This is a genomic window from Pseudomonas sp. zfem002 (assembly GCF_032621685.1).
Classification (GTDB): domain Bacteria; phylum Pseudomonadota; class Gammaproteobacteria; order Pseudomonadales; family Pseudomonadaceae; genus Aquipseudomonas; species Aquipseudomonas japonica.
In genome coordinates, this window is sequence record NZ_JAVYJH010000001.1 from 573391 (window position 1) to 631061 (window position 57671).

Annotated in this window: 51 protein-coding genes (2 of these 51 only partly in view); 35 read left to right on the forward strand and 16 right to left on the reverse strand. The window is 65.2% G+C overall.

Annotation, left to right across the window (positions count from 1 at the left end):
• Together RTI28_RS02565 and RTI28_RS02570 are read right to left on the reverse strand one after the other, a co-directional pair.
• Nucleotides 1–285, reverse strand: the 5' portion of a protein-coding gene (locus RTI28_RS02565; RefSeq protein WP_316918971.1) for a cell division protein ZapA. It extends 18 nt beyond the left edge of the window; the window shows 285 of its 303 coding nt (coding positions 1–285); its start codon is at nt 283–285; its stop codon lies beyond the left edge, outside the window.
• Nucleotides 282–509 (reverse strand): hypothetical protein, encoded by a 228-nt coding sequence (locus RTI28_RS02570; RefSeq protein WP_316918972.1) that lies wholly within the window; start codon nt 507–509, stop codon nt 282–284. The genes RTI28_RS02565 and RTI28_RS02570 overlap by 4 nt, the downstream gene beginning before the upstream one ends.
• Nucleotides 510–776: 267 nt before the next feature.
• Between RTI28_RS02570 and RTI28_RS02575 the strand changes: the two genes are divergently transcribed.
• Together RTI28_RS02575 and RTI28_RS02580 are read left to right on the forward strand one after the other, a co-directional pair.
• Nucleotides 777–2402: a methyl-accepting chemotaxis protein gene (locus RTI28_RS02575; RefSeq protein ID WP_316918973.1), complete on the forward strand. Its 1626-nt coding sequence runs from the start codon at nt 777–779 to the stop codon at nt 2400–2402.
• A gap of 404 nt (nt 2403–2806) precedes the next feature.
• A complete protein-coding gene (locus tag RTI28_RS02580; protein WP_316918974.1) occupies nt 2807–3697 on the forward strand; it encodes a hypothetical protein in 891 nt (296 codons plus the stop codon).
• 3 nt (nt 3698–3700) lie between these two features.
• On the opposite strand, the gene gbcB is transcribed toward RTI28_RS02580, so the two are convergent.
• On the reverse strand, nt 3701–4804 hold the full coding sequence (gene gbcB, locus RTI28_RS02585) for a glycine-betaine demethylase subunit GbcB (RefSeq protein ID WP_316918975.1): 1104 nt from the start codon (nt 4802–4804) through the stop codon (nt 3701–3703).
• Nucleotides 4805–5087: 283 nt separating this feature from the next.
• Here gbcB and gbcA point away from each other — a divergent pair, with 283 nt between their 5' ends.
• Nucleotides 5088–6377, forward strand: a complete 1290-nt coding sequence (gene gbcA / locus RTI28_RS02590; protein WP_316918976.1) for a glycine-betaine demethylase subunit GbcA — start codon at nt 5088–5090, stop codon at nt 6375–6377.
• Nucleotides 6378–6443: 66 nt separating this feature from the next.
• Here the strand turns inward: gbcA and RTI28_RS02595 are convergent, their stop codons facing one another.
• The 8 genes from RTI28_RS02595 to RTI28_RS02630 all read right to left on the reverse strand — a co-directional run bounded on the left by RTI28_RS02595 (nt 6444) and on the right by RTI28_RS02630 (nt 16789).
• Nucleotides 6444–7400 (reverse strand): RHS repeat-associated core domain-containing protein, encoded by a 957-nt coding sequence (locus tag RTI28_RS02595; protein ID WP_316918977.1) that lies wholly within the window; start codon nt 7398–7400, stop codon nt 6444–6446.
• Nucleotides 7401–7430: 30 nt separating this feature from the next.
• Nucleotides 7431–8342, reverse strand: coding sequence for an RHS repeat-associated core domain-containing protein (locus RTI28_RS02600; RefSeq protein WP_316918978.1), 912 nt, complete (start codon nt 8340–8342; stop codon nt 7431–7433).
• A gap of 676 nt (nt 8343–9018) precedes the next feature.
• Nucleotides 9019–9789, reverse strand: a complete 771-nt coding sequence (locus RTI28_RS02605) for an electron transfer flavoprotein subunit beta (RefSeq protein ID WP_316918979.1) — start codon at nt 9787–9789, stop codon at nt 9019–9021.
• A 15-nt stretch (nt 9790–9804) separates the two neighbouring features.
• On the reverse strand, nt 9805–11028 hold the full coding sequence (locus RTI28_RS02610) for an electron transfer flavoprotein subunit alpha/FixB family protein (protein WP_316918980.1): 1224 nt from the start codon (nt 11026–11028) through the stop codon (nt 9805–9807).
• Nucleotides 11028–12974 carry a dimethylglycine demethylation protein DgcB gene (gene dgcB, locus RTI28_RS02615; protein WP_316918981.1) on the reverse strand — a complete coding sequence of 649 codons (1947 nt, stop codon included), beginning with the start codon at nt 12972–12974 and terminating at the stop codon, nt 11028–11030. Before dgcB ends, RTI28_RS02610 begins: the two co-directional genes overlap by 1 nt.
• A 153-nt stretch (nt 12975–13127) precedes the next feature.
• Nucleotides 13128–15188, reverse strand: coding sequence for a dimethylglycine demethylation protein DgcA (gene dgcA / locus RTI28_RS02620; RefSeq protein ID WP_316918982.1), 2061 nt, complete (start codon nt 15186–15188; stop codon nt 13128–13130).
• Between the two features lie 17 nt (nt 15189–15205).
• Nucleotides 15206–15736 carry a DUF5943 domain-containing protein gene (locus RTI28_RS02625; RefSeq protein ID WP_316918983.1) on the reverse strand — a complete coding sequence of 177 codons (531 nt, stop codon included), beginning with the start codon at nt 15734–15736 and terminating at the stop codon, nt 15206–15208.
• Between the two features lie 75 nt (nt 15737–15811).
• Complete coding sequence (locus tag RTI28_RS02630; protein ID WP_016497618.1) at nt 15812–16789, reverse strand: dipeptidase; 978 nt, start codon at nt 16787–16789, stop codon at nt 15812–15814.
• A gap of 242 nt (nt 16790–17031) precedes the next feature.
• On the opposite strand from RTI28_RS02630, the gene RTI28_RS02635 reads away from it, so the two are divergent.
• From RTI28_RS02635 to RTI28_RS02645, 3 genes are all read left to right on the forward strand, one after another.
• Nucleotides 17032–17778, forward strand: coding sequence for a hypothetical protein (locus RTI28_RS02635; RefSeq protein WP_316918984.1), 747 nt, complete (start codon nt 17032–17034; stop codon nt 17776–17778).
• A 143-nt stretch (nt 17779–17921) separates the two neighbouring features.
• Nucleotides 17922–18329 carry a lysozyme inhibitor LprI family protein gene (locus tag RTI28_RS02640; protein ID WP_316918985.1) on the forward strand — a complete coding sequence of 136 codons (408 nt, stop codon included), beginning with the start codon at nt 17922–17924 and terminating at the stop codon, nt 18327–18329.
• An 8-nt stretch (nt 18330–18337) separates the two neighbouring features.
• Nucleotides 18338–18757 (forward strand): DUF3010 family protein, encoded by a 420-nt coding sequence (locus tag RTI28_RS02645; protein WP_316918986.1) that lies wholly within the window; start codon nt 18338–18340, stop codon nt 18755–18757.
• Here the strand turns inward: RTI28_RS02645 and RTI28_RS02650 are convergent.
• On the reverse strand, nt 18744–19691 hold the full coding sequence (locus tag RTI28_RS02650; protein ID WP_316918987.1) for a GlxA family transcriptional regulator: 948 nt from the start codon (nt 19689–19691) through the stop codon (nt 18744–18746). The two genes, RTI28_RS02645 and RTI28_RS02650, sit on opposite strands and share 14 nt — an antisense overlap.
• 170 nt (nt 19692–19861) lie before the next feature.
• On the opposite strand from RTI28_RS02650, the gene choX reads away from it, so the two are divergent.
• The 5 genes from choX (at nt 19862) to RTI28_RS02675 (ending at nt 24060) form a co-directional block, all read left to right on the forward strand.
• Nucleotides 19862–20803, forward strand: a complete 942-nt coding sequence (gene choX / locus RTI28_RS02655) for a choline ABC transporter substrate-binding protein (protein ID WP_316918988.1) — start codon at nt 19862–19864, stop codon at nt 20801–20803.
• 195 nt (nt 20804–20998) lie between these two features.
• Nucleotides 20999–21883: a 3-keto-5-aminohexanoate cleavage protein gene (locus RTI28_RS02660; RefSeq protein ID WP_316918989.1), complete on the forward strand. Its 885-nt coding sequence runs from the start codon at nt 20999–21001 to the stop codon at nt 21881–21883.
• 16 nt (nt 21884–21899) lie between these two features.
• Nucleotides 21900–22865 carry an L-carnitine dehydrogenase gene (locus tag RTI28_RS02665; protein ID WP_316918990.1) on the forward strand — a complete coding sequence of 322 codons (966 nt, stop codon included), beginning with the start codon at nt 21900–21902 and terminating at the stop codon, nt 22863–22865.
• 13 nt (nt 22866–22878) lie between these two features.
• The gene (locus RTI28_RS02670; RefSeq protein ID WP_316918991.1) at nt 22879–23349 is read left to right on the forward strand and encodes a thioesterase family protein; all 471 of its coding nucleotides are present in this window, start codon (nt 22879–22881) and stop codon (nt 23347–23349) included.
• Nucleotides 23350–23799: 450 nt separating this feature from the next.
• Nucleotides 23800–24060: a hypothetical protein gene (locus RTI28_RS02675; protein ID WP_316918992.1), complete on the forward strand. Its 261-nt coding sequence runs from the start codon at nt 23800–23802 to the stop codon at nt 24058–24060.
• Between the two features lie 102 nt (nt 24061–24162).
• Here the strand turns inward: RTI28_RS02675 and RTI28_RS02680 are convergent, their stop codons facing one another.
• Complete coding sequence (locus RTI28_RS02680) at nt 24163–25266, reverse strand: GlxA family transcriptional regulator (protein WP_316918993.1); 1104 nt, start codon at nt 25264–25266, stop codon at nt 24163–24165.
• Nucleotides 25267–25663: 397 nt separating this feature from the next.
• On the reverse strand, nt 25664–27040 hold the full coding sequence (locus RTI28_RS02685) for an L-serine ammonia-lyase (protein WP_316918994.1): 1377 nt from the start codon (nt 27038–27040) through the stop codon (nt 25664–25666).
• Nucleotides 27041–27487: 447 nt separating this feature from the next.
• On the opposite strand from RTI28_RS02685, the gene RTI28_RS02690 reads away from it, so the two are divergent.
• From RTI28_RS02690 to choV, 3 genes are all read left to right on the forward strand, one after another.
• Entirely contained in the window at nt 27488–28435 is a 948-nt protein-coding gene (locus RTI28_RS02690) for a choline ABC transporter substrate-binding protein (RefSeq protein ID WP_316918995.1), read from the forward strand.
• A 66-nt stretch (nt 28436–28501) separates the two neighbouring features.
• Nucleotides 28502–29350 (forward strand): choline ABC transporter permease subunit, encoded by an 849-nt coding sequence (gene choW / locus RTI28_RS02695; RefSeq protein WP_170946366.1) that lies wholly within the window; start codon nt 28502–28504, stop codon nt 29348–29350.
• Complete coding sequence (gene choV, locus RTI28_RS02700; RefSeq protein ID WP_316918996.1) at nt 29347–30522, forward strand: choline ABC transporter ATP-binding protein; 1176 nt, start codon at nt 29347–29349, stop codon at nt 30520–30522. The genes choW and choV overlap by 4 nt, the downstream gene beginning before the upstream one ends.
• Nucleotides 30523–30977: 455 nt before the next feature.
• Here choV and RTI28_RS02705 read toward each other — a convergent pair whose 3' ends face one another.
• A complete protein-coding gene (locus RTI28_RS02705; protein WP_316919114.1) occupies nt 30978–32924 on the reverse strand; it encodes a BCCT family transporter in 1947 nt (648 codons plus the stop codon).
• A 482-nt stretch (nt 32925–33406) separates the two neighbouring features.
• Here RTI28_RS02705 and betI point away from each other — a divergent pair, with 482 nt between their 5' ends.
• From betI to RTI28_RS02750, 9 genes are all read left to right on the forward strand, one after another.
• Complete coding sequence (gene betI / locus RTI28_RS02710; protein ID WP_316918997.1) at nt 33407–34072, forward strand: transcriptional regulator BetI; 666 nt, start codon at nt 33407–33409, stop codon at nt 34070–34072.
• 28 nt (nt 34073–34100) lie between these two features.
• A complete protein-coding gene (gene betB, locus RTI28_RS02715) occupies nt 34101–35573 on the forward strand; it encodes a betaine-aldehyde dehydrogenase (RefSeq protein ID WP_316918998.1) in 1473 nt (490 codons plus the stop codon).
• An 84-nt stretch (nt 35574–35657) separates the two neighbouring features.
• On the forward strand, nt 35658–37358 hold the full coding sequence (gene betA / locus RTI28_RS02720) for a choline dehydrogenase (protein WP_316918999.1): 1701 nt from the start codon (nt 35658–35660) through the stop codon (nt 37356–37358).
• 265 nt (nt 37359–37623) lie between these two features.
• A complete protein-coding gene (locus tag RTI28_RS02725; protein ID WP_042121330.1) occupies nt 37624–39366 on the forward strand; it encodes a potassium/proton antiporter in 1743 nt (580 codons plus the stop codon).
• Nucleotides 39367–39419: 53 nt separating this feature from the next.
• A complete protein-coding gene (gene mscK / locus RTI28_RS02730; RefSeq protein WP_316919000.1) occupies nt 39420–42734 on the forward strand; it encodes a mechanosensitive channel MscK in 3315 nt (1104 codons plus the stop codon).
• Nucleotides 42731–44191, forward strand: coding sequence for a protein adenylyltransferase SelO (selO, locus tag RTI28_RS02735; RefSeq protein WP_316919001.1), 1461 nt, complete (start codon nt 42731–42733; stop codon nt 44189–44191). Before mscK ends, selO begins: the two co-directional genes overlap by 4 nt.
• A 233-nt stretch (nt 44192–44424) precedes the next feature.
• On the forward strand, nt 44425–44859 hold the full coding sequence (trxC, locus tag RTI28_RS02740; RefSeq protein ID WP_316919002.1) for a thioredoxin TrxC: 435 nt from the start codon (nt 44425–44427) through the stop codon (nt 44857–44859).
• Between the two features lie 149 nt (nt 44860–45008).
• The gene (locus tag RTI28_RS02745) at nt 45009–46487 is read left to right on the forward strand and encodes an S-type pyocin domain-containing protein (protein WP_316919003.1); all 1479 of its coding nucleotides are present in this window, start codon (nt 45009–45011) and stop codon (nt 46485–46487) included.
• A complete protein-coding gene (locus RTI28_RS02750; RefSeq protein WP_316919004.1) occupies nt 46488–46970 on the forward strand; it encodes a DUF6392 family protein in 483 nt (160 codons plus the stop codon).
• Between the two features lie 90 nt (nt 46971–47060).
• Here the strand turns inward: RTI28_RS02750 and RTI28_RS02755 are convergent, their stop codons facing one another.
• Nucleotides 47061–47834: a ParA family protein gene (locus RTI28_RS02755; RefSeq protein ID WP_316919005.1), complete on the reverse strand. Its 774-nt coding sequence runs from the start codon at nt 47832–47834 to the stop codon at nt 47061–47063.
• A gap of 285 nt (nt 47835–48119) precedes the next feature.
• Between RTI28_RS02755 and RTI28_RS02760 the strand changes: the two genes are divergently transcribed.
• The 12 genes in view from RTI28_RS02760 to RTI28_RS02815 are tightly spaced (at most 11 nt apart) and all read left to right on the forward strand, a layout consistent with a single transcriptional unit that may run on beyond the window.
• Nucleotides 48120–48863 carry a beta-ketoacyl synthase chain length factor gene (locus tag RTI28_RS02760; protein WP_316919006.1) on the forward strand — a complete coding sequence of 248 codons (744 nt, stop codon included), beginning with the start codon at nt 48120–48122 and terminating at the stop codon, nt 48861–48863.
• Entirely contained in the window at nt 48839–49651 is an 813-nt protein-coding gene (locus RTI28_RS02765) for a lysophospholipid acyltransferase family protein (protein ID WP_316919007.1), read from the forward strand. The genes RTI28_RS02760 and RTI28_RS02765 overlap by 25 nt, the downstream gene beginning before the upstream one ends.
• Nucleotides 49626–49892, forward strand: coding sequence for a phosphopantetheine-binding protein (locus tag RTI28_RS02770; protein ID WP_316919008.1), 267 nt, complete (start codon nt 49626–49628; stop codon nt 49890–49892). Before RTI28_RS02765 ends, RTI28_RS02770 begins: the two co-directional genes overlap by 26 nt.
• Before the next feature lie 9 nt (nt 49893–49901).
• Nucleotides 49902–50156: an acyl carrier protein gene (locus tag RTI28_RS02775; RefSeq protein ID WP_316919009.1), complete on the forward strand. Its 255-nt coding sequence runs from the start codon at nt 49902–49904 to the stop codon at nt 50154–50156.
• Complete coding sequence (locus RTI28_RS02780) at nt 50153–50698, forward strand: hypothetical protein (RefSeq protein ID WP_316919010.1); 546 nt, start codon at nt 50153–50155, stop codon at nt 50696–50698. The genes RTI28_RS02775 and RTI28_RS02780 overlap by 4 nt, the downstream gene beginning before the upstream one ends.
• Nucleotides 50695–52365: an AMP-binding protein gene (locus RTI28_RS02785; RefSeq protein ID WP_316919011.1), complete on the forward strand. Its 1671-nt coding sequence runs from the start codon at nt 50695–50697 to the stop codon at nt 52363–52365. Before RTI28_RS02780 ends, RTI28_RS02785 begins: the two co-directional genes overlap by 4 nt.
• Nucleotides 52362–53096, forward strand: coding sequence for a glycosyltransferase family 2 protein (locus tag RTI28_RS02790; RefSeq protein ID WP_316919012.1), 735 nt, complete (start codon nt 52362–52364; stop codon nt 53094–53096). The genes RTI28_RS02785 and RTI28_RS02790 overlap by 4 nt, the downstream gene beginning before the upstream one ends.
• Nucleotides 53093–54031 (forward strand): glycosyl transferase, encoded by a 939-nt coding sequence (locus RTI28_RS02795; protein ID WP_316919013.1) that lies wholly within the window; start codon nt 53093–53095, stop codon nt 54029–54031. Before RTI28_RS02790 ends, RTI28_RS02795 begins: the two co-directional genes overlap by 4 nt.
• Nucleotides 54012–55556 carry an aromatic amino acid ammonia-lyase gene (locus RTI28_RS02800; protein ID WP_316919014.1) on the forward strand — a complete coding sequence of 515 codons (1545 nt, stop codon included), beginning with the start codon at nt 54012–54014 and terminating at the stop codon, nt 55554–55556. The genes RTI28_RS02795 and RTI28_RS02800 overlap by 20 nt, the downstream gene beginning before the upstream one ends.
• Nucleotides 55549–55974 (forward strand): acyl-CoA thioesterase, encoded by a 426-nt coding sequence (locus tag RTI28_RS02805; RefSeq protein WP_316919015.1) that lies wholly within the window; start codon nt 55549–55551, stop codon nt 55972–55974. The genes RTI28_RS02800 and RTI28_RS02805 overlap by 8 nt, the downstream gene beginning before the upstream one ends.
• An 11-nt stretch (nt 55975–55985) precedes the next feature.
• Nucleotides 55986–56576: an outer membrane lipoprotein carrier protein LolA gene (locus RTI28_RS02810; protein ID WP_316919016.1), complete on the forward strand. Its 591-nt coding sequence runs from the start codon at nt 55986–55988 to the stop codon at nt 56574–56576.
• Nucleotides 56548–57671, forward strand: partial view of an MMPL family transporter gene (locus tag RTI28_RS02815; RefSeq protein ID WP_316919017.1) — the beginning only. Its footprint extends 1405 nt past the window's final position; 1124 of the gene's 2529 nt are visible here — the first part of the coding sequence; it begins with the start codon at nt 56548–56550; the stop codon falls past the right edge of the window. The genes RTI28_RS02810 and RTI28_RS02815 overlap by 29 nt, the downstream gene beginning before the upstream one ends.

Sequence of the window (57671 nt, forward strand, 5' to 3'; positions counted from 1 at the left end):
CTGGGAGATAGCCTCGACCGTGGCGCTGACTTGCTCTTGATAACGGTCAAGGGTTTGCTGATGCGCCTGCTGCAGGGCGATCTGCTGGGAGCACAGGTTCAGCGCCGCGAGAACCAGCAATTTGTCCCCGATCAGCGACGGGTAGCTGCGCTTGGTGTCGGCCAGGGACGTCTTGAGCATCCGCACCGCTTCGGCCAGTACCCGCTCCTGCCCCGCCGGGGCCTTGATCGAGTAGTCGTTGCCCATGATCGAGACGACATTGATCGTCTGCGCGGACTCGTTCATGCGCTGACGGTACCGCTGGCACGTTCAATCAGGGCCTGGATGCGGGCGTTGGTGGCGCCGTACTTTTCTTCCTGCTCCATCAGGTTCAGTTGCAGGCTTTCGTTTTCATCCTTGGCCTGGGCCAGTTCGGCCTCCAGTTGTGCATTGCGCTCGGCCAGCTGCTGATTTTTCTGCAGCAGTTCGCCGACCAGTTGTTCCAGTTGACTCAGGGTGGTGTCCAGCATGATCGCCGTCTCCAAGGGGGGAAATTACGGGGGCGCACACGATAAAGAAAACGTGACCGAGCCGCCAGAAATATCGGGGCCAGAGCCCCGCGCTGGTGCACATTGACCTGATCTGGATCACCCGGTTCCTGCATTTGGTCGGTAAAGCGAGGAAAAGGCGATGTTTTTTGTAGGACAAACCCTCAAGTCCGATCGGTTAATACCGATAGTTTTAAAAGCAATCTCTCCCTCGGCGCATGGATCGCGTCCCTTGATTTGGATCCGACCATGTCCCTACGCAACATGAACATCGCCCCGCGTGCGCTGTTGGGGTTTGCCCTGATCGGCGCGCTGATGCTCGCCCTGGGTACCTTCGCCCTGACCCAGATGAGCAAGATTCGCCAGGCCGGCGAAGACATCGAACAGATCACCGTGCCGAGCATCAAGGCCCTCGACCAGATCAACCTGCTGACCCTGCGCCTGCGCACCCTGTCCTATCGCCTGATGATCAACCGCGAAGCGGACCTGCTGCAGAACACCGTCAGCCAGCTGGCCGAGCGCAACAACCAGATCGACGCCGCGCGCAAGGTCTACGAGCCGCTGATCGCCAGCGACGAAGAGCGCAACGTGTACAACCAGTACGTCCAGGCCCTCGGCCAGTACCGCCAGCTGGAAAGCCGCATGGTCCAGCACTCCCAGGCCAACGACCTGCCGGCGATCCGTGAGATGATCAACCGCGAACTGCTGCAGAACATGGAGCAGATCACCGCGAACCTGGACAAGCTGGTGCAGATCAACACCGACCAGACCCGCGACATCAACCAGGCCGCCACCGACCAGTACACCAGCGCCTTCACCCTGGTCATCGGACTGCTGATCGCCGCCACCGTACTGACCTTCCTCTGCGCCATCATCCTGACCCGCAGCATCGTCAAGCCGATCGAGGAAGTGCTGGGCGTGGCCGAGCAGATCGCCGCCGGCAACCTGACCCACAGCATCCGCCCGGAAGGCAAGGACGAAGCCGCGCGCCTGCAGCAGGCGATGGCGAAGATGCAGGAGCAACTGCGCGACACCCTGCAGCAGATCGCCGGTTCCGCCACCCAGCTGGCCTCGGCCGCGGAAGAGCTGAACAGCGTCACCGAAGAAAGCGCCCGCGGCCTGCAGCAGCAGAACAACGAGATCGAGCAGGCCGCCACGGCGGTCACCGAGATGACCAGCGCCGTCGAGGAAGTGGCACGCAACGCGGTCAGTACCTCCGAGGCGTCCGCCGAGGCGACCCGCTCGGCCACCGACGGTCGCGACCTGGTGATGGAGACCGTCAGCGCCATCGAACGCATGAGCACTGACGTGCAGAGCACCTCGGTGCTGGTGGGCAACCTGGCCGAGCAGTCCCGCGATATCGGCAAGGTGCTCGACGTGATCCGCGGCCTGGCCGACCAGACCAACCTGCTCGCCCTCAACGCCGCCATCGAGGCGGCCCGCGCCGGTGAAGCCGGACGCGGCTTCGCCGTGGTCGCCGACGAAGTGCGCGCGCTGGCGCACCGTACCCAGCAGTCCACCGCGGAAATCGAGCGCATGGTCAGCAGCATCCAGGGCGGCACCGAGCAGGCCGTGGGCTCGATGCGCAACAGCACCGAGCGTGCCGAGTCGACCCTGAGCATCGCCCGTGGTGCCGGCAGCGCCCTGGAAACCATCACCGGCGCGGTGGCGCAGATCAACGAGCGCAACCTGGTGATCGCCAGCGCCGCCGAAGAACAGGCCCAGGTGGCGCGGGAAGTGGACCGCAACCTGGTCAACATAAACGACCTGTCGGTGCAGTCGGCGACCGGCGCGCACCAGACCAGCGCGGCCAGTGCCGAGCTGTCGCGGCTGGCGGTGGGCTTGAACGGGCTGGTGGCGCGGTTCAGGGTCTGATTCCGAACGGACAGACACGCAAAAACCCCCGTAGGAGCTGGCTTGCCTGCGAAAGGACCGCACAGCGGCCCCAAAATCGAGTCGACAACGCAATTTTGGGACCGCTACGCGGTCCTTTCGCGGGCAAGCCCGCTCCTACAGGTTCATATCCTCGACAGCACAGGTAGGAAAATTTCAGATTCCATCGAAATTTCCCAACCCCACCTACACCACTGAACAACACCCAACGCCAAGCCTGAAAACCAATTCCTACAAAATCGGCCATTCCCGACAGAAACCACCCCGCGGACACCTGATCCACCGCTTTGCCCCCGCACGATTTGAATCAATTTCCCTCAGCCATCCTCCCCCCGCACTCCCTACCCTCTCGCCGTCCCAACCCTCCTCTGAACGTCGAGACCCCCATGAACAAGGCCGCCGCCAGCAGCACCGTCGAATCTTCCCACACGACGCTCGACCAACCCCGTCAGACCGCTGCGTTCTGGTTCACCAGCAACTTCCTCCCGGGGCCCCTGCTGATCGGTTTTCTCGGTCCGCTGCAGGGCCTCACCCTGTGGCAGTCGCTGCTGGCGATCATTCCCGTGGTCCTGCTGGCGAGCCTCGCGCCCGCGCGGTTTCGCGACAGGTCCATCAGCCGCCTGCTGCTGCCCATCGGCCTGGTACTGCACATGATTCATCTGGAAATCCTCACGCGCATGGCCCAGCACCTGCTGCCCGGCATGCCCGTCAACTGGGCCGTGCTGGCGCTGGTCGGCGCGGCGCTGCTGGCCTTTCTCGGGCCACCCCTGCTGTACCGCTGGCAGGCGCTGCTGGCCCTGCCGTCGATCCTGGTGTTCGCCCTGCTGACCCTGGGCGCGGTGGTGCAACTGGAGGTGGACAGCGCACCGCGCCATCTGGACTTTTCCTGGCCGGCCTTCGGCTTGCTGGCCTTGCTGGCGGGGTTGTGGCAGCTCGCCCTGACACCGCTCGCCAACACCGGAACCCCCAGCTACGCCGGCATGACCGTGCCGGCGCTGTGGATGATGTCGCTGGGGGCGCTGATGGCCTCGGCGATACCGGCCGTGGATACCGTGACGGGCCTGAAAATGCTCGGGGAGTGGTTCATCCCCGGGCTGGGGACGACGGCCTTGCTGCTGCTCGCGCTGAGCATGATCGGCAGCATGGGCCTGTACGGCCACGCACAGTTCTTCGCCTTCTCCGACACGCCCCTGAAAGCCAAAGGCCGCTTGCTTCTGCTCGCGGCCTTCATGGTGCTGGTGGTGATGTGGAACCCGTTGCACTTCACCCTGTACTGAAGCTCAGTACTCGATGCGCACATCTCCCTTCGGCACGCTGCAGCAGGAGAGGATGTAGCCTTCGGCCACGTCTTCGTCGGTGATCCCGCCGTTGTGCTCCATCTCCACCTCGCCACCCAGCTTGAGCACCTTGCAGGTGCCGCAGATACCCATGCCGCAGGCCTTGGGAATCATCAGGCCAACCTTCGCCGCGGCGGCATGCACGGTCTCGCCGGGGGCAATGCGGCTGCTCTTGCCGGTGGCGGTGAACTCCACCAGGTGCAGGTCGCCGACGCTGATTTCCTCGGCCGCTTCCGCCGCCTGCTCGGCATGCTCCACCGCGTCGGCCTTGGCCTCCGGCGGCGTGGCGCCGAACGATTCCTCGTGGTAGCGGCGCATGTCGTAGCCGGCGCCTTCCAGCAGGCGCTTGACCGCGGTCATGTAGGGCGTCGGGCCGCAGCAGAAGATCTCGCGCTCCATGAAGTCGGGGGCGATCAGCTCCATCAGCTTGTGGTTCAGGTAGCCGCGATAACCGGCCCACGGCTCGCCCAGGCCATGCTTCTCGCAGATGATGTGCAGGCTGAAGTTCTCGATCCGCGAGGCCATGTGCTCCAGCTCGCGGTGATAGATGATGTCCTTCGGCGAGCGCGCGCTGTGCACGAAGACCATGTCGACATTGCCGTTGGTGTCGTAGAACCAGCGGGCCATGGACATCACCGGGGTGATGCCGACACCGCCGCTGAGGTAGAGCACTTTCGGGCTGGGGAAGTCGATGGCGTTGAACAGCCCGACCGGCCCGTGCACCGCCAGCTCCTGGCCTTCGTGCAGGGTGTCGTGCAGGTAGTTGGAGACCTTGCCACCGGGCACGCGCTTGATGGTCACCGAGAAGCTGTAGGGCACCGACGGCGAGCTGGAGATGGTGTACGAGCGCATCACCGGCTGGCCTTCGATCTCCAGCTCCAGGGTGACGAACTGCCCGGGCTTGAAGAAGAACATGATCGGCTGGTCGGCCATGAAGCAGAAGGTGCGCACGTCCCAGGTTTCCTGGATGACTTTCACGCAGCGGACGATGTGGCGACCGTTGGCCCAGGTCTGGGTGGTCACCGGATTCAGAAAGGGATTGGACATTGTTCTTCGTCTCCACGGCCGACTGCGGCTTGATGGTCACGATAATGCGCAAGGAACGGGCGCTTCACTTACCCATTCACGACATCGGCGTGCTTATCGCGACCAGCCCCTGCCGGCAAGGGCTGGCGCGTCGGAAACGGATTCGATCATGTCGCCCATGGATATGGTTCGCGTCGCCGGCAATCGCACACTCCGTCGCAAATGATCCGTGCACAAATGCCTTGCGTCGCATAACAACGATTAGCCACTTTCGCCGGCCGCCGAGGCCATGAGGACTTACACGATGGACGTCACCACCCTGAGCCTGGACGATCCGCTGGAACCAGCACGCAAGGCCACCGCCGAGATGCTGCAGAACCGCGAGCGCACCTATTCGCTGCCACAGCCGTTCTACACCGACGAGCGCCTGTTCCAGATCGACATGCAGGAGATCTTCCACAAGGAATGGCTGATCGCCGGCATGACTTGCGAGATCCCGGCCAAGGGCAACTTCCTCACCCTGGAGATCGGCAAGAACCCGATCATGGTGGTGCGCGGTGCCGAGGGCCAGGTGCATGCCTTCCACAACGTCTGCCGCCACCGCGGCTCGCGGCTGTGCACCAGCGACAAAGGCAAGGTGGCCAAGCTGGTCTGCCCGTACCACCAGTGGACCTACGAACTGGACGGCCGCCTGCTGTTCGCCGGCACCGAGATGGGCGCCGACTTCGACATGAAGCAGTACGGCCTGAAACCGGTGCATGTGAAGGTCGCCGGCGGCTACATCTTCATCAGCCTGGCGGAGAACCCGCCGGCCATCGACGAGTTCCTCGCCACCCTGGCGCACTACATGGAACCGTACGACATGGAGAACGCCAAGGTCGCGGTGCAGACCACCCTGATGGAAAAGGCCAACTGGAAGCTGGTCCTGGAAAACAACCGCGAGTGCTACCACTGCAACGGTTCGCACCCGGAACTGCTCAACACCCTGCTGGAGTGGGACGACACCAACGACCCGCGTGCCACCCAGTCGTTCAAGGACCACGTCGCCGCGTCCGCCGCCGCCTGGGAAGCCGAGAAGATCCCGTACCTGCACAAGAGCCACGGCCTGCGCAACCGCATCGTGCGCATGCCGCTGCTCAAGGGCACCGTGTCGATGACCATGGACGGCAAGCAGGCCTGCTCCAAGCTGATGGGGCGCATCCAGAACCCCGACCTCGGTTCGATGCGCATCCTGCACCTGCCGCACTCGTGGAACCACTGCATGGGCGATCACATGATCGTCTTCACCGTGTGGCCGATCAGCGCCCAGGAAACCAAGGTCACCACCAAGTGGCTGGTGCGCAAGGATGCCGTCGAGGGCGTCGACTACGACCCGCAGCGCATGCGCGAGGTATGGGACGCGACCAACGACCAGGACCGTCGCCTGGCCGAGGAAAACCAGCGCGGCATCAACTCCACCGCCTACCAGCCCGGGCCTTACTCGAAGACCTATGAGTTCGGTGTGGTCAACTTCATCGACTGGTACAGCCAGCGCGTGCTGAACAACCTCGGGGCCGAGCCGGCGCCGTACCTGAAGGATGTGTCGGTGCAGTAAGGCCGGCACGGTCTGTCCACGCAACGCGGCCTGGTGCCGCGTTTCGTGCTTCTGGGGGCATGCGGTTCATAGAGGGGTGACCCGCTCCCGCCGCCCCTGCCCCTGTCGCCGCCACTGGGCTATCTTGCGGGCAGCTCCCCGTTGCCCGGTTAGCGGCAACGGTGTTTGACGTCTCTGCTGCAGTTCAATCCAGCCTGACTCGGGCGTCTCCCAGAGACTCGTGCCCGAAGGCGAACGCGGGGGGCTGGCTGGGGCGGACGCAGGGCTGTCGGTCAGCCTCGCATCCTTGATGGCTTTCCTGCCATGGATGAAGGTGGCGAACTTCTCCTGCCTCATGGACGTGAAATTCTTCGTCGGCGTGACCAGCACCGCGCTCTTGAGCATCACCACACCGACAGCGATCCCTAGCGCCGAATACAACTGGTCTACTCCGGATCTGCTATCGCCCGCGGCATTCGCACCGATGGCGGCCACTGAACCGGCCATGCCGGCTATCGTGCCAACGCGATCGAGGCCACCGAGCGGGGTGGCGAGCTGTGGGTTCCTGTCCCGGTAGCGGGCCCAGAAGGTCCCCGTTTTGGCTCGCTGCAGCAGGTGGGGGGTGGCCAGCAAGGCCCCCCCCATCGCCAGCAACAGCCCATGCAGGACGAAGCTCAGGATCTGCGTGCCCTCCACTTCGCGTCCGCTGGGATCGGTGAAGTTCACCGGGTCGCCCTGGCAGTAGGCGTAGGGGTTCAGCCCGCCCGCGCCGAACGGGCTCAGCGCGTCAGGGCTGTGGAAACGCCGCAGCACCGGGTTGTAGATGCGGTGGCCATGGCCGAGGTGATACCAGCCTGACGGCTGCTCGCGCAGTTGCCCGTTGAAACCCAGGTGACCTTGCGCCGCGCGCTCGCCCTGCCGCGAGCCATAGGGCGAATGGCGCAGGGGATTGAACTCGGCAGCGAGGGTTTCGAACACGGGGGTCTGGCTGGCATCGGTCGCCAGCAGCAAAGGGTTGTGTTGGCTCGGTGTGGCGCTGGGCACGGCATGTCTTCCTGTTGGGAGTTGCGCGGTTCATGTGTTCTGCGCCGCATGGTGATCACGAATCAACTTGAGCTTCTGGAGCACCTGGTGACTCCTGCCTTTCACGTCCGCCCCCCCGGCCCCCGGGAGTGTCGGCAGGCTGACGGTCGAGATGTCCGAAAGCCGCTTCTGCTGAAACAACCGGCTTACGGACAGGGGGGATGGCTGCAGCACCAATCCCGGTGCGGCGCCTGCTACGGGTTGCAGCGCTGCCGGTGGCCAGGGCTGGTCCGGCGTCGGCGGCGGCGTTTCGGTGGCAGTTGGCTTGTTCGCCATCGGATGCCGCTTCTTGTACTCGCCCCGCGCATTGATGGCGAAACGACCGTGCCCCACCAATCCAGCGATCATCGTCCCCATGTAGATCAGATTCTGCGCGCCATCGGCGCCGCCCAGGGCCGCACCACCGCCCACCAGGCTGAGGCCAGAGCCGAGGATGCTGGCGCCATTGGCCAGTTGCAGCGGTCCCTTCATCTTGGTGAAGAACATGCCGAACACGGAACCCATCATCAGGCCGCTGTGCAGGAACATTGTCAGCAGCGGACCGACCTGCTCCCCGTCGATGAAACGCCCGCTCGAGTCGGTATGGTTGACCGGATCACCGCCACAGTAGGCGTAGGCATTCAGGCCGCCACGGTCGAACGGGCTGTGGCGGTCGGGACTGTGGAAACGCATCAGGGCCGGGTTGTAGAGCCGATGCCCGTTGCCCAACTGGTAACGGTCCCACGGCTCCCGCAACTGCCCGGTGAACCCCAGGTGCGACAGCGCCGGGTGGGTCTCGGGCCGGTTGCCGTAGGGGCTGTGGACCCGTGCACGGCTGTCCGCGCCATCCACTTCGTGCAACGGCGTGTGTTGCCGGTCGGTCACCAGCAACAGGGTGCGGGTATCGGTAGGCGCCTGCATCATGGGCTTCTCGCGGGGGTCGACAGTCCCTCTGCGTCTACCTTAGAACCCGGCAACGTCCACGGCTACTGGCAGTTCTGACAGGTAGAAAACCTGTACGAAATTTGACCAACCGCCCAGAGCCCCCGTATTTGCTGGGGCGTCCGCACTGACGAACACTTTATCCACAGGTCGGCCCACAGCAACTGTGGGAAAACGGGGTGAAATCCGCTTCCCTTGTACAGTCTGCATCTGATCATTTTTTGATCGAATCTCTGCAAGCCTTTGAATTCAAGGCTCCTGGTCGTCGGCGAACACCTTATCCACAAAGCCGCCAACAGACTTTGTGTGCAACCGCAAACGCCCTTTCCGGCCCTGTTGATAACAGCGCTATGACCTTGTTTCAGAGGGCTTTCAGGGCAGCTGGAAGCCCCAGGAAGAACGATTGATCGTTTTTTGAACAAAAACGACAAGCTATTGTTTTAAAAGGATTTAAAGGCTGACAAAACAGTTTATCCACAAAGCCGCCAACAAGGATTGTGGGCAACTGCTTCATTCGAAACGGTTATTCAGCAGGGAATAGCCTGAAAGTGACCTGTACGAAATTTGACCAAATGCACGAAAGCCTTGCAGGGCAAGGCTTCCGGAAGGCAGCGAACATTTTATCCACAGAATCGCCAACAGACTTTGTGCACAAGCCTCAGCGCAGCACGCCTTCTTCCATCAACAGCTTGAGAATGGCTTCGGCCCCGGCCTGCGGACTGACGTCCTTGAGCACTTGTCCACCGCCGCCACTGGCCTTGGCCGTGGCGGCTTTCATGCGGTCGGCACCGCTCTTCGCCTTAATCACCTTGAGCCGCTTGGGCCGCGGCTTGGCGGGCAGCAGCTCGGCACTGGCGAACAGCTCGTCGTCGACGATCTCCACCTCGCGGGCCGCCAGCACACCGCGGCGCGCCGGACCGAAGGCGCTCTGCCGTGGCTTCGGCGCGGCGTTATCCACAGAGGCGAGAAACGGCAGGCGTACCTTCAGCCGCCGCCGCTGGCCACGGGGCAGCGCCTGCAGCACCTGGGCGGTGCCGTTGTCGATGGATTCCACCTCGGCCAGGCCCACCACCAGCGGCCAGCCCAGGCGCTCGGCCAGCAGGTACGGGAGCATGCCCGAGCCTTCGCCGGTTTCCGCCTGGCTGCCGGTGAGCACCAGTTGCGCACCGGCCTCGCGCAGGTAATCGCCGAGCACGCCGAGCACATCGGCGCCGGCCGGCTGCTCCAGTACATCGAGCTGGGCCAGGCCCATGCCCAGGTAGGCGCGCAGGGCTTCCTCGCGGGGATCGCCGGCGTGCAATACCTGCAGCGCGTCGCCGGCCAGCTGCAGGCCCAGCTCCACGGCGCGGGCGTCCTGTTCGGCCCGGCGGCTGCGCCCCGAGGTGGGGTGGGCGCCGACCGAAACCAGGCTGATGACCTTCGTGTTCATGCTTGTCCCCTGCCCTTATGCCGCATCGCGTCTGGCGGCGTTGCGGAAGTTGTCCACAGCCTCGATCAGCGCCTGCAGGATCGCCGCGCTGTCACCGATCACCGAGAGATCGGCGCGTTTGATCATGTCGCAACCGGGGTCCATGTTGATCGCCACCACCTTGTCGCAGGCACCGATGCCCTGCAGGTGCTGGATCGCCCCGGAAATGCCCACCGCCACGTAGACCCGCGCGGTGACCCAGGTACCGGTGGCACCGACCTGGCGGTTGCGCGGCATGAAGCCGTCGTCCACCGCCACCCGCGAAGCGCCTTCGGTGGCGCCGAGGGCCGCCGTGGCACGGTGGAACAGCTCCCAGTCCTTGACGCCGTTGCCACCGGAGACGATGAACTCGGATTCGGCCATGGCAATGGCGGCCGGGTCCACGGCCACCGGGCCAAGGTCCTCGATGCGCGACAGGCTGCGCGCCACGCCTGTGGACAACTCCACCGGCAGCGCTTCGTGACGGGTTTCGCTGACCGGGTCGGCGCACTCGGCGGCGGCCAGGATCAGGCGCGGCAGGTTGCGCACCAGGTCCTGCTGGCCAGCACCGGCGCGGCCGCTGCTGAGGCCGTCCTTGACCTGCCAGACCCGCGTCGCCGGGCGCTCGCCGAGGGTCGCGGCGAAGCGCCGGCCCAGCTCGCCGCCACCGGTGCGGCTGTCCGGCAGCAGCCAGTGCCGTGGGGAAAACTGGTTATCCACAGCGCGCAGGCCCTGGACACGCTGCTCCGGTGCATAACCCTGGAACTGCTCGCCGTCGATCACCAGCAGGCGGTCGACACCATTCCCGGCGAAGTTGCTCTCCTTGTGCTCGCCGAACACCACGACCAGTACCGCGCCGTCGCTGCCGGCGAGGCTGTGGGCCAGGCCGAGCAGGTCGCGGTCGTGGCTGCTCAGGCGACCGCCGACCATGTCCGGGACCACGGCGATGTAGAACGCCGGCGCCGGCACCTGGTGCAGCGGTAGCTGCACCTCGGCCGCCGCGCTGCGCTTGCCGCTGCTGCCGCCCTGCTGGGCGCCGCTGCGGTCGATGCGCTTGATCCCGTTGGGGCCGATGAAGCCCACGGCGTGGGGGTTCTTGCGGATCACCCCGTTGGGGCCCATCCAGCTGTCCTGCTGTACCTGCATGGCCACGTGCAGCGGGTGCAGGCGGTTGCGCGCGATCCATTCGGCACGCGGGTCGCGGCGAATAATGTCACTCATCAGTGCACCTCCGCGGGTTCACGTTTGCTCGGGGCCGGCTTGCTCGCCGCCGGGGTTTCCAGCAGGGCGTCGGCGACCAGTTCGGCCAGGTCCTTGATCAGCGGACGCGGTTCGACCACACCTTCGAGCATCGCCGTGCACTGTGGACAACCCACCGCCACCAGCTCGGCGCCGGTCTCGCGGATGTCCTCCATGCGCATGTCGGGGATGCGCTGCTTGCCCGGGATGTCGGTGATCGGCGCACCGCCGCCACCGCCGCAGCAGCGCGAGCGGAAGCCGGAACGCTGCATCTCCTTGACCTCGATACCGAGGGCGCGCAGCACCTGGCGCGGCGCCTCGTATTCGCCGTTGTAGCGACCCAGGTAGCATGGGTCGTGATAGGTCACGCTGCCGCCCTTGTGCGCGTCGAGGTTCAGCTTGCCAGCGTCGAGCAGCTCGGCGATCCAGGTGCTGTGGTGCTGCACCAGGTATTCGCCGCCGAAGGCGCCGTACTCGTTCTTCAGCACATGGAAGCTGTGCGGGTCGCAGGTGACGATGCGCTGGAAGCGGTACTTGCCGAGGGTCTGGATATTGCGTTTGGCCAGGGTCTGGAAGGTCGCTTCATCACCCAGGCGCCGGGCCACGTCGCCGCTGTCGCGTTCCTCCAGGCCAAGCACGGCGAAGTCGACGCCAGAGGCTTTCAGCACCTTGACGAACGCGCGCAGGGTGCGCTGGTTGCGCATGTCGAAGGCACCGTCGCCGACCCAGAACAGCACTTCGGTGCTCTTCACGTCCGACAGCACTTTCAGGTTGAGGTCGGCGGCCCAGTTCATCCGTCCGCCGGGGTTGAAGCCGCCGGGGTTGTCGGTGGCGATCAAGTTATCGAGGACTTCCGCGCCCTTGTTCGGCGTGGCGCCCTTCTCCAGGGTCAGGTGGCGGCGCATGTCGACGATGGCATCGACGTGCTCGATCATCATCGGGCACTCCTCGACGCAGGCGCGGCAGGTGGTGCACGACCACAGGGTCTCGGCATCGACCAGGCCATTGACGATCGGCTGGTGCGGATGGCCGCCGTGCTCGCCGATCGGCTTGCCAGGGTAGGGGCTGCCGGCGAACTGCGCGTCGGTGCCACCGGCCAGGCCAATGACCATGTCCTGGATGAGTTTTTTCGGGTTCAGCGGCTGGCCGGCGGCAAAGGCCGGGCACATGGCTTCGCATTTACCGCACTGCACGCAGGCGTCGAAGCCGAGCAGCTGGTTCCAGGTGAAATCCTTGGGTTTTTCCACGCCCAGCGGCGCCGAACGGTCTTCCAGGTCGAGTGGCTTGAGGCCGGTGGAACGACCGCCGCCGAAGCGTTCGGCACGGCGGTGCCAGGCCAGGTGCAGGGCACCGGCGAAGGCGTGCTTCATCGGCCCGCCCCAGGTCATGCCGAGGAACAGCTCGGACACGCCCCAGACCACGCCCAGGCCCAGCAGGGCGACGAGGAACCAGCCGCCGAAGCCCTCGGGGAGGATGCCGGCCACCGGCAGGGTGGCGATGAAGAAGGTCGCGGAGAACACCAGCAGGCTCTTCGGCAGGCGCATCCACGGGCCTTTGGACAGGCGCGACGGCGGGTTCAGGCGCCGCTTGAAGACGAACAGCGCACCGCAGAACATCAGCACGGTGGCGGCCAGCAGGGCGTAGCCGAGGATCTGGCTGCGCAGGCCGAAACCGTGCACGACGATCGCCAGCACGGCGGAGAGGACGAAGCCACCGGCGGTGGCCACGTGGGTTTTCGACATGTACTTGTCGCGTTCCACCACGTGGTGGAGGTCGACCAGGTAGCGCCGCGGCATGGCCAGCAGGCCGCCCAGCAGATTGACCGGCGACGGCCGACCCTGGCGCCACATGCGCACGCGCCGCACGGCGCCGAGCACGGCCAGGCCGAGGGCGGCGAACAGCAGGATGGGGAGGATAAGGTTCAGCATGGGAAGCTCCCACTCGGGTATTCAGTTGCATGTCTGGGCCTGCTTTGCAGGCCTTCGCGGGCAAGCCACGCTCCTACAAGAGCACTGCGTCACCTGTAGGAGCGTGGCTTGCCCGCGAAGGACCGCAAAGCGGTCCCAATTGCCCCGGCTCGATCAGAAGTCCTTGCACAACCGCAAGGCGTCATAGATCGCCGCATGGGTATTGCGCTGCGCCACGCAGTCGCCGATGCGGTACAGCAGGTAGCCCTCGCCGGCCTGGCCGAGGATCGGCTGCGGCTGGATGGCGAACAGCGCCTCGACATCGATCTGGCCCTTGTTCCGCGAACCTTCCTTGAGCGCGTAGTACAGCGCTTCGTCAGGCCGCACGCCGTTCTCGATCACCACCTGGTCGACCACCCGCTCTTCCTTGGCCCCGGTGTATTCGTTCTCCAGCACCGCGACCAGCTTGTCCCCTTCGCGGTAGACCTTTTCCAGCATCAGGTCGCCGGTCATGATCACTTCCTTGGGGTACATGCTGCGGTAGTAGGTCGGGAACGACGTACCGCCGATGGCCACGCCCGGCTTGATGTCGTCGGTGACGATCTCCACCTGGCTGCCCTTGTCGGCGATGAAGTCGGCCACCGACATGCCGGTGAATTCGCAGATGGTGTCGTAGACCAGCACGTTCTTGCCCGGCGCGACCTTGCCGTCGAGCACGTCCCAGCTGCTGACCACCAGCCCTTCGGCGGCGCCCCAGTGCTCGTTCTGTTCGAGGAACGGATGCCCGCCCACCGCCAGCACGACGATGTCCGGACGCAGGTCCATGATGGTCGCGGCGTCGGCGGCGGTGCCCAGGCGCAGGTCGACCTTCAGGCGCGCCAGCTCCAGCTGGTACCAGCGGGTGATGCCGGCGATCTGGTCGCGCTGCGGTGCCTTGGCGGCGATGGTGATCTGCCCGCCGATCTGTTCCTTCTTCTCGAACAGGGTCACGTCGTGGCCCCGTTCGGCGGCGACCCGCGCCGCTTCCATGCCGGCCGGGCCGGCACCGACGATCACCACCTTGCGCTTCGCTCCGGTGGATTTCTCGATGATGTGCGGCACGCCCATGTACTCACGGGAGGTCGCGGCGTTCTGGATGCACAGCACATCCAGGCCCTGGTACTGACGGTCGATGCAGTAGTTGGCACCGACGCACTGCTTGATCTGGTCGACCTGGCCCATCTTGATCTTGGCGATCAGGTGCGGGTCGGCGATGTGCGCACGGGTCATGCCGACCATGTCGACATAGCCGCCCTCGAGGATGCGCGTGGCCTGGTTCGGGTCCTTGATGTTCTGCGCGTGCAGCACCGGGGCCTTGACCACTTCCTTGATGCCCGCCGCCAGGTGCAGGAACGGCTCCGGCGGGTAGCTCATGTTGGGAATGACGTTGGCCAGGGTGTTGTGGGTGTCGCAACCCGAGCCGATCACGCCGAAGAAGTCGACCATGCCGGTGGCATCGTAGTACTTGGCGATTTCCTTCATGTCCTCGTGGCTGAGGCCATCGGGGTGGAATTCGTCACCACAGATGCGCATGCCGACGCAGAAGTCCGGACCGACCTCGGCGCGCACCGCCTTGAGCACTTCCAGGCCGAACTTCATGCGGCCTTCGAAGCTGCCGCCCCATTCGTCGGTGCGCTTGTTGACCCGCGGGCTCCAGAACTGGTCGATCATGTGCTGGTGCACGGCGGACAGTTCGACACCGTCCAGGCCGCCTTCCTTCGCCCGGCGCGCGGCCTGGGCGTAGTTGCCGATCACCCGCCAGATCTCCTCCGGCTCGATGGTCTTGCAGGTGGCGCGGTGCACCGGTTCGCGGATACCGGACGGCGACATCAGGGTCGGCCAGTGGTAGCCGTCCCAACGCGAGCGACGACCCATGTGGGTAATCTGGATCATGATCTTGGCGCCATGCTTGTGCATGGCGTCGGCGAGGTTCTGGAAGTGCGGGATGATGCGGTCGGTGGACAGGTTCACCGACGACCACCACTGCTGCGGGCTGTCGATGGCGACCACGGAAGATCCACCGCAGATGGCCAGGCCGATACCGCCCTTGGCCTTCTCCTCGTAGTACTTCACATAGCGCTCGGTGGTCATGCCGCCGTCGGTGGCGTAGACCTCGGCGTGCGCAGTACTCAGCACGCGGTTGCGGATGGTCAGTTTGCCGATCTGGATCGGCTGGAACATAGCTTCGAACGCCATGGCGCGGGCTCCTCGACTTACAGCGGCTTGACGATGAACAGGCCGTCGTCGTGGCCTTCTTCGGAACCGCCGTAGACCTGCTCGGCGACGGTGCGGATCTTGCTGCCGCGGGCGGCGAGGATCTGGTCCATCGCCCCGGCGAACCAGCCGGTGAACATGTAGTCGACCTTGCGCCCGACCTTGCCGTAGACGTAGACGAACGCCGAGTGCTCGAGCTTGACGCTGGCGGTGCCCTGGTCGAGGTCGATGTCCTGGATCTTGAATAGGCCCCAGCCGCGCTGGGACAGGCGCTTCATGTAGTGCTCGAACACCGCCACGCCTTCCAGGCCATGGCATTCGGCTTCCTTCTCGCACCAGTGCCAGGCGGACTTGTAGCCGGCCTTGTAGAGGATCTCGGCGTAGGCGTCGGCGCCCAGCACTTCCTCGATGCCGATGTGGTTGTTGACGAAGAAATGCCGCGGTACGTACAGCATCGGCAGGGCATCGCTGGTCCAGACACCGGTCTCGCTGTCGACTTCGATTGGCAATTGCGGGGCGATCTTGGCCATGGAAACTCAACTCCAGAAAATTTTTATTGGCTGCCCCCGCCCTGATGCGGGGGTCGGTAGAGAGGCTTCGGAGGCTTACTCGCCCCACACATCCTTGAGGACGTTCACCCAGTTTTCACCCATGATTTTCCTGACAACGCGCTCGGAATGGCCGCGCTTGAGCAGGGTCTCGGTGAGGTTGGGGAACTCGCCCACGGTGCGGATGCCCAGCGGGTTGATGATCTTGCCGAAGTTGGTCAGGCGACGGGCGTAGCCCTTGTCGTGGGTCAGGTACTCGAAGAAGTCCTGGCCATGGCCCTGGGTGAAGTCGGTACCGATACCGATGGCGTCTTCACCGACGATGTTCATGGTGTACTCGATGGCCTCGGCGTAGTCGTCGATGGTCGAGTCGATGCCCTTGGCCAGGAACGGCGCGAACATGGTCACGCCGACGAAACCGCCGTGGTCGGCGATGAACTTCAGTTCTTCGTCGGACTTGTTGCGCGGGTGTTCCTTGAGGCCCGAAGGCAGGCAGTGGGAGTAGCAGACCGGCTTCTTCGATTCGAGGATGACTTCCTCGCTGGTCTTGGAGCCGACATGGGACAGGTCGCACATGATGCCGACGCGGTTCATCTCGGCAACGATCTCGCGGCCGAAGCCGGACAGCCCGCCGTCACGCTCGTAGCAACCGGTGCCGACCAGGTTCTGGGTGTTGTAGCACATCTGCACGATGCCCACGCCGAGCTGCTTGAACACGTCCACGTAGGCGATCTGGTCCTCGAACGCATGAGCGTTCTGGAAGCCGAAGAGGATGCCGGTCTTGCCCAGTTCCTTGGCCTTGCGGATGTCGGCGGTGGTGCGCACCGGCATCACCAGGTCGCTGTTGTCGCGGATCAGCTTCTGGCTGGCGGCGATCTGGTCGACGGTGGCCTTGAAGCCTTCCCAGACCGACACGGTGCAGTTGGCCGCGGTCAGGCCGCCCTTGCGCATGTCCTCGAACAGTTCGCGGTTCCATTTGGCGATGATCAGCCCGTCGATAACGATGCTGTCTGCGTGTAATTCGGCTGGGCTCATCAGGCAGTCCCCTTTTTTGGCATTCCCGCGCCGAATCGTCTGCCGGCGCTATTGGGGGTCAGCATATGCCTCGGGTGATTGTCGCCCCGATGCAAAAACGACAGGGGAATTGCCGAAAGCGTCAAAGGCCGACAAAGGGCGCCGCGGCGCGCTGCCGGGAGCGTCCGGGAAGCCTGTCCGCCTGCCATGGCTGGCTGGTTGGGCTAGCTTCGCAGGCTTTCCACCACGACAGGAGTCACCCCATGAGCGACATTCATGATTTCATCGCCTCGCTGCAGTTTCCGGATACCGCCCAGCGGCCGTTTCTGCAGAGCCCGCCGTCGCAGGCGGACAACAGCACCCGCCGGTCCGACAGCGCCGTGGTGCTCGGCGACAGCCTGGTGTCCTTCGTCTCCGGTCTCGACCGGCAGGCCCGCGAGGACGTGCTCAACAGCACCCTGCTGATGCAACTGGCGGCCAGCAAGCGCTTCGACAAGGCCAGCCAGCGCGAGGAATGGTTCAACTTCTACACAGAGGGCCTGGGCAAGCTCGGCTGGACCCTGTCGCACAACGAAATGCAGCGCTACCAGCCGAACCGCCAGGCGTTCACCCTGGACGACGTGGCGCTGGACATCATCGACAGCGTCGCCGGCGGTTCCGCCTTCGCCCCCATCGCCCGGCGCACCTTCGAGGCGCTGCGCAAGCAACCGCATGCCCTGCAGCTGTTTCTCGGCCACTGCAACAACGGCAACGTCGGCACCTTCCAGATCATGCCCTGCACGCAGAACGCCGAAGGGGACGTGACCATGCTGATGAACTGCATGCAGGTGGTGCGCAACAGCTCCAACACCAGCATTCTGTTCGTCACCTTCCAGAGCAACGACGTGCAGATCTTCCGCGCGGCCCAGACCGCGGTGCTCAACACCCAGGCCTACAGCCAGGTACGCGAGGCGGTGATCGCCAAGCTGGGGGACAACGCCAACCGTTTTCTGGCCCACCTGAGCCTCTGAGGCCCGCCTCCAGCCACGGCCCCCGCCGCCCCGGGGGCCGTGCCGCGCATCACGACGGCGCAAAACCTTCATCCAGCCACCCTGTTCTTTGCCTGGGCAAAGAGCGAGAATCGCCCCCCATGTTCCTTTGGGAGATGAATTCGATGAAATCGATGGTCTGGCTGATGCTGGCTACCCTGGCCGTGGGCGCCCATGCCGCGGAAGAAGAAAGCACGCCGTGCGACAACGTTGAAACCGATCAGCAGAACTACGAATGCGCGCGCTACAGCCGCAGCGCCTCCGAGCGCGAGCTGGAGGCCGCCTTCGCCGACCTGCAGGAGCGCATCAAGGAGCAGTACGCCGGCAAGGGCGCGAAAATCGCCGAGCTGAGCAAGCGCCTGGGCGACGCCGAGGCGATCTGGAAACAGCTGCGCGACGCCGACTGCAAGGTCGAGACCTACGACATCGCTGCCGGCAAGGCCTTCGAAGCGGCGCAGAACACCTGCCTGGCGCAGCGCAACGACGACCGTTCCGAGTACCTGCAATCCCTCGGCCTGCCGACTTCCGACTGAGCGACGACATGACCATCTGCGGTATCGAACTCAAGGGCAGCGAAGCCCTGCTGGCGGTGGCCAGCCTTGAAGCCGGGCAACCGGTGCACCTGGCCACGACGATCAAGAAAATCGGCCTCGACGACGACGAGGACGCCGCCCAGGTCCGCGCCTTCGCCGCCCGTGTCCAGGCCTTCGTCGGCGAACACGGCATCACTCACCTGGCGATCAAGAAACGCAGCAAGAAGGGCGATTTCGCCGGCGGTCCGGTGACCTTCAAGCTGGAAGGCCTGCTGCAACTGCTCGACGGCTGCGAAGTGCACCTGGTGTCGCCACAGACCATCACCGCCCAGGGCAAGAAACACGACCTGACCCCGCCGGTGGCGCTCAACAAGTATCAGCATGAGGCGTGGAAGAGCGCCTGTGCGCTGCTCTTCAGCCGCCGCTGACCGCCCGCCGGTCTTCCCGCGGACAACGCTGGAAACGCGCCCGGTAGCTGCGGGTGAAGTACGACGGTGAGTCGAAGCCACAGGCGATGCTCACGTCGAGCACGCTCATCTCGGTCTGGCGCAGCAGCTGCCGCGCCTTGTCCAGGCGCAGGCGCAGGTAGAAGCCGCTGGGCGTGTCGTTCAGGTACAGGCGGAACAGGCGCTCCAGCTGGCGCCGGCTGACCTGCACGGAGTCGGCCAGGTCCAGGGTATTGAGCGGCGTTTCGGTGTTGCGCTCCATGGCGCCGATCACCTGCACCAGCTTGCTGTTGCTGATCCCGTAGCGCGAGGCGATCTGCATGCGCTGGTGGTCCTGACGCGGGCGGATGCGCCCGAGCACGAACTGTTCCGACACCTGGATCGCCAGCTCGGCGCCATGGGCCTGGGCGATCAGGTCGAGCATCAGGTCGATGGATGCGGTACCGCCAGCCGAGGTGATGCGCCGGCGATCGACCTCGAACAGCTCCTGGGTCGCCTCCAGGCGCGGATAGCGCTCCTTGAAGGCATCCAGCGCTTCCCAGTGCAGGGTCACCCGATGCCCGTCGAGCAGGCCGGCCTCGGCCAGCAGCAGCGTGCCGGTGTCGATGCCGCCCAGTACCACACCCTCGTGATCGAGCCGGCGCAGCCAGTGCGCCAGGCCCGGACTGTAGCTCTGCAGCGGCTCGAAACCGGCCACCACCAGCAAGGTCGCGCCCTTGCCCAGGGCCTCCAGCGGACCGTCGGCGTTGACCGACATGCCGTTGCTGGCCAGCACCGCCCCGCCATCCACACTCAACACCCGCCAGCGGTACAGCCCGGTGCGAAAGCGGTTGGCCACGCGCAGCGGTTCCAGCGCCGAAATGAAGCCCAGGGCGGAGAAACCCGGCAACAGCAGAAAGTGGAATTCCCGGGGCATGAACGCTGCTCGCTGACCAAGAGTTCCCGGTTAATACTCCCCCGGTCGCCACTGTGCAAGAGCTGGTCGCCAGAGTGCGATTTCATCGGGCCATCCCCGCGTAACTTGAGCATCACGGCTCGCAGAAGCCGCCCCCCATAACAATTAGAACTGCCGTTGGAGGAGCCACCATGCAATCGATCAGTCGTTCGCTTCTGATGCTCGTCGGTACCGCAATCCTCAGCACCAACGTGATGGCCGCGGAGCCGGCCGCCTGCAAGAACGTGCGCCTGGGCGTCGTCAACTGGACCGATGTGATGGCCACCAGCGCCATGACCCAGGTCCTGCTCGACGGCCTCGGCTACCAGACCAAACAGACCAGCGCTTCGCAGCAGATCATCTTCGCCGGTATCCGCGACCAGCGCCTGGACCTGTTCCTTGGCTACTGGAACCCGATCATGACCCAGACCATCACCCCGTTCGTCGATGCCGGCCAGGTCAAGGTCCTCGACGCACCGAGCCTGAACGACGCCCGCGCCACCCTCGCCGTGCCCAAGTACCTGGCCGACAAGGGCCTGCAGAGCTTCGCCGACATCCACAAGTTCGAGAAGGAACTGGGCGGCAAGATCTACGGTATCGAACCCGGCTCCGGCGCCAACACGCAGATCAAGGCGATGATCGCCAAGAACCAGTTCGGCCTCGGCAAGTTCCAGTTGGTGGAGTCCAGCGAGGCCGGCATGCTCGCCGCGGTCGATCGCGCGGTGCGGCGCAATGAAGCGGTGGTGTTCTTCGGCTGGGCACCGCATCCGATGAACGTGAATATCGACATGCAGTACCTCAGCGGCAGCGAAGGCGCCCTCGGCCCGGACGAAGGCCGCGCCACGGTATGGACGGTGACCGCGCCGGACTACGCCAGCCGTTGTCCGAACATCGGTCGCCTGCTGACCAACCTGACCTTCAGCGCCGAGGACGAGAGTCGCATGATGCAGCCGCTGCTCGACCACAAGGACGCGCTGGAATCGGCACGCCAGTGGCTCAAGGACCATCCCGAGGACAAGGCGCGCTGGCTCGAGGGTGTGACTACCTTCGACGGCAAGCCGGCGGCGGACAACCTCAAGCTCACCGCCAACTAGAAGCTGCACTCCCGTGTAGGAGCTGGCTTGCCTGCGAAGGACTGCGAAGCGGTCCCAGACTTCACCGCTATAAGGGACCGCTGCGCGGTCCTTTCGCAGGCAAGCCAGCTCCTACAGGCGACCCCACTTTCGAACAAATTTCTTCGTTGTCCTTGCGGGCAACGAAACAACCAAACACGCCTGAAGGAAACCGCAATGAACCACGACGTCATCATCACCTGCGCCCTCACCGGCGCCGGCGACACCGCCAGCAAGAGCCACTTCGTCCCGGTCACCCCGAAACAGATCGCCGAGGCCGCCGTGGAAGCGGCCAAGGCCGGCGCCACCGTGGTCCACTGCCACGTCCGCGACCCGCAGACCGGGCGCTTCAGCCGCGACGTCAACCTGTACCGCGAGGTCATGGAGCGCATCCGCGAGTCCGACGTCGATATCATCGTCAACCTCACCGCCGGCATGGGTGGCGACCTGGAGATCGGCCCCGGCGAAATGCCCATGGAGTTCGGCGCCGGCACCGACCTGGTCGGCCCGCTGGAACGCCTGGCCCACGTCGAGGCCCTGCTCCCGGAAATCTGCACCCTGGACTGCGGCACCCTCAACTTCGGCGACGGCAACAGCATCTACGTGTCCACCCCGTCGCAGCTACGCGCCGGCGCCAAACGCATCACCGAACTGGGTGTGAAAGCCGAACTGGAAATCTTCGACACCGGCCACCTGTGGTTCGCCAAGCAGATGATCAAGGAAGGCCTGCTCGACGACCCGCTGTTCCAACTGTGCCTGGGCATCCCGTGGGGCGCGCCGGCGGACACCACCAGCATGAAGGCCATGGTCGACAACCTGCCGCCAGACGTGACCTGGGCCGGCTTCGGCATCGGTCGCATGCAGATGCCGATGGCCGCGCAGGCAGTGCTGCTCGGCGGCAACGTGCGGGTCGGCCTGGAAGACAACCTGTGGCTGGAAAAAGGCGTGCTGGCCAGCAACGGCCAACTGGTCGAGCGCGCCGCAGAAATCCTTCACCGCCTTGGCGCCCGGGTCCTCAGCCCCGCCGAAGGCCGCGCCAAAATGAACCTGACCCGTCGCTGATCCCCTGGAGAATTTCATGAGCTTCATTACCGACATCAAGACCTTCGCCGCCCTCGGCAGCGGCGTGATTGGCAGCGGCTGGGTCGCCCGCGCCCTGGCCAACGGCCTCGACGTAGTGGCCTGGGACCCGGCGCCCGGCGCCGAGGAGGCCTTGCGCAAGCGCATCGCCAATGCCTGGCCGGCCCTGGAGAAACAGGGCCTGAAACCTGGCGCCGCGCAATCGCGCCTGCGCTTCGTCGCAACCATCGAGGAATGCGTGCGCGACGCCGACTTCATCCAGGAAAGCGCACCGGAACGCCTGGAGCTCAAGCTCGACCTGCACGGCAGGATCAGCGCCGCGGCCAAGCCGAACGCACTGATCGCCTCCAGCACCTCGGGCCTGCTGCCCAGCGAGTTCTACGAGTCGTCGAGCCATCCCGAGCGCTGCATCGTCGGCCACCCGTTCAACCCCGTCTACCTGCTGCCGCTGGTGGAGATCGTCGGTGGACGCAACACCGCGCCAGCGGCGATCGAGGCGGCAAAACAGGTCTACAGCGCCCTGGGCATGCAACCGCTGCACGTGCGCAAGGAAGTCCCCGGTTTCATTGCCGACCGCCTGCTCGAAGCGCTGTGGCGCGAGGCGCTGCACCTGGTCAACGACGGCGTGGCGACCACCGGCGAGATCGACGATGCGATCCGCTTCGGCGCCGGTCTGCGCTGGTCGTTCATGGGCACCTTCCTGACCTACACCCTGGCCGGTGGCGACGCCGGCATGCGTCACTTCATGGCCCAGTTCGGCCCGGCGCTGCAACTGCCGTGGACCTACCTGCCGGCACCGGAACTGACCGAGGAACTGATCGACGCGGTGGTCGACGGTACCAGCGAACAGCGCGGCGAGCGCAGCATTGCCTCGCTGGAGCGCTATCGTGATGACTGCCTGCTGGCGGTACTGGACGCGGTGAAAACCACCAAGGCCCGCCATGGCCTGAACTTCAGCGATTGAGGAGAGACCTGCGATGCCTGCCCTGCAGACCTACCGAACCCCGTTGATGCCGGACTGGGTCGACTACAACGGGCATCTGCGCGATGCCTTCTACCTGCTGATCTTCAGCTATGCCACCGATGCGTTCATGGAATGCATCGGCCTGGATGGCGACAACCGCGAGGCCACCGGGCATTCGCTGTTCACCCTGGAGTGCCATCTGAATTACCTGCACGAGGTGAAACTGGGCACAGAGGTGACCGTACGCACCCAGGTGCTCGGGCATGACCGCAAGCGCGTGCACCTGTATCACAGCCTGCACCGGGAAGGCTTCGACGAGGCGCTGGCGGCGAACGAGCAGATGCTCCTGCATGTGGATCTGGCGGGGCCGAAGTCGGCGCCGTTCGTGGAGGAAGTGCTGGAGCGGTTGCGCGGGATCGTGGCGGAGCAGGTGGACTTGCCGGTGCCTGAGTTTGTCGGGCGGGTAATAAAACTGCCTGGCTAGCACAAAACCCTGTGGGAGCGGATTCATCCGCGATTGGGCGCGAAGCGGCCATAAACCCTGAGTCCCGGGTGTGTCAGGAAAACTCGGGACTCAGGGTTTACGACGGCTTCGCCGCCGATCGCGTGGTCCGCCATCGCGGATGAATCCGCTCCCACACCGGTTGCGGCGTGCTGGCGGCCTCTGTTCAGGAATCGCAGACAAAAAACAGCCCCGGCAAGCCGTGACGCAGCCGGGGCAAAGAGCGAGCAACCTACCGTGTTCAGAAGGGTGGTGACCAAACCGCCCTCGATCTGTACATGGCTCCCAGTGTGCACACTCCCGCGTCACTCGATTTTGCCGAAAACGACCTGTTCATAGGTAAAGCGGCCATCGCGACAAACTGTCCTTGCCCCGTCTGCCGGGCGCTTCCAGAATCGGTTCGAGACCACACCTGTCACAAGGACAAACACCATGATGCATGCGGATTTGATTGATCAGGAAGACCTGGTTGGGCACCTGCGGGCCCTGGGTTTCGAGACGCCGTCCGGGGTCAGTGCCGAACAGGCGTGCGAGCACGCGGTACGCGGGCTGGACGAACCACAGGCGAAGGCGCTGAAAGGGATGGTGGAGCAGATGTACACCGGCAGCGCGACGATCCTGCCGGCGGTGCGCCAGGCCATCGAAAAGCAGCTGCTGCCTGCGCTGGCCGAGTACAAGGCCAGTCATCAGTGAACTGAAGAGCCTCATCGCGGGCAACGCCCGCTCCCACAGGGTGATCCCATTGTGTGGGGCGTTGCCCGCGATGAGGCCCTCACATTCAGCACAAGGTTCCGCTCACAACCTCACACTGGCAAACGTCGACTCATTGCGCGCCTGGCTCAGCGCCGCCATCGGCCCGGCCATCGGCGACAGCACCAGCGCCTGCGGAATCGGCATCATCGCCACCTGCTGCGCGGTATTCGAACCCACACGCTCATCCCGCGGCGGAATGCCGAAGTACTCGCGGTAGCACTTGGAGAAGTGCGGCGTGGACACGAAGCCGCACACCGAGGCCACTTCGATGATCGACATCGGCGTCTGCTTGAGCAGCTGCCGCGCACGGATCAGGCGCAGCTTCAGGTAGTAGCGCGACGGCGAACAATGCAGGTACTTCTGGAACAACCGCTCCAGCTGACGCCGCGAGACCGAGACGTACACCGCCAGTTCGTCCAGGTCGATCGGCTCTTCCAGGTTGGCTTCCATCAGCGCGACGATTTCCTGCAGCTTCGGCTGGTTGGTGCCGAGCATGTGCTTGAGCGGCACGCGCTGGTGATCCTGCTCGTTGCGGATGCGCTCGTAGACGAACATTTCCGAGATCGCCGCCGACAGCTCGCGGCCATGATCGCGGCTGATCAGGTGCAGCATCATGTCCAGCGGCGCGGTGCCGCCGGAGCTGGTGAAACGGTTACGGTCGAGGGTGAACAGGCGCGTGCTCATGCTCACCCGCGGGAAGGCTTCCTGCATCGCCGCCAGGCATTCCCAGTGGACGCTGCAGTCGAAGCCGTCGAGCAGCCCGGCGCAGGCCAGCGCCCAACTGCCGGTGCACACCGCGCCCAGGCGGCGCGACTGGCGGGCCTGGCTCTGCAGCCAAGTCACGTGTTCGCGGGTAACGGTACGCTGGATGCCGATGCCGCCGCAGACGATCACGGTGTCCATCGGTGGCGCCTTGTGCATCGCCGCGTCGGGGGTGATCTGCAGACCGTCGCTGGCCCACACCTGCCCTCCATCCACGCTCAGGGTATGCCAGCGGTACAGCTCGCGACCGGACAGCTGGTTGGCCATGCGCAGTGGCTCCACTGCGGAAGCCAGGGAAATCAGGGTGAAGTTGTCCAGCAGCAGAAAGCCGATGGATTGAGGTGTGCGGGCTTGGGATGGGGTCCCGGAGTTGTACGACGTCATCGCGATCTCTCCTCACACAAAGCAGGTTGCGCCCCAGACGTGGGCTTTCTTGTTATGGGCCCTGTCGACTCGATTGCAGGGCATGGGCTTTCCACTCGCAATTGCCGTGCCTGAAATTGAATGGGCATTCAATAAATCCTGAAAGCGACGTCGCGATACGTCTAAGAAGCGACTTGCAACGTCATGCAAATCAGGCGAAGAGGCGCGGACCAAAGCATGCCCAGCGATTTCGTGGGCAGATCGGTATCACCACTGTGTGGGATATCCAGAAACGACACATCGGAATGTCACCGCTGGTACTGCGGGAATTGTTTCCAATGCGTGAAAGACACTTCCGAACCCGCGCGCCAAAAGGCGGCGCGGGTGCGTAGCAATGAGCGAAAACAGCGCAGCGAAATCAGCACTCGATGGCGCTGACCGCCAGGCCGCCGCGCGAGGTTTCCTTGTATTTGTCGTGCATGTCGGCACCGGTATCGCGCATGGTGCGGATCACCCGGTCGAGGGAAATGAAGTGCTCGCCGTCACCCCGCAGGGCCATCTGCGCGGCGTTGATCGCCTTCACCGCGGCGATCGCGTTGCGCTCGATGCACGGCACCTGGACCAGCCCGCCGACCGGGTCGCAGGTCAGGCCGAGGTTGTGCTCCAGACCGATTTCCGCGGCGTTCTCCAATTGCTCCGGGGTCGCCCCGAGCACTTCGGCCAGCCCTGCCGCCGCCATGGCACAGGCCGAACCGACCTCACCCTGGCAACCCACTTCGGCGCCGGAAATCGAGGCGTTCTTCTTGCACAGGATCCCGACCGCCGCGGCACCGAGGAAGAAGTCCACCACGCAGGCCTCGCTGACTTCGTCGCTGAAGCGCATGTAGTAGTGCAGCACCGCCGGGATGATCCCCGCCGCGCCGTTGGTCGGTGCGGTGACCATGCGCCCGCCGGCGGCGTTCTCTTCGTTGACCGCCAGGGCATACAGGTTGACCCATTCCATGGCGCTCAGGGTCGAGCCGATCACGTTGGGCTTGCCCAGCTCCTGCAGGCTGCGGTGCAGCTTGGCCGCACGACGCTTCACATTGAGTCCGCCGGGCAGCGTGCCTTCATATTTGAGGCCGTTTTCCACGCACTCCTGCATGGCCTTCCAGAGCTTCATCAGACCCGCGCGAATCTCCGCCTCGCTGCGCCAGACTTTCTCGTTTTCCAGCATCAATTGCGACACGCGCATGTCGTTTTGCTTGCAGCGTTCGAGCAGCTCCGCGGCGCTGTTGAAATCGTAGGGCAACACCGTGGTGTCGCTGTCCAGCACACCGCTGGCGGCCTGGGCCGCATCGACCACGAAGCCGCCGCCGACCGAGTAGTAGGTATCGCTGTGCAGCTCGCCTTCGGCGTGCTCGGCGACCAGGGTCATGGCGTTGGGATGGTAGGGCAGGTTCTCGTCGAGCAGGCGCATGTCGCGCCTCCAGACGAACTCGACGGGCAACCGGCCATCGAGCTGCAAGGTGTCTGTTTCGCGCAGTTCAGCGATACGCTGAGGGATGGTGGAAGGGTCGATCGCATCCGGCCATTCGCCCATCAGGCCCATGATCACCGCGTTGTCGCTGCCGTGTCCGACACCGGTGGCGGACAGCGATCCATAGAGGCGTACTTCGATGCGCCGCACCCGTTCCAGCTCGCCGCGTTCACGCAGGCCCTGGACGAACAGGGCGGCGGCGCGCATGGGCCCGACGGTATGGGAACTGGACGGGCCGACACCGATCTTGAACAGGTCGAACACACTGATGGCCATGGCCACGAACCTCCTGATTGGGCAGGTGCGCACAGCCCGGACACGGGTGCCACAGCTGCTACGCTGACTGGGCGGCAATCCGCCGATTCCGCGCATCATCAGGCTTTTGTCGGCACCTCTGACGTCTGCAACCGACTCACTCTTGTCCAGCAACGCCGCCCCTCGCGGCGGGTCGAAAAGCGCCGTTTTTTGCGGTGCAGTTCACGGGAAGGAGCCTGTATCGGGGCCGTTTGATCCATAAGCGACCTCATCGGCACTGGATGCGACCCTGCCTGTACTGGTTACGACGCACCCTGTAGGCGTTTGTTTTTCGCTGGTAGATGATCGTTATCGACTCGATTGCACGGCACTCGTCCCGCTGTCGTCCGGCAGCCGGCCCGACCGAATGCAGAGATAAAGCACGGCGGTCCCTGGGACATCCGAAAAAAAACACTCAGGAGTCCATACATGAAAGGTTCACCCTCGTTGTTACTGGCCGCGCTATTGAGTCTTCCGGTGCTGGCCCAGGCCGCGGAGCCTGAACAATGTCACACGGTCAACTTCTCCGATGTCGGCTGGACCGACATCACGGTCACCACCGCGGTGACCAGCGCAGTCCTCCAATCCCTTGGCTACAAGACCCGCACCACCATGATCTCGGTTCCGGTGACCTACAAGTCGCTGGCCGACGGCAAGAACATGGACGTGTTCCTCGGCAACTGGATGCCGACCATGGAAAACGACATCAAGCAGTACCGCGATGCCGGCACCGTGGAAACCGTGCGCGCCAACCTGGAGAACGCCAAGTACACCCTCGCGGTACCCCAGGCGCTGTACGACAAGGGCCTGAAGGACTTCGCCGATATCGCCAAGTTCAAGAAGGAACTCGACGGCAAGATCTACGGCATCGAGCCGGGCAACGACGGCAACCGCACCATCCAGAGCATGATCGACAAGAACGCCTTCGGCCTGAAGGACGCCGGCTTCAAGGTGGTCGAGTCGAGCGAGGCCGGCATGCTGTCGCAGGTCGATCGTGCGCAGAAACGCGACCAGGCCGTGGTGTTCCTCGGCTGGGAACCGCACCCGATGAACACCCGTTTCAAGATGAAGTACCTCACGGGCGGTGATGACTACTTCGGTCCCGATTTCGGCAAGGCCACGGTCCTGACCAACACCCGCAAGGGCTATGTGCAGGAATGCCCGAACGTCGGCCAGTTGCTGAAGAACCTGTCCTTCACCCTGGACATGGAAAGCACGCTGATGGGCAACGTACTCGACGACAAGATGAAGGCCGATGCCGCCGCCAAGGCCTGGCTGAAACAGAACCCACAGGTGCTCGACACCTGGCTGGCCGGTGTCACCACCGTGGACGGCAAACCCGGCCTGGAAGCCGCCAAGGCCAAACTCACGCAGTAAGCACGTCCCCGCGGCGGCCACGACCGCCGCGGGGAGTTTCCGAATCCTTGCAGGTGGACGCTCGCTATCATGCTGATCGATCAAAAAATACCCCTGGGCCAGCACATCGCGGCCTTCGTTGAATGGCTGACCCAACACGGCGCCAATTACTTCGATGCCTTCGCCGCGGCGCTGGAATGGATGATCCACGGCGTGACCGGGGCCCTGACCTGGTTCAATCCGTTCGTCCTCATCGGGCTGATCGCGGTGGGCGCACACCTGATCCAGCGCAAGTGGGCGCTGACCGCGTTCTGCGTCGCCTCGTTCCTGCTGATCCTCAACCTGGGGTACTGGCAGGAAACCATGGAGACCCTGGCCCAGGTGATGTTCGCCACCCTGGTCTGCGTGGCCATCGGCGTGCCACTGGGCATCGTCGCGGCGCACAAGCCGATGTTCTACACCGCCATGCGCCCGGTACTCGACCTGATGCAGACGGTCCCCACCTTCGTCTACCTGATCCCGACCCTGACCCTGTTCGGGCTGGGCGTGGTTCCCGGGCTGATCTCCACGGTGGTGTTCGCCATCGCCGCGCCGATCCGCCTGACCTACCTGGGCATCTGCGACGTGCCCCAGGAACTGCTCGACGCCGGCAAGGCCTTCGGCTGCTCGCGCCGGCAACTGCTGTCCCGTATCGAACTGCCCCATGCGATGCCGAGCATCGCGGCCGGTGTCACCCAGTGCATCATGCTGTCGTTGTCGATGGTGGTGATCGCCGCGCTGGTGGGTGCCGACGGCCTGGGCAAACCCGTGGTCAACGCACTGAACACTGCCGATATCGCCCTGGGCTTCGAAGCCGGGCTGGCGATCGTCCTGCTGGCAATCATGCTCGACCGTATCTGCAAACAACCCGATGTACAGGTAAGGGGTGAGGCATGAGCATCATTCGCTTCGAAGACGTAGACGTCATCTTCTCCAACCGACCGCGGGAGGCCCTCAGCCTGCTTGACCAGGGCCTTTCGCGGGAGCAGATCCTGAAGAAGACCGGCCTGGTGGTGGGCGTGGAAAAAGCCAACCTGGATATCAACAAGGGCGAGATTTGCGTGCTGATGGGCCTGTCGGGTTCGGGCAAGTCGAGCCTGCTGCGCTGCATCAACGGCCTCAACACCGTCAGCCGCGGCAAGCTGTTCGTCGAGCACGAAGGCTCGCACATCGATATCGCCCACTGCACCCCGGCGGAACTGAAGATGATGCGCACCAAGCGCATCGCCATGGTGTTCCAGAAGTTCGCCCTGATGCCCTGGCTGACGGTGCGCGAGAACATCAGCTTTGGCCTGGAAATGCAGGGCCGGCCGGAGAAGGAACGGCGCAAGCTGGTGGACGAGAAACTGGAGCTGGTGGGCCTGACCCAGTGGCGCAACAAGAAGCCCGACGAACTCTCCGGCGGCATGCAGCAGCGTGTCGGCCTGGCCCGCGCCCTGGCGATGGACGCCGACATCCTGCTGATGGACGAACCCTTCTCCGCCCTCGACCCGCTGATCCGCCAGGGCCTGCAGGACGAGCTGCTGGAGCTGCAGACCAAGCTGAGCAAGACCATCGTGTTCGTCAGCCACGACCTCGACGAAGCGCTGAAGCTGGGTAGCCGTATCGCCATCATGAAGGACGGCAAGATCATCCAGTACAGCAAGCCGGAAGAGATCGTGCTCAACCCGGCGGATGACTATGTGCGCACCTTCGTCGCCCATACCAACCCGCTCAACGTGCTGTGCGGCCGCAGCCTGATGCGCACCCTGGACAACTGCAAGCGGGTCAATGGCTCGGTGTGCATCGACCCGGGCGGCGACTCCTGGCTGGACCTGGCCGACGGCGTGATCAAGGGCGCGCGCCAGGGCGTCAACGGCCTGGACCTGCAGAACTGGGCACCGGGCCAGGCGGTGGAAGACCTGGGCCGCAAGCCGACCCTGGTCAACGTCAACATCGGCATGCGCGAAGCCCTGCAGATCCGTTACCAGACCGGCAACAAGCTGGTGCTGCAGGAAGGCAACAAGGTGGTCGGTATTCTCGGCGACAGCGAGCTGTATCACGCGCTGCTGGGCAAGAACCACGGCTGACCTCGACGCCCCTCCCCCTACAAGCTCGCTCCCATCCTCGTGGGAGCGAGCTTGCTCGCGAAGGACCGCAGAGCGGTCCCACTCTGCAGGCCCCACCTGTTCACGCATCGCTGAAGGCTTGCCGGGGAACCGCGTCAAGGCTGCCAGGTGCCTGTCTTGATCTTGCAGCGCCCTGGAGATCGAGCGGCGCATCGCTGTGCATGACGATGCTCTTCTAGCGTCCTGGAGATCGAGCGCCGTGCGGACGGCGCTCGATCTTGAGAGCGCTAGAAAAGCATCGACATGCACAAGCGATGCGCCGCGCGGGCGGCGCTCGATCTCAAGGGCGCTGCAAGACTCAAGACAGACACCTGGCAGCCTTGACACGACCCCATCACCAGCAAACCAGCCCCACCACAACCCCATGAAAAAAGGGCCTCACCGTCACCGGCAAGGCCCTTTTTCTACGTCAACGATCAGCTATAGACCCGACCCAACAACTGCCGGTGACTCTCGAACTGATCCAGCACATCCCGGGTGATCTGCTCCGGGGTGAAGCCCATCAGGTCGTATTCCTGACTGCCGTTGTGCAGGTACACCTCGGCGCGATAGAAGCGCTGGCGCACTTCGCTCTCGCCTTCCACCGGCGCTTCGCTCGGCGCGGCCAGGTAGCCGTCGAGGCTGACTTCGTAGACGAACGGGTTGCCCTCTTCCATCTCGATGCGCAGGCCCATGGCCTCGCGCGACTGGCCCACACGGGTCTGCACGTTCAGCCCCATGTTGCGCAGCTGCTCGGCGGCCTCTTTCAACGCCGGGCTGACCCGCTTGTCCATGAAACGCTGGACCATCGCCTGGGTCGGCTGCAAGTCCAGCTGGCTGAGGCGTTCGCTGAAACCACGACGACCACGGGCAGCCAGTTCGGCCTGCTCCTGTTCGATCTGGCTGTCCTGCTTCATCGCCTTGTACAGGCCGAACATGAACACCACCAGCACCACCGAGAACGGCAGGCCGGCCAGCACCACCATGGTCTGCATGGCTTCGAAGTTGCCGGCGAACAACAGGCCGATGGTCACCAGGGTGATGATCGCGGACCAGAGGATACGCAGCCAGTGCGGCGCGTCTTCGTCGACGTTGCCGCCCTTGCACGACAGGTTGGCCATCATCACCGCGCCGGAGTCGGCCGGGGTGAGGAACAGCACGAAGCCGACGAACACCGCGACACCGACGACGATCTTCGCCGCCGGGAAGTGTTCCAGCAGTTGGTAGATCGACATCGACGGCTGTTCCAGGGCCGTGCGCCCCAGTTCCACGGCCCCCTGGTTGATCACCAGGTCCAGCGCGGTGTTACCGAAGATCGACAGCCAGGCCAGGGTGAAGCCCAGCGGGATCAGGAGCACGCCGGCGACCAGCTCGCCGACGGTACGGCCACGGGAAATCCGCGCGATGAACATGCCGACGAACGGACCCCAGGAGATCCACCAGGCCCAGTAGAACACGGTCCACAGGCCCAGCCAGCGCTCGGACTTGGCCGCGTCGCCTTCATAGACATAGAGGTCGAAGGTCTTCAGCACCACGCCGTTGAGGTAGTCGCCGATGTTCTGCACGAAGCCGTTGAGCAGGTGCAGGGTCGGGCCGTTGAGCAGGACGAACAGCAGCAGGCCGCTGAACAGCAGGATGTTCAGGTTGGACAGGCGGCGAATGCCGTTCTCCACACCCGACACCGCGGCGATGGTCGCCACGGTGCTCATCACCAGGATCACGATCAGCAGGTTGGTGTTGCTGTGCTCCATGCCGAACAGGTATTCCAGGCCGGACGACACCTGCATCGAGCCGATGCCGAGGTTGGTCACCAGGCCCAGCAGGGTCACGAACATGCCGAAGATATCGACCATGTGCCCGGCGGCACCCTTGACCCAGCGCTCGCCGACCAGCGGATACAGCGCCGAGCGCAGGGCCAGCGGCTGGTTGTGACGGTAGGCGAAGTAGGCCACGGCGAGGCCGACCAGGGCGTAGATCGCCCAGCCGTGCAGGCCCCAGTGGAGGAAGGTCAGTTGCAGGCCTTCACGAGCGGTCTGCAGGCTCGGCGAAGCGCCGCCCGGCGGATTGAAGTAGTGGTCCAGCGGCTCGGAAGCACCGAAGTACAGCAGCGAGATACCGATGCCCGAGGAAAACAGCATGCCGGCCCAGGCGCCGTAGCTGAAGTCCGGCTTGTCGTCCTTGCCGCCCAGCTTGAGCTTGCCGTAGCGGGAGAAGGCGATGGCGATGACGAACAGCAGGTAGCCGCCGATCACCAGCATGTAGTACCAGCCGAAGCTGCGCGACAGCCAGGCTTGCGCCTGCCCGAGCACGCGACCGGCGGTTTCCGGGACCGCGATCAGCAAGGCAGTCAAACAGAGGATCAGCAGCGTCGAGGTGAAAAACACCACGCTGTTGACCCGAACCCTCTCGGCGGGGGTCTTGATCAGGGAGGCAGAACTCATTGCACGGATGCTCCAAGGCGGTGCGTAGGAAAAAGAGAAACAACCCGTCACCCGGGCAATTGGTGCAATAGCCCCATCGCCGCAGGTGATATAAAAGCACCTTGAAAAACCGTGATCCCAAATCGAATGCGTTGAAAACAGCGTGGAAAACCCCGGCTCGAGGGTTTCGCCGCAGGGCCCTGGGCCGTTCGGCGGAGCTGTTCAACGTTGCGTCTGTGCGCGCCAACAACCTTGTTCTACGGGGGTTACACGTCTTTTCGGGGGTGCCGATTCGCGCTTTCTGACGGGCGCAAAAGCCTGTCAAGGGTACGAATTGTCGCAGAGCTTATTCTTTGTTGATTGAACGTTCAATCAAAACAAAATAGACTGGCCTTCGCCGAGTCAGCCGCCTGTCGTCTGCTCGCAGGCCTGAGGAGATTTGCAAGATGCCCAAGGTCGGTATGCAACCCATTCGCCGCCAGCAGTTGATCGAAGCCACGTTGACGGCTATCGACCAGGTCGGCATGGGGGATGCCAGCATTGCGCTGATCGCCCGTTTGGCCGGTGTGTCGAATGGCATCATCAGTCACTACTTTCAGGACAAGAACGGCCTGATCGCAGCGACCATGCAGTACTTGATGACGGTATTGAGCGAGGGCGTCGCCGCCCGTCGCCAGGCACTCACGGACAACAGCCCGCGCGCCCACCTGCAGGTGATCATCGAAGGCAACTTCGACGCCAGCCAGGTCAATGGCCCGGCAATGAAAACCTGGTTGGCGTTCTGGGCCACCAGCATGCACCAGCCGTCCTTGCACAGGTTGCAGCGGATCAACGATCACCGCCTGTATTCCAACCTGTGCTGCCAGTTCCGCCGCGTCCTGCCGCTTGCCGATGCACGCAGCGCAGCCCGCGGCCTGGCAGCTCTGATCGACGGTCTGTGGCTGCGCGGTGCGCTCTCCGGAGACGCCTTCGATACCCACCAGGCGCAGCAAATCGCTTACGAATACATGGATCTACAACTGGCTAAACAGACGAGCCCGGACACACAGACCCAGGCCTCTGAAGCCCCGCGCAAGCCCTCCCGGAAGAAGTCGGGAGCCGCTGCCGGATAGCCCCCCACATTGCACTTGCGAGGACACTATGGCCCGTTTCGAAACGCAAAAACTCTACATTGATGGCGGTTACGTCGACGCTGGCAGCGATGCCACCTTCGAAGCCATCAACCCGGCCAACGGCGAAGTCCTCGCCCATGTGCAACGCGCCACCCAGGCCGACGTCGAGCGCGCCGTGGCAAGCGCCGAGCGCGGCCAGAAAGTCTGGGCCGCGATGACCGCCATGCAGCGCTCGCGCATCCTGCGCCGCGCCGTGGACATCCTGCGCGAGCGCAACGACGAGCTGGCCGCCCTGGAAACCCTGGACACCGGCAAGTCCTACTCGGAAACCCGCTACGTCGACATCGTCACCGGCGCCGACGTGCTGGAGTACTACGCAGGCCTGGTGCCAGCCATCGAAGGCGAGCAGATCCCGCTGCGCGAATCGTCGTTCGTCTACACCCGCCGCGAGCCGCTGGGCGTCACCGTCGGCATCGGCGCGTGGAACTACCCGATCCAGATCGCCCTGTGGAAATCCGCCCCGGCCCTGGCCGCCGGCAACGCGATGATCTTCAAGCCGTCGGAAGTCACTTCGCTGACCACCCTGAAACTGGCCGAGATCTACACCGAAGCCGGCCTGCCGGACGGCGTGTTCAACGTCCTCACCGGCAGCGGCCGCGAAGTCGGCACCTGGCTGACCGAGCACCCGCGCATCGAGAAAGTCTCCTTCACCGGCGGCACCACCACCGGCAAGAAGGTCATGGCCAGCGCCTCCAGCTCGTCGCTGAAGGAAGTGACCATGGAACTGGGCGGCAAGTCGCCGCTGATCATCTGCGAGGACGCCGACCTGGACAAGGCCGCCGACATCGCCATGATGGCCAACTTCTACAGCTCCGGTCAGGTCTGCACCAACGGCACCCGCGTCTTCGTTCCTGCATCGATGAAGGCGGCTTTCGAAGCGAAAATCGTTGAACGTGTCGCGCGCATCCGCGTTGGCAACCCGGAAGACGAAAACACCAACTTCGGTCCGCTGGTCAGCTTCCCGCACATGGAAAGCGTCCTGTCGTACATCGCCAAGGGCAAGGAAGAAGGTGCCCGCGTGCTGTGCGGCGGCGAGCGCCTGACCGAGGGTGAATTCGCCAAGGGCGCCTTCGTCGCGCCGACCGTGTTCACCGACTGCCGCGACGACATGACCATCGTCAAGGAAGAGATCTTCGGCCCGGTGATGAGCATCCTCAGCTACGAGACCGAGGAAGAAGTCATCCGTCGCGCCAACGACACCGAATACGGCCTGGCCGCCGGCGTCTGCACCAACGACATCAGCCGCGCCCACCGCATCATCCACCAGCTGGAAGCCGGTATCTGCTGGATCAACGCCTGGGGCGAGTCGCCGGCGGAAATGCCGGTCGGTGGCTACAAGCAGTCCGGTGTCGGCCGCGAAAACGGGATCAGCTCGCTGGCCCAGTACACCCGCATCAAGTCGGTCCAGGTCGAGCTGGGCAACTACAACTCGGTGTTCTAAGCGCCCCCTTGTAGTCGCGCCCGGTCCCTGCCGACCGGGCGCCTCCCCGCTCTCCCACCTGCCTGCTCAAAGAGGGAACAGAACATGTCCTCCCATATTTTCGACTACATCATCGTCGGTGCCGGCTCGGCCGGTAACACCCTGGCCACACGCCTGACCGAAGACGAAGGCGTCACCGTCCTGCTGCTGGAAGCCGGCGGCCCGGACTACCGTGCCGACTTCCGCACGCAGATGCCGGCCGCGCTGGCCTTCCCGCTGCAGGGTCGCCGCTACAACTGGGCCTACGAGACCGATCCGGAGCCGCACATGGACGGCCGCCGCATGGAATGCGGTCGCGGCAAGGGCCTGGGCGGTTCCTCGCTGATCAACGGCATGTGCTACATCCGCGGCAACGCCATGGACTTCGACGGCTGGGCGCAACTGCCGGGCCTGGAAGACTGGACCTACCTGGACTGCCTGCCGTATTTCCGCAAGGCGGAAACCCGTGACATCGGCCCCAACGACTACCACGGCGGCGAAGGCCCGGTCAGCGTGGCCACGCCCAAGGCCGGCAACAACCCGCTGTTCCACGCCATGGTCGAAGCCGGCGTGCAGGCCGGTTACCCGCGCACCGAAGACCTCAACGGCTACCAGCAGGAAGGCTTCGGCCCGATGGACCGCAGCGTGACCAAGAACGGCCGCCGTTCCAGCACCGCCCGTGGCTACCTGGACACCGCCAAGAAGCGTCCGACCCTGACCATCGTCACCCACGCCCTGAGCGATCGCGTGCTGTTCGAAGGCAAGCGCGCCGTTGGCGTGACCTACCTGGTCGGCTCCAGCGAAGAGCGCGTGGAAGCCCGCGCGCGCAAGGAAGTCATCGTCTGCAGCGGCGCCATCGCCTCGCCGCAACTGCTGCAGCGCTCCGGCGTTGGCTCGCGCGAGCTGATGGACAGCCTGGGCATCCCGCTGGTCCACGAACTGCCGGGCGTCGGCGAGAACCTGCAGGACCACCTCGAGCTGTACCTGCAGTACGCCTGCACCCAGCCGGTGTCGCTGTATCCGTCGCTGCTGTGGTGGAACCAGCCGGCCATCGGTGCCGAGTGGCTGTTCAACGGCACCGGCATCGGCGCCAGCAACCAGTTCGAAGCCGGCGGATTCATCCGTACCCGTCCGGAGTTCGAATGGCCGAACATCCAGTACCACTTCCTGCCGGTGGCGATTAACTACAACGGCTCCAACGGCGTGAAGGAACACGGCTTCCAGGCGCACATGGGTTCGATGCGTTCGCCGAGCCGCGGCCGGATCAAGCTGAAGTCCCGCGATCCGCGCCAGCACCCGAGCATCCTGTTCAACTACATGGCCACCGAGCAGGACTGGCAGGAATTCCGCGACGGCATCCGCCTGACCCGCGAAATCATGGCCCAGCCGGCGCTGGACGCCTACCGCGGCCGCGAGATCAGCCCGGGCGAGCACGTGCAGACCGACGAGGAACTGGACAAGTTCATCCGCGAACACGCCGAGACCGCGTTCCACCCCTCCTGCTCGTGCAAGATGGGCGAGGACGACATGGCGGTGGTCGATGGCCAGGGCCGTGTGCATGGCATGCAAGGCCTGCGGGTGGTGGATGCGTCGATCATGCCGATCATCATCACCGGCAACCTGAACGCCACCACGATCATGATCGCCGAGAAAATCGCCGACAAGATCCGTGGCCGCCAGCCGCTGCCGCGCAGCACCGCCAAGTACTACGTGGCCAATGGCGCGCCGGTGAAGGGCAAGGCGCTGCGGGAAGTGAAGCAGGCCTGATGGTTTGATGGGGCCTGTACCGGCCCCATCGCGGGCAACGCCCGCTCCCACAGGTATCGCGTGCACCGCCGAACCCTGTGGGAGCCGGCGTTGCCGGCGATGAGGCCAGCACTGGTAACACCGAAAAAGGCACCTGTCCCAGGTGCCTTTTCTACATCTGCGGAAACGCTTTACAGCCCGCCAATTCATCAGGTTAGAATCGGTTGGCATGCGACCTGCTTATCGGTCAGGTCCTCTTTCCCGCGATGTTCCCGGAGTACTGCCTTTGGATGCGAGCACCATCAACAGCCTGTTCCTCATCGGCGCATTGCTGGTGGGGGCAAGTATCCTGGTCAGCTCGCTGTCTTCGCGCCTGGGCATCCCGATTCTCGTCATCATCCTCGCCGTCGGCATGGTCGCCGGGGTCGATGGCGGCGGCATCATCTTCAACAACTATCCGGTCGCCTACCTGGTCGGCAACCTCGCCCTCGCCGTGATCCTCCTCGACGGCGGCCTGCGCACGCGGGTCGCGAGCTTCCGCGTGGCGCTGTGGCCGGCGCTGTCGCTGGCCACGGTGGGCGTGCTGATCACCACCGGCCTCACCGGCATGGCCGCGGCCTGGCTGTTCGACCTCAACCTGATGCAGGGCCTGCTGATCGGCGCCATCGTCGGCTCCACCGACGCCGCCGCGGTGTTCTCCCTGCTCGGCGGCAAGGGCCTCAACGAGCGGGTCACCGCCAGCCTGGAAATCGAATCCGGCAGCAACGACCCGATGGCGGTGTTCCTCACCGTGACCCTGATCGACATGATCGCCAGCGGCCAGACCGGCCTGCACTGGAGCCTGCTGCTGCACCTGGTGCAGGAATTCGGCATCGGCGGCGTGCTGGGCCTCGGCGGCGGATGGCTGATGCTGCAGCTGGTCAACCGCATCAACCTGGCCGGCGGCCTCTACCCGATCCTGGTGATCGCCGGCGGCCTGGTGATCTTCGCCCTGACCAACGCCCTGCACGGCAGCGGCTTCCTCGCCGTCTACCTGTTCGGCCTGGTCCTCGGCAACCGTCCGATCCGCAGCCGCCACGGCATCCTGCACATGCTCGACGGCATGGCCTGGCTGGCGCAGATCGGCATGTTCCTGGTCCTCGGCCTGCTGGTCACACCCCACGACCTGCTGCCAATCGCTCTGCCGGCCCTGGCCCTGGCGCTGTGGATGATCCTGGTGGCGCGGCCGCTGTCGGTGGTCGCCGGCCTGCTGCCGTTCAAGGCTTTCCATGGCCGCGAGAAAGCCTTCATTTCCTGGGTCGGCCTGCGCGGCGCGGTGCCGATCATTCTCGCCGTGTTCCCGCTGATGGCCGGCCTGCCCCAGGCCCAGCTGTACTTCAACCTGGCGTTCTTCATCGTCCTCGTGTCGCTGCTGGTGCAAGGCACCAGCCTGCCGTGGGTCGCGCGCCTGCTGAAAGTGACGGTACCGCCGGACCCGGCGCCGATCTCCCGTTCGGCCCTGGAAGTCCATATCACCAGCGAATGGGAGCTGTTCGTCTACCGCCTCGGCGCGGAAAAGTGGTGCATCGGCGCCGCCCTGCGCGAGCTGAAGATGCCCGAAGGCACGCGCATCGCCGCGCTGTTCCGCGGCCAGCAACTGCTCCATCCGTCGGGAAGTACCACCCTGGAAGTGGGCGACCTGCTCTGCGTAATCGGCCACGAACACAACCTGCCGGCCCTCGGCAAGCTGTTCAGCCAGGCGCCGCAGCGCGGCCTGGACCTGCGTTTCTTCGGTGACTTCGTCCTCGAAGGCGACGCCGAGCTGGGCGCGGTCGCGGCGCTCTACGGCCTGCAACTGGACGGCCAGGATCCGCACATGCCGCTGGCCCGCTTCATCCAGCAGAAAGTCGGTGGCGCGCCGGTGGTCGGCGACCAGATCGAGTGGAACAACACGACATGGACTGTTGCACTCATGGACGGGAACAAGATCCAGAAAGTGGGGATCAGATTCCCCGAAGGCAGCCGCCCAGGCCCCGGTCTGTTCCTGTAAAAGCGGCTCCTTTACACTGCCCTTTCCAGTTCGACTGTACGAATTTTCTGCCTATGTCCCTGCGCACGCTTGTCGGCGCAGCCCTGATCGGGCTGTGCCTGTCCCTGTCCACCGCCTTCGCCGCGGAGCCACCCACCACCGAGAGCGTCCAGCGGAGCCTCGACAAGATCGCCGAGCGCAAGCTGCCGGAGGCCGACCAGAAGGCCCTGCAGCAGGTACTCGAACAGACCCTGGCGTTTCTGACCAACAAGGCTGACTACGAAAAACGCCTGGCCGCGCTCAAGCAGCAGTTGCTCGACGCGCCCAAGCAGACCACCGAGAGCCAGCGCGAACTGGCGCGCCTGCTGGCCAGCAAGCAGACGCCGGCGCCACAGCGCTACGCGGCAATGAGCGTGCCGCAGCTGGAGCAGTTGCTGTCCGAACGGACCACCGAACAGGGCGAGCTGCAGAAGGCCCTGTCCGAAGCCAACAGCCTGACCATCAACGCGCAGACCCGTCCCGAGCGGGCCCAGGCCGAGATCAGCAACAACCAGACCCGCAGCCAGCAGATCAACAGCATCCTCAAGGCCGGCAAGGACGGCGGCAAGCCGCTGTCCGCCGACCAGCGCAACCAGCTCAACGCCGAACTGGCCTCGCTCAACGCCCTGACCCTGCTGCGCCGCCAGGAACTGGCCGGCAACAGCCTGCTGCAGGACCTCGGCAACGCCCGGCACGACCTGCTGATCGAGCGCGTCGCGCGCATGGAACAGGAAATCCAGGACCTGCAGACGCTGATCAACGAAAAGCGCCTGGCACAGTCACAGCAGACCGTCACCCAGCAGTCCATCGAAGCGCAGAAGGCCGGCGGCAGCACCGTCCTGGCCACCGAGAGCGCGGCCAACCTGAAGCTCTCCGACTACCTGCTGCGCAGCACCGACCGCCTCAACGAAGTGACCCAGCAGAACCTCAAGGCCAAGCAGCAACTGGACAGCCTGAGCCAGGCCGACCAGGCCCTGGACGAGCAGATCAACGTGCTCAAGGGCAGCCTGCTGCTGTCGAAGATCCTCTACAAGCAGAAGCAGGCCCTGCCGCACCTCAAGCTGGACCGCGACCTGGCCGACCAGATCGCCGATATCCGCCTGTACCAGTTCGAGGTCAACCAGCAGCGCGAGCTGATCGCCAGCCCCAGCCAGTACGTCGACAAGCTGCTGGAGAACCAGCCCGCCGAGCAGGTCACCCCGGCGCTGCGCAAGGCCCTGCTGGACGTGGCGATCACCCGCTCCGACCTGCTCGAACGCCTGAACCGCGAACTGAGCTCCCTGCTCAACGAATCCATCACCCTGCAACTGAACCAGAAGCAACTGCTGAGCACCGCGCAAAACCTGCGCGCGACCCTCGACGAGCAGATGTTCTGGATCCCCAGCAACAAGCCGCTGGACCTGGAGTGGCTGCGCTACATCCCCGAGCGCCTACCGAAGCAGGTGGTGAGCCTGCCTTGGGGCGCGGGCGTCAGCGAACTGGCCGACGGCCTGCTGGAGCGACCGCTGCTGTTCCTGCCGCTGCTGCTGTTGATCGGTGCCCTGCTGTGGCGGCGCAAGTACCTGTACGCACGGCTGAGCAAGGTGCACAGCGATATCGGCCACTTCAAGCGTGACAGCCAGTGGCACACGCCACAGGCGATCCTGATCAACATCCTCCTGGCCCTGCCGCTGAGCCTGTTCCTCGCCTTGTGCGGCTACGCCCTGCAGATCGACGCCCGCGGCCAGAACGCCAACCTCGGCGCCGCCCTCTGGCAGATCGCCCAGGCCTGGCTGGTGTTCTACACCGCCTACCGGATCCTCGCACCGGGCGGCGTGGCCGAGCTGCATTTCCGCTGGGAAAAGCCCCAGGTGGAATTCCTCCGCCGCTGGATCCGTCGCCTCGGCGCGGTGGTCCTGGCCCTGGTCGGCGTGGTCGCGGTGGCCGAACACCAGCCGTCAGCCCTGGCCGACGACGTGCTGGGCATCGGCGTGGTGCTGACCTGCTACGCCCTGATGGCCTGGCTGCTCAGCCGCCTGCTGCTGAGCAGCCCGACCCACCGCAACACCTCGCTGTTCCGCAAGGCCGTGGGCGTGGCCTTCACCGCCCTGCCCATCGCCCTGTTCGTCGCAGTGTGCTTCGGCTACTACTACACCGCGCTGAAACTCAGCGACCGGCTGATCTACACCCTGTACCTGCTGATGTTCTGGCTGGTGATCGAGGCCACCTTCGTCCGCGGCCTGGCCGTGGCGGCGCGGCGCCTGGCCTACCAGCGCGCCCTGACCAAGCGCCAGCAGGCCAAGGAAGGCCTGGACGGCGAAGTGCCGGTGGAAGAGCCGAACCTGGACATCGAACAGGTCAACCAGCAGTCCCTGCGCCTGATCCGCCTGGCCCTGCTCGGCGTGTTCATCGGCGGCCTGTACTTCGTCTGGGCCGACCTGATCACGGTGTTCGCCTACCTGAACAACTTCACCCTCTACGAGTACACCAGCGGCACCGGCGCCACCGCGAGCATGGTGCCGATCAGCCTCGGCGACCTGCTCGGCGCCCTGGTCATCGTCGGCATCACCCTGGCCCTGGCGCGCAACCTGCCCGGCCTGCTGGAGGTGCTGGTGCTGTCCAAGCTGGACCTGGCCCAGGGCAGCGCCTACGCCACCACCACCCTGCTCTCCTACGTCATCGTCGGCGTCGGTTTCGTCTCGACCCTGTCGACCCTCGGCGTCAGCTGGGACAAGTTGCAGTGGCTGGTGGCCGCGCTATCGGTCGGCCTCGGCTTCGGCATGCAGGAGATCTTCGCCAACTTCATCTCCGGCATCATGATCCTGTTCGAGCGTCCGGTGCGGATCGGCGACACCATCACCATCGGCAACCTGTCCGGCACGGTGAGCAAGATCCGCATCCGCGCCACTACCATCACCGACTTCGACCGCAAGGACATCATCGTCCCGAACAAGACCTTCATCACCGGCCAGCTGATCAACTGGTCGCTGACCGACACGGTCACCCGGGTCACCCTCAAGCTCGGCATCGACTACGGCTCGGACCTCGACCTGGTGCGCGACCTGCTGCTCAAGGGCGCTCGCGAGAACCCGCGGGTACTGAAGGATCCGGAACCGATCGTGTACTTCCTCAACTTCGGCGAAAGCTCGCTGGACCACGAACTGCGCATGCACGTGCGTGACCTCGGCGACCGCAACCCGACCCTCGACGAACTGAACCGCTACATCAACCGCGAGTTCAAGGCGCACAACATCAAGATTTCCGTGCGCCAGGTGGAGGTGTTCATCATGGACACCCAGGGCAACAAGAAGCAGTTGATTCCCATGGGCGACGCGCTCAAACCCGATGGCACGCCAGGAGCCCCCGCGTGAAAGCCCTCGACGAACTGACCTTCGACAACCGCTTCGCCCGCCTGGGCGACGGGTTTTCCACCGAAGTGCTGCCGGAGCCGATCGATGCTCCGCAACTGGTGGTGGCCAGCGCAGAGGCCATGGCCCTGCTCGACCTGGAGCCCACCGAGGCGTATTCGCCGGTGTTCGCCGAGCTGTTTTCCGGGCACAAGCTGTGGTCCGAGGCCGAGCCGCGGGCGATGATCTATTCCGGGCATCAGTTCGGCTCCTACAACCCGCGCCTGGGCGATGGTCGCGGCCTGCTGCTGGGCGAAGTGCGCAACGACGCCGGCGAATCCTGGGACCTGCACCTGAAAGGCGCGGGCCAGACGCCTTACTCGCGCATGGGTGATGGCCGCGCGGTGCTGCGCTCGTCGATCCGCGAATTCCTCGCCTCCGAAGCCCTGCACGCCCTGGGCATCCCCAGCAGCCGGGCGCTGTGCGTGATCGGTTCGAGCACCCCGGTGTGGCGGGAAACCCGCGAGACCGCGGCGATGCTCCTGCGCCTGGCGCCGAGCCATATCCGTTTCGGCCATTTCGAGTACTTCTACTACACCCGCCAGCCGGAGCAGCAGCGCATCCTCGTCGACCATGTGCTGGAGCAGCACTACCCCGAGTGCCGCGCGGCGGACGAGCCGTACCTGGCGATGTTCCGCACCATCGTCGAGCGCAATGCCGAGCTGATCGGCAAATGGCAGGCCTACGGTTTCTGCCATGGGGTGATGAACACCGACAACATGTCGATCCTCGGCATCACCTTCGACTTCGGCCCCTATGCCTTCCTCGACGACTTCGATGCCGGGTTCATCTGCAACCATTCCGACGACCAGGGGCGCTACAGCTACAGCAACCAGGTGCCGATCGCCCACTGGAACCTCAGTGCCCTGGCCCAGGCACTGACGCCGTTCATCAGCGTCGAGGCGCTGCAGGAAGCGCTGGGGCTGTTCCTGCCGCTGTACGAGGCGCACTACCTCGACCTGATGCGCCGTCGCCTCGGCCTGACCAGCGCCGAAGAGGGCGACAAGGTGCTGATCCAGCGCCTGCTCAGCCTGATGCAGCCGGGGGCTGTGGATTACAGCCTGTTCTTCCGCAAGCTCGGCGATCAGCCGGTGGAGCAGGCCTTGCGGGTGGTGCGCGACGATTTCGTCGAGCTGAGCGGTTTCGACCAGTGGAGCGCGGATTACCTGGAGCGGGTGCGGCGCGAGCCGGGCAATGCCGACGGGCGGCGTGAGCGGATGCATGCAGTGAACCCGCTGTATGTGCTGCGCAACTACCTGGCGCAGCGGGCCATCGAGGCGGCGCAGGGTGGGGATTTCACCGAGGTTCGGCGCCTGCATGAAGTGCTGCGCCGACCGTTCGAGGAACAGCCGGGGATGGAGGCCTATGCCGAGCGGCCGCCGGAGTGGGGCAAGCATCTGGAGATCAGTTGTTCCTCATAGCAACACGAGCGCCACCGCCCTGTAGGAGCGTGGCTTGCCCGCGAAGGACCGCGTAGCGGTCCCGGACCTCGCTGCTATCGGGGACCGCTGTGCGGTCCTTCGCAGGCAAGCCAGCTCCTACAGGCCCTTCGCGTGCAAGCCACGCTCCTACGGCGCGGCGGCGGCAGAGCCATTGAAAACCCCGGGAAACACCGCCACATACCCTGCAACAATCCATTTCCGGACCCGCTCCCATGACCGACCCACTGCTGATCCCCTGCCCCCACTGCAACGGCCTCAACCGCCTCCCCGCCGACCGCCTCGGCGACACCCCCAAGTGCGGCCGCTGCAAGAGCCCGGTCCTGCTGGCCCAACCCTTCGAACTGGAACAGGCCGACTACGCCAGCCAGATCAAGGGCGACCTGCCGCTGCTGATCGATGTCTGGGCCGACTGGTGCGGGCCGTGCAAGTCCTTCGCGCCGGTCTTCGAGCAGGCCGCACGGCAACTGGCCGGGCGTTGCCGGCTGGCGAAACTGGACAGTGAAGCCAACCGCGAACTGGCTGGCCAATTGGGCATCCGCTCGATCCCCAGCCTGATCCTGTTCAGGAACGGCCGGGAAGTCGCACGCCAGAGCGGTGCATTTCCACTCCAGCAATTGCTGGAGTGGCTACGTACTCAAGGCGTCTAGCTGGCCGATAACCTACAAGGCATTCAGCCCTTTCTAATGAAAATTCCGAAGCACTGCTGAGATTTCCTATAGATAGCTGGGAAACGCCCTGCTGACTGCATTCCCCTTCACATCAATGATTCCGCCCCTCACACGACTATGGAGGGGTTATGGGAAGACCATTGGCATGCCTGGGCGACAAGACCACCTACGGTCAGGTCGTCTCGGCCACGGCAATCTGGTGCGAGGGCGACAAACCCATCGTGCAGTCGGGTGACCTGGCCCACTGCGAAAAATGCAACGGGACCTTTCCCATCATCGGCACCGCCTTCGAGTGGTCGGAAAAGCAGCCCTACGCCGCCACCGGCGACCGGGTTGCCTGCCGCTGTCCGGATCATGTGGTGTACGGCTCGACCCGGATGATCAGCACGAGCCTGCCGCCGGAGCAGTCTGCTGCCGCCCAATCGGCGAACTTCCGTGCGATGCCCAGCGCAGCCAACGTGGCGCCGGGTCCGGGCACAACTTCCGAAAGCACCGTGGCGCTGCATGACCGGGTATTCGCCAGATCCTGTCTCGGCACCACCAAATCCACCTGCACCCAGGAGCCCATCGAGAATTTCGGACGGGTCGCGGTCATCGGCCCGACGGCGCGGGAAACCGCTGCCGGTATCGCCCTTGGCGGCGTGGCGATTGGCCGTGTCGCTGGCAGCGGTCTGCTCGAGGGACTGGGGACATGGACGGTACGCGGCGCCTCCTCGTTCGCCAGCGCGGCCAGCCCGTTGCTGCTGGCCCTGTGGCCGTCCGATCTGGCCGACGGCACGCTCTACACCGAGGAGCAACTGCGGCAGATGAGCGAAGCGCTGACCCGCGTGCGCTTCCAGTTCCGCCGCGATGCCCAGGGCGTGGTGCAGATCCATGGTTTCCACACCTTCAGTCACTACGGCGGTGAGGACCGGGTAGCGGTCAGGCAGGCCAACTGGAATGCCGACAAGAGTGCAATGGAGGCGCGCCTCGGCGGCCTGACCATCACCTGGACGCCCAACAACGGCCCGCTGGTGACGGCGCCGACCACCTACCCCGGCGCGCGACCGGATGTGCTGGACAACATCCTGGTTCATCCGATCCCCACAGGGCGGAACAGTCAGATCACCACCTACCCCGGGCACGATGCCGAGGACATCACCTGGCAGGACGTGATCCTCACGTTCCCGGCGGATTCGGGGGTGCCGCCGCTGTATCTGGTGTTTGCCAAGCTGGCGGTGGAAGTGCTGGAGGTTGATACCTACGGAGCATTCACTGGCCGTCCACGTAATGGGCTACATGTGGACCATATGCCATCTCAGGCAGCGATCCGCCGTTATCTGCGTTCCAGGATGGCGTACCTCACAAGCGAACAGGTTGATCGATTGGTGAACGACGTAGCGAGCATCGCAATACCAGCAGCAGTACATCAAAAATTCAGCGAAACCTACGGTGGGCGAAATACTCGCGAAAAACAGTTGCTGGATGCGGGTGATCTGCGCGCGGCAGTGGATAGTAATTTCGATGCAATTAAACCCTATCTACTCGAAGAGGGTTTTGCAGAGTTCACGCTTGAGGATGGGCGGGCCAAGATGCATAAAATCAACGAAAAGCAAGGATGGTATTGAATGAATGCCAACAAACTAATCAACCTGGTTAAAAGTCTGGGTCGTACCTATCGCGAGCTTGTTCAGGAAGGACTAGTCCGCGACGAAGCGCTACGCCCTCTATTCAAGGAAGGTGAGAATGAAGATCTGATTCAAACGGCCGAGCCTGGTATCGAGTTATGGTTCTGGGCACATACAGAACGACTGGAGCGAATCACGATCACTCTGACTGCGCAATTTGAAGGCGAACATGTGTACAAAGGCGAACTTCCGCTGCCTTTCACCCACAAGATGGATCAATCAGGAATTCATGCGAAGCTAGGCACTCCAGATGACTCGAAAGGCCCTGTAAAGCTTCCACTCCCCATTGGCATGACCGGTGGATGGGACGCTTATCGCCTTGATCGATCTCTGCATCACAATGCTGAAGTTGCCATTCAGTTCCTGGCAGACAAGTCTGTTGCTGGCATGGCTTTTCGCTTGATTGATCTCGGTCATGACTAAGAGGTAAGGCCTCTACAGATGGATTACAAACAACAGCCGTAAGATGATCCCACTCCAGCAGTTGCTGGAGTGGCTGCGCGCACAGGGTGTTTAAGCGTTCTCTTCAAGCAGCGAATGCAACTCGACGAACTGCTGGGTCAGCTTGTGCCGCGGTTCCAGGTGAATCAGCGGCAGGCTGGCTTCATGCGACTCACGCATCTTCACCGAACTGTTGAGGTACACCGGCAGCACCGGTAGACCCTCGGCCAGCAACTCCTCGAGCATCTGCTGCGGCAGGCTGGCGCGGGGCTGGAACTGGTTGACCACGATGCCCTCGACCTTGAGGTCCTCGTTGTGGTCGTCCTTCAACTCCTCGATCTCCGAGAGCAGGCCATACAGCGCCTGGCGCGAGAAGCTGTCGCAATCGAAGGGGATCAACACGCGATCGGCGGCGATCAGCGCGGAAACCGCATAAAAATTCAAGGCTGGCGGCGTATCCAGGTAGATCCGGTCGTACTCCTCGTCCAGTTCGTCGAGCAGTTTGCGCAGCTTGTTGATCTTGTGCTTGGCCTCGAGCTTGGGCTGCAGGTCGGCCAGCTCCGGGGTGGCGGTCACCACATGCAGGTTGTCGAACGGGGTCTCGTAGATATCCACCTTGTTCTTCTTGGCGAACGGCCCGGAGGACAGGGTCTGCTTGAAGAAGTCGGCGATGCCCATGGGAATGTCCGCACCGGTCAGGCCGGTGAGATACTGGGTGGAGTTGGCCTGGGCATCCAGGTCGATGAGCAGGGTCCGATAGCCTTCACTGGCACTCACCGCCGCGAGATTGCAGGCGATGCTGGACTTGCCGACGCCGCCTTTCTGATTGAACACCACGCGCCGCATGGAAAGACCTCCGTGTTTCAAAGAATGACCGAGTATGTGTTCCGCCCGAGGGATTGACCAGCACAGAAAGGCTCAAGAGATCGCAAAAACGACCGACAACACGTCTGGGCCGCCTGTCGGGAAAGTGCGGGCGGATGCAATGCGCGAAGCCCGCAGTGGTCTCTGTTGAGTCACCGGCTTCGCAATCAATGGCAATACATTGTTTGCTACAGGCCCCTTGCACCGGGATAATGCCCGGCACTCGGCGATTTCGCCCGCAGGCCGTTGCTCCGAGTCCCCCTCGGCATGGAAGTCCCTCAGGGCGAGATACACACCGTGATCACATTCAATATCAGTCAGTGGCGCGCCTGGGCGCCCGGCCTCCAGACGACTGCGCACTGGCGCCAGTGGAGCCGCGGCGAGTGTGCGATCGACAGCGCCGACGCAGCGCCGGACGTGTCGTTCCTGCCCGCCATGCAGCGCCGCCGCCTCAGCCGCCTGGCGCGCATGGCGTTCGCCGTGGGCTGGCCGCTGGCCGAGGGCCTGGAACGCCTGCCGCTGGTGTTCGTCTCGCGCCACGGCGAAACCCCGCGCACCTTCGAGATCCTCAGCGACCTCAGCCACGGCCAGCCGCTGTCACCGACCCAGTTCAGCCTGTCCGTGCACAACGCGGTGATCGGCCTGTGGTCGATCCTGCGCGGTGAAACCAGCGAAATGACCGCCATCGCCGCCGATGGCGACGGCTTCGAACAGGGCGTGCTGGAAGCTGCCGGCCTGCTGCACGACGGCGCCCCGGCGGTGCTGCTGATCGTCGCCGAGGAACAGCCGCCCGAAGTCTATCGCCCGTGGATCAGCGATGTTCCCTGCGACTACGCCCTCGGCCTGCTGCTGACCCCCGGCGAGGAGTGGAGCCTGTCGCTGCAGGGCGAGCCCACCGCCGTCGCCGTCGAACCCCATGCCCTGAGCTGGCTGCGCAGCCTGCTCGACGAACGCACGACCTGCACCCACACCCTCAAGGACCGCACATGGAACTGGCAACGCAAGGCCTGAACCGGCCACGCGACGCCTGGCTCTGGCGTCTGCTGGCCACCGCGCTGAGCTTTCTCCTGTTCGGCCTGGGCGGGCTGTGCCTGCGCCTGCTGGTCTTTCCCCTGCTGGCCTGCCTGCCCGGCGACCGCCAGCGCCAGCGCGAGCGGGCGCGGCACACCATCAGCTGGCTGTTCTGGCGCTTCATCCGCTTCATGGCCGCCTGCGGCGTGCTCACCTACGACGTCCAGGGTGCCGAGCGCCTGGGCCGCCCCGGGCAGATGATCATCGCCAACCATCCTTCGCTGATCGACGTGGTGTTCCTCATCGGCCTGGTCCGCCGGAGCAACTGCGTGGTCAAGCAGAGCCTGTTCAGCAATCCGTTCACCCGCGGCCCGGTGAGCTCGGCGCAGTACATCGGCAACGACGGCAGCATGGACATGCTCGACCGCGCCGTCGCCTCGCTGCAGGACGGCCAGACCCTGGTGATCTTCCCCGAAGGCACGCGCACCGAGCCCGGCCGGGCGCCGTCCTTCCATCGCGGCGCGGCGGCCATCGCCCTGCGCGGCGCGCGGGTGATCACCCCGGTGACCATCAAGGTCAACCCCACCACCCTGACCCGGTGCGAACCCTGGTACCGCATCCCGGACCGCCGCGTGCACTTCAGCCTGCGCGTCGGTGCCGACATCGACCCACAGGCCTTCGCCAGCCAGGGCCCGGCCCCGCGTGCGTCGCGCCAACTCAACGACCATCTGCACCAGTACTTCATCAAGGAGCTCGCAGAAGATGAGCAACCCCCAACTGAACCGTGACATCAAGGACCTGATCATCGAGGCCCTGGGCCTGGAAGACATCAGCGCGGACGACATCGGCGACGAGCAGACCCTGTTCGGCGAAGGCCTGGGCCTGGACTCGGTGGACGCCCTCGAACTCGGCCTGGCGATCCAGAAGCGCTACGGCATCAAGATCGACGCCGACGCCAAGGACACCCGCTCCCACTTCACCAACGTGGCCAGCCTGGCTGCGTTCGTTACCGCCAAACAGGCCGCCTGAGACCGCACCATGCAAACCCGCGAAGACATCTTCAACACCCTGCGCGACGCGCTGGTGGAACTGTTCGAACTGGACGCCGCGCGCGTCACCCTCGACGCCAACCTCTACGAGGACCTGGAGATCGACAGCATCGACGCGGTCGACCTGATCGATCACATCAAGCGCCAGACCGGCAAGAAGATCGCCGCCGAGGAATTCAAGGCCGTGCGTACCGTCAACGATGTGGTCGAAGCGGTGTACCGCCTGGTCGCCCCGGCGGCATGAAACGCCTGATCGGGCTCGGGCTGGTCCTGGCCGGCCTGCTGTACCCGTTCGCGGTGCACTTCGGCATGGCGCACTTCGCGCCCTGGCAGTTCGGCCTGCTGCTCGGCGGGCTGTGGCTGGCGCGCGCCATGACCCAGCCGCACAACCCCGGCGGACGCTGGATGGCCCTGGTGGCCATCGCCTTCTGCGCGCTGCTGGCGCTGTTCGATGACCCGGCGCTGCTGCGCTGGTACCCGGTGCTGATCAGCGCCTTCATGCTGGCCCTGTTCGGCTCCAGCCTGAAGTTCGGCATGCCCATGGCCGAGCGCCTGGCGCGCCTGAGCGACCCCGAGCTGCCCGACCGGGCGGTGCGCTACACGCGACGGGTGACCGAGGTGTGGAGCGCCTTCTTCCTGGCCAACGGCCTGGTCGCCGCGGCGCTGACCCTGTGGGCGCCGCTGGCCTGGTGGACCCTTTACAACGGCCTGATCGCCTACGGGCTGATGGGCCTGCTGTTCGCCATCGAATGGCTGGTACGACAACGTGTGCGAGGACGCTCATGAAATGGATCAACCTTGAGCAACTGCTGTGGCCGAGTGCGGACGCGCGCCGGGTCAGCCACGCCCCGGCGCTGAGCCATGCGCAACTCTGCGAGCAGGCCCTGCGCCTGGCCGCCGGCCTGCAACAGCGCGGCGTGCGGCGCCTGGCGATCTACCTGGAAGACGCCGCCGAGCTGGCCGTGGCCCTGCTCGGCGCCTGGCGCGCCGGGGTCGAGGTGCTGCTGCCCGCCGACCTGCAGGCGCAGACCCGCCAGCGCTGGGACGGCGAAGTCGACCTGTGGCTGAGCGAGCAGGACCAGCGGCCCCACGCGCTGTTCGCCGAGCCGCTGGCCGCCGCCGACCTGGACCTCGACGCCTGCCGCCTGAGCCTGTGCACCTCCGGCTCCACCGGCCAGCCCAAGCGCATCGACAAGTGCCTGCGCCAGCTGGCCAACGAAGTGAACACCCTCGAAGCGCTGTGGGGCGCCGGACTGGATGAGGCCTGCATCATCGGCAGCGTGTCCACCCAGCATATCTACGGCCTGCTGTTCCGCGTGCTGTGGCCGCTGTGCGCCGGACGCAGCTTCGTCCGCCACCAACTGCCGTTCCCCGAGGACCTGCAACGGGCCAGCCGCGAACACCCGGCCTTCGCCTGGGTCGCCAGCCCGGCGCTGCTCAAGCGCATGGGCGACAACCTCGACTGGCCGGCCCTGAGCGAGGTCAGCCGGGTATTTTCCTCCGGCGGCGAACTGCCCGCCGACGCCGCCCAGGCCCTGAACCAGCGCCTCGGCCAGTGGCCGACGGAAATCCTCGGCAGCTCGGAAACCGGCGGTATCGCCTGGCGCCAGGGCGACAGCCTGTGGCAGCCGTTCTCCGGCATCCGCCTGAGCCAGAACGACGACGGCGCGCTGTGCATCGAGTCGCCCTACCTGCCCGCCGGGCAGGTCGAGCAGAGCGCCGATGCGGTGAGCTTCGACGCCAACGGCCATTTCCGCCTGCTCGGGCGCCTCGACCGCATCGTCAAGCTGGAAGAAAAGCGCATCGCCCTGCCCATGCTGGAACAGGCGCTGCTCCAGCACCCGTGGGTCGAGGAGGCACGCCTGGGCGTCATCCACGGCGGCCGCGCCGCCCTCGGCGCCCTCCTGCAGCTCAGCGCCAGGGGCCTGCATGCCCTGCGCAACCAAGGCCGCCGCGCGGTCACCGAAGCCCTGCGCGCGCACCTCGTCCCGCATTGCGAAGCCCTGGCCCTGCCGCGCCGCTGGCGCCTGCTGCGGCAACTGCCGTACACCGCCCAGGGCAAGCTGCCGCAGTCGCTGGTGGAAACCCTGCTGACGGCGCCGCGGCCGACCGGACCGGACCTGCTCGGTGAACAACGCCACGGCGACGAACTGCACCTGACACTGGCCATCTCCGGCGACCTCGCCTATTTCAACGGCCACTTCCCGCAGACCCCGGTGCTGCCCGGGGTGGTCCAGGTGGACTGGGCCATCGCCCTCGGCCAGGCCCTGCTCGACCAGCCGCGGCGTTTCGCCGGCATGGAAGTGCTGAAGTTCCAGCAACTGGTGCGCCCCGGTGACCAGTTGCTGCTGACCCTGCGTTTCGACGTCGAGCGCGGCAAGCTGTACTTCGCCTACACCTGCGACGGCAAGCCGTGCTCCAGCGGCCGCATCCTCCTGGAGGCCGGCCAGTGAACAAGCCCTGCGCGGTGATTCCCGTGTACAACCACGAGCTCGCGCTGCCGGCGGTGGTCGCCGACCTGCGCGCCGCCGGCCTGCCCTGCGTGCTGGTGGACGACGCCAGCAGCCCGGCCTGCGCCGCGGTGCTGCGCCAGCTGGCGAGCGAGCCGGACACCTGGCTGGTGCAACTGCCAGTCAACCAGGGCAAGGGCGGCGCGGTCATGGCCGGCCTGCGCGAGGCGGCGCGCCTGGGCTTCAGCCACGCCCTGCAGGTGGATGCCGACGGCCAGCACGACCTGGCCGATGTCAGCCGCTTTCTCGACCAGTCCCGTGCCCATCCCGAGTCGCTGATCTGCGGTTATCCGCAGTACGACGCCAGCGTGCCCAAGGGCCGCCTGTACGCGCGCTACCTGACCCACGTGTGGGTGTGGATCAACAGCCTGTCGCTGAAGATTCCCGACTCCATGTGCGGCTTCCGCGTCTACCCGCTGCCACCGGTGCTGGCCTTGATCGACAAGGTCGAGCTGGGCCGGCGCATGGACTTCGACCCCGAGGTGCTGGTGCGCCTGGCCTGGCGCAACCAGCCGATGCAGTGGCTGCCGACCAAGGTGCATTACCCGCAGGACGGCCTGTCGCATTTCCGCCTGTTCCACGACAACGCGCTGATCTCGAAGATGCACACCAAGCTGTTCTTCGGCATGCTGCTGCGCGCCCCGCTGATCCTCTGGCGGCGGTGGACGGCATGAGCAGCCCGCAACGCCACTGGGCCGACCACGAGGAGCGCGGCAGCTTCCTGCTGATGAAGCTCACCGCCTTCGGCGTGCGCCTGCTCGGCCGGCGCCTGCTGAGCCCGGTGCTGTACGGCATCGTCCTGTACTTCTTCCTCTTCGGCCGCCGCGCCCGCCGCGCCGCCTGGGCCTACCAGCGCCACCTCGCCGACTGGAGCGGCCAGGCCGAACTGCGCCCGACCACAGGCCGGGTATTCGCCCAGTTCATGGCCTTCGCCGACGCCCTGCTGGACAAGCTCGACGTGTGGAACGGCAAGCTCGGCCTGGAGCAGATCGAGATCGTCGATCCCGGCCAGTTGCACAGCCAGCTGCGCGCCGAGCGCGGGCAGATGCTGGTGGGCGCGCACCTGGGCAACCTCGAAGTCTGTCGCGCCCTGGCCGAAATGGGCCAGCAGGTGACCATGAACGTGCTGGTCCACACCCGCCATGCCGAGCGCTTCAACCGCCTGCTGGGCGAGGCCGGGGCGACCCACCTGCGCCTGATCCAGGTCAGCGAGCTGGACCCGGCGACCATGCTGCAACTGAGCCAGCGCCTGGAGCGCGGCGAGTGGCTGGCGATCGCCGGCGACCGCGTGCCGCTGCATGGCGCGCGCACCGTGACGGTGGACTTCCTCGGTCGGCCGGCGGCCTTCCCGCAGGGGCCCTGGCTGCTCGCCGGGCTGCTCAAGTGCCCGGTCAACCTGCTGTTCTGCCTCAAGCGCCAGGGCCGCTACCAGGTCACCCTCGAACCCTTCGCCGAGTCCGTGCAATGGCGCCGCAGCCAGCGCGACCAGGTGATCGCCGAGCACGCCGCGCGCTACGCCGAACGGCTCGGCCACTACTGCCTGCAGGCCCCGCGGCAGTGGTTCAATTTCTACCCTTTCTGGAAGAACGATGACGATGCATCCGCGTGAGCCCGTAACCTTCGGCGAGTCGCCGCTTTCGATCGAAGACATCCAGGCCCTGGCCCAGCGCCAGGCCGAGTCGCGCCTGCAGGACGACGCCGAGTACCGCGCGCGCATTGCCCGCGGCGCGCAGTTCCTCGACACCCTGCTGGACAAGGAAGGGGTGATCTACGGCGTGACCACCGGCTACGGCGATTCCTGCGTGGTGGCGGTGCCGCTGGAGCATGTCGAGGCGCTGCCCAGGCACCTGTTCACCTTCCACGGCTGCGGCCTGGGCCGGGAGTTCGATGCGCCGTCGACCCGCGCCTTGCTTGCCGCGCGGCTGCAGTCGCTGTGCCACGGTGTGTCCGGGGTGCGCGTGGAGCTGCTGGAGCGCCTGCAGGCGTTCATCGCCCACGACATCCTGCCGGCAGTCCCGGAAGAGGGCTCGGTCGGCGCCAGCGGCGACCTGACGCCGCTGTCCTACGTGGCCGCGACCCTGTCTGGCGAGCGCGAAGTGCTGTACCGCGGTGAGCGCCGCCTGGCCGCCGATGTGCACCGCGAGCTGGGCTGGCAGCCGCTGGTGCTGCGCCCGAAAGAGGCCCTGGCGCTGATGAACGGCACCGCGGTGATGACCGGCCTGGCCTGCCTGGCCTGGACCCGCGCCGGCTACCTGCTCAAGCTCGCCACGCGCATCACCGCGCTCAACGTGGTGGCCTTGCAGGGCAATCCGGAACACTTCGACGAGCGCCTGTTCGCCGCCAAGCCGCACCCGGGGCAGACCCAGGTCGCCGCCTGGCTGCGCCAGGACCTGGCCATCGACGCGCCGACCGCGCCCCTGCACCGCTTGCAGGATCGCTACTCGCTGCGCTGCGCGCCGCATGTGCTCGGCGTGCTGGCCGACAGCCTGGGCTGGCTGCGCGGCTTCATCGAGACCGAGCTGAACAGCGCCAACGACAACCCGATCATCGACGGCGACGCCGAGCGCGTCCTGCATGGCGGGCACTTCTACGGCGGGCATATCGCCTTCGCCATGGACAGCCTGAAGAACCTCGTCGCCAACGTCGCCGACCTGCTCGACCGGCAGCTCGCCCTGCTGGTGGACGTGCGCTACAACCACGGCCTGCCGAGCAACCTGTCCGGCGCCCCGGCCGACCGCGCGATGATCAACCACGGCTTCAAGGCGGTGCAGATCGGCGCCAGCGCCTGGACCGCCGAAGCCCTGAAGAACACCCTGCCGGCCAGCGTGTTCTCGCGCTCCACCGAATGCCACAACCAGGACAAGGTGAGCATGGGCACCATCGCCGCCCGCGACGCCCTGCGCGTCCTGGAGCTGACCGAGCAGGTCGCCGCGGCGACCCTGCTGGCGGCCAACCAGGGTGTCTGGCTGCGCGCGCGCGAGGCCGATGCGCGGCCGCTGCCGCCGGCGCTGGATGCGATGCACCGCGCCCTGCTCGACGAGTTCGCCCCGGTGATCGAGGACCGCGCCCTGGAAAGCGACCTGCGCCGCTGCCTGCAACGCATCACCGCGCAGCACTGGAGGCTCCATGCGTAGTCAGGGTGTGCTGCATGTCGACACTGAAGTGCTGGTGCCCTTCTTCGATGTCGACAGCATGCTGGTGGTCTGGCACGGCCACTACGTGAAATACCTGGAAGTGGCGCGCTGCGCGCTGCTCGACCACCTCGGCCACAACTACCTGCAGATGCAGGAGTCCGGCTATGCCTGGCCGGTGATCGACCTGCAGCTGCGCTACATGCGCGGCGCCACCTTCGGCCAGCGCCTGAAGGTGCGCGCCAGCCTGGTGGAGTGGGAGAACCGCCTGAAGATCAACTACCTGATCAGCGACGCCGCCACCGGCGAGCGCATGACCCGCGCCAGCTCCGTGCAGGTCGCGGTGCATATCGCCAGCCGCGAGATGCAGCTGGCCTCGCCGCAGGTGATGCTCGACGCCGTCGCCAGAGCGCTGCCATGAGGGGCGCTGCCATGAAGCGCCTGCTGCTCGGCCTCGGCCTGCTGTGCGTCTGCGGCCTGGCCCAGGCCTTCGGCCTCGACGACCTGCGCAAGCAGCTGAGCGCGCCGGAAGTGATCAAGGGCCCGTTCGTCCAGGAAAAACACCTGCGCGCCCTGCCGCAACCGCTGGTCAGCAACGGCCAGTTCGTCCTCGCCCGCGACCACGGCCTGCTGTGGCTGCTGCAGACCCCGCTGAAGCAGGACTACCGCCTCAATGGCCAGGGCATTGCCCGGCGCGACGCCAACGGCTGGCAGACCTTGCCGACCCGCACCGCCGGCAGCGAGCAGAACAAGCTGTTCTTCGCCGTGCTGCAAGGCGACAGCAGCGGCCTGGAGCGTGACTTCGAACTGGCCCTGGAGGGCGACGCCAAGGCCTGGAAACTCGACCTGACCCCACGTTCGCTGGTGCTCAAGCAGATCTTCACGCGCATCGAGATCCATGGCGGCCAGTTTGTCGAGCGCATCGAGCTGCTGGAAACCCAGGGCGACAGCACCGTGCTGCGCATGCCGTCCAGCGTCAGCGCCAGCCTGAACGATGCGGAGCGCCACGACCTTGTCGATTGAGCGCCTGCTGCCGCGCCTGTTCCTCGTCCTGCTGCTCGCGGTCCTGGCCCTCGCCGGCTGGCAGTGGCAGCGCGGTCCGGCGCTGTCCGCCGACCTGATGACCCTGGTCCCCGGGGCGACCCAGGACCCGCTGGTCAAGCGCGCCGAACAGCGCATGCAGGAACCGCTCAACCGCGAGATGCTGGTGCTGGTCGGCCACGCCGAGCGCGACAAGGCCATCGACCTGGCCCGCGAGCTGGCCACGCAATGGCAGGCCAGCGGCCTGTTCGAGAAAGTCCAGTGGAGCCTGCAGACCGACCTCCAGGCCCTGCGCGAACAACTGCTGCAGGGCCGCCTGGCGATGCTCTCGCGCACCGACCGCGCGACCCTCGCCGAGGCTCCGGACGCCTTCGTCCAGCAACGCCTGCAAAGCCTCTTCGACCCCTTCGCCGGCTTCAGCCTGGTATCCAGCCAGGATGACTGGCTGGGGCTGACCGGGCGCATCCAGAACAGCCAGCCGCGCCCGGCCAATATCGAGTTGGATACCGCCAGCGGCGCGCTCCTGGCGAAAGCCGACGACCGCTACTGGGTGCTGCTGCGCGCCCGCACCGAGGGCAATGCCTTCGACATGAAGCTGCCGCTGCGGGTCGCCGACCTGCTGGACAGCAGCCGCAGCCTCGCCGCGCAGCGCGACGCCCGCCTGCTCGCCGCCAGCGGCCTGCTCTACGCCGCCAACGGCCAGCGCCAGGCCAGCCATGAAATGACCTGGATCGGCGGCGGTGCGACGCTGGGTATCCTGGCCATCCTGCTCCTGGCCTTCCGCCGCCTGCGCGTGCTGCTGGCCTTCATCCCGGTGCTGATCGGCATGCTGTTCGGCGCCACCGCGTGCATCGCCCTGTTCGGCCAGATGCACGTCATGACCCTGGTCCTCGGCGCCAGCCTGATCGGCGTGGCCGTGGACTATCCACTGCACTTCCTCTCGAAAAGCTGGAGCCTGCGCCCGTGGAACACCTGGCAGGCGGTGCGCCGGACCCTGCCCGGCCTGAGCCTGAGCCTGGCGACCAGTTGCGTCGGCTACCTGGCCCTGGGCTTCACGCCCTTCCCGGCCCTGACCCA

Coding starts and splice junctions, on each gene's coding strand:
- RTI28_RS02570 (WP_316918972.1), bottom strand. CDS start 509: ATGCTGGACACCACCCTGAGTCAACTGGAACAACTGGTCGGCGAACTG.
- RTI28_RS02575 (WP_316918973.1), top strand. CDS start 777: ATGTCCCTACGCAACATGAACATCGCCCCGCGTGCGCTGTTGGGGTTT.
- RTI28_RS02580 (WP_316918974.1), top strand. CDS start 2,807: ATGAACAAGGCCGCCGCCAGCAGCACCGTCGAATCTTCCCACACGACG.
- gbcB (WP_316918975.1), bottom strand. CDS start 4,804: ATGTCCAATCCCTTTCTGAATCCGGTGACCACCCAGACCTGGGCCAAC.
- gbcA (WP_316918976.1), top strand. CDS start 5,088: ATGGACGTCACCACCCTGAGCCTGGACGATCCGCTGGAACCAGCACGC.
- RTI28_RS02600 (WP_316918978.1), bottom strand. CDS start 8,342: ATGATGCAGGCGCCTACCGATACCCGCACCCTGTTGCTGGTGACCGAC.
- RTI28_RS02605 (WP_316918979.1), bottom strand. CDS start 9,789: ATGAACACGAAGGTCATCAGCCTGGTTTCGGTCGGCGCCCACCCCACC.
- RTI28_RS02610 (WP_316918980.1), bottom strand. CDS start 11,028: ATGAGTGACATTATTCGCCGCGACCCGCGTGCCGAATGGATCGCGCGC.
- dgcB (WP_316918981.1), bottom strand. CDS start 12,974: ATGCTGAACCTTATCCTCCCCATCCTGCTGTTCGCCGCCCTCGGCCTG.
- dgcA (WP_316918982.1), bottom strand. CDS start 15,188: ATGGCGTTCGAAGCTATGTTCCAGCCGATCCAGATCGGCAAACTGACC.
- RTI28_RS02625 (WP_316918983.1), bottom strand. CDS start 15,736: ATGGCCAAGATCGCCCCGCAATTGCCAATCGAAGTCGACAGCGAGACC.
- RTI28_RS02630 (WP_016497618.1), bottom strand. CDS start 16,789: ATGAGCCCAGCCGAATTACACGCAGACAGCATCGTTATCGACGGGCTG.
- RTI28_RS02635 (WP_316918984.1), top strand. CDS start 17,032: ATGAGCGACATTCATGATTTCATCGCCTCGCTGCAGTTTCCGGATACC.
- RTI28_RS02640 (WP_316918985.1), top strand. CDS start 17,922: ATGAAATCGATGGTCTGGCTGATGCTGGCTACCCTGGCCGTGGGCGCC.
- RTI28_RS02645 (WP_316918986.1), top strand. CDS start 18,338: ATGACCATCTGCGGTATCGAACTCAAGGGCAGCGAAGCCCTGCTGGCG.
- RTI28_RS02650 (WP_316918987.1), bottom strand. CDS start 19,691: ATGCCCCGGGAATTCCACTTTCTGCTGTTGCCGGGTTTCTCCGCCCTG.
- choX (WP_316918988.1), top strand. CDS start 19,862: ATGCAATCGATCAGTCGTTCGCTTCTGATGCTCGTCGGTACCGCAATC.
- RTI28_RS02660 (WP_316918989.1), top strand. CDS start 20,999: ATGAACCACGACGTCATCATCACCTGCGCCCTCACCGGCGCCGGCGAC.
- RTI28_RS02665 (WP_316918990.1), top strand. CDS start 21,900: ATGAGCTTCATTACCGACATCAAGACCTTCGCCGCCCTCGGCAGCGGC.
- RTI28_RS02670 (WP_316918991.1), top strand. CDS start 22,879: ATGCCTGCCCTGCAGACCTACCGAACCCCGTTGATGCCGGACTGGGTC.
- RTI28_RS02675 (WP_316918992.1), top strand. CDS start 23,800: ATGATGCATGCGGATTTGATTGATCAGGAAGACCTGGTTGGGCACCTG.
- RTI28_RS02680 (WP_316918993.1), bottom strand. CDS start 25,266: ATGACGTCGTACAACTCCGGGACCCCATCCCAAGCCCGCACACCTCAA.
- RTI28_RS02685 (WP_316918994.1), bottom strand. CDS start 27,040: ATGGCCATCAGTGTGTTCGACCTGTTCAAGATCGGTGTCGGCCCGTCC.
- RTI28_RS02690 (WP_316918995.1), top strand. CDS start 27,488: ATGAAAGGTTCACCCTCGTTGTTACTGGCCGCGCTATTGAGTCTTCCG.
- choV (WP_316918996.1), top strand. CDS start 29,347: ATGAGCATCATTCGCTTCGAAGACGTAGACGTCATCTTCTCCAACCGA.
- betI (WP_316918997.1), top strand. CDS start 33,407: ATGCCCAAGGTCGGTATGCAACCCATTCGCCGCCAGCAGTTGATCGAA.
- betB (WP_316918998.1), top strand. CDS start 34,101: ATGGCCCGTTTCGAAACGCAAAAACTCTACATTGATGGCGGTTACGTC.
- betA (WP_316918999.1), top strand. CDS start 35,658: ATGTCCTCCCATATTTTCGACTACATCATCGTCGGTGCCGGCTCGGCC.
- mscK (WP_316919000.1), top strand. CDS start 39,420: ATGTCCCTGCGCACGCTTGTCGGCGCAGCCCTGATCGGGCTGTGCCTG.
- trxC (WP_316919002.1), top strand. CDS start 44,425: ATGACCGACCCACTGCTGATCCCCTGCCCCCACTGCAACGGCCTCAAC.
- RTI28_RS02745 (WP_316919003.1), top strand. CDS start 45,009: ATGGGAAGACCATTGGCATGCCTGGGCGACAAGACCACCTACGGTCAG.
- RTI28_RS02750 (WP_316919004.1), top strand. CDS start 46,488: ATGAATGCCAACAAACTAATCAACCTGGTTAAAAGTCTGGGTCGTACC.
- RTI28_RS02755 (WP_316919005.1), bottom strand. CDS start 47,834: ATGCGGCGCGTGGTGTTCAATCAGAAAGGCGGCGTCGGCAAGTCCAGC.
- RTI28_RS02760 (WP_316919006.1), top strand. CDS start 48,120: ATGGAAGTCCCTCAGGGCGAGATACACACCGTGATCACATTCAATATC.
- RTI28_RS02765 (WP_316919007.1), top strand. CDS start 48,839: ATGGAACTGGCAACGCAAGGCCTGAACCGGCCACGCGACGCCTGGCTC.
- RTI28_RS02770 (WP_316919008.1), top strand. CDS start 49,626: ATGAGCAACCCCCAACTGAACCGTGACATCAAGGACCTGATCATCGAG.
- RTI28_RS02775 (WP_316919009.1), top strand. CDS start 49,902: ATGCAAACCCGCGAAGACATCTTCAACACCCTGCGCGACGCGCTGGTG.
- RTI28_RS02780 (WP_316919010.1), top strand. CDS start 50,153: ATGAAACGCCTGATCGGGCTCGGGCTGGTCCTGGCCGGCCTGCTGTAC.
- RTI28_RS02785 (WP_316919011.1), top strand. CDS start 50,695: ATGAAATGGATCAACCTTGAGCAACTGCTGTGGCCGAGTGCGGACGCG.
- RTI28_RS02795 (WP_316919013.1), top strand. CDS start 53,093: ATGAGCAGCCCGCAACGCCACTGGGCCGACCACGAGGAGCGCGGCAGC.
- RTI28_RS02800 (WP_316919014.1), top strand. CDS start 54,012: ATGACGATGCATCCGCGTGAGCCCGTAACCTTCGGCGAGTCGCCGCTT.
- RTI28_RS02805 (WP_316919015.1), top strand. CDS start 55,549: ATGCGTAGTCAGGGTGTGCTGCATGTCGACACTGAAGTGCTGGTGCCC.
- RTI28_RS02810 (WP_316919016.1), top strand. CDS start 55,986: ATGAAGCGCCTGCTGCTCGGCCTCGGCCTGCTGTGCGTCTGCGGCCTG.